This window comes from Brachybacterium sp. B718/18 (genome assembly GCF_055454375.1).
In genome coordinates this window covers 15,365-58,281 of the sequence record NZ_JBVDDO010000011.1, presented here as the reverse complement: position 1 = coordinate 58,281, position 42,917 = coordinate 15,365, and the positions used below count along the sequence as shown (strand labels likewise).

41 protein-coding genes are annotated in these 42,917 nt (G+C 72.2%); 21 read left to right on the top strand and 20 right to left on the bottom strand.

The features are described from left to right. The coding region (locus tag ACZCAH_RS13960; RefSeq protein ID WP_464341658.1) for a class I SAM-dependent methyltransferase at positions 1-460 on the top strand (460 nt) is incomplete at its 5' end. A 21-nt stretch (positions 461-481) separates the two neighbouring features. On the opposite strand, the gene ACZCAH_RS13955 is transcribed toward ACZCAH_RS13960, so the two are convergent. From ACZCAH_RS13955 to ACZCAH_RS13945, 3 genes are all read right to left on the bottom strand, one after another. Continuing rightward, on the bottom strand, positions 482-1,123 hold the full coding sequence (locus tag ACZCAH_RS13955; RefSeq protein ID WP_464341657.1) for a response regulator: 642 nt from the start codon (positions 1,121-1,123) through the stop codon (positions 482-484). Then, positions 1,111-2,448: a sensor histidine kinase gene (locus ACZCAH_RS13950; RefSeq protein ID WP_464341656.1), complete on the bottom strand. Its 1,338-nt coding sequence runs from the start codon at positions 2,446-2,448 to the stop codon at positions 1,111-1,113. The genes ACZCAH_RS13955 and ACZCAH_RS13950 overlap by 13 nt, the downstream gene beginning before the upstream one ends. A gap of 90 nt (positions 2,449-2,538) precedes the next feature. Beyond that, positions 2,539-2,895, bottom strand: a complete 357-nt coding sequence (locus ACZCAH_RS13945) for a hypothetical protein (RefSeq protein ID WP_464341655.1) — start codon at positions 2,893-2,895, stop codon at positions 2,539-2,541. Between the two features lie 165 nt (positions 2,896-3,060). On the opposite strand from ACZCAH_RS13945, the gene ACZCAH_RS13940 reads away from it, so the two are divergent. After that, the gene (locus ACZCAH_RS13940) at positions 3,061-3,480 is read left to right on the top strand and encodes a VOC family protein (protein WP_464341654.1); all 420 of its coding nucleotides are present in this window, start codon (positions 3,061-3,063) and stop codon (positions 3,478-3,480) included. Positions 3,481-3,502: 22 nt separating this feature from the next. Here ACZCAH_RS13940 and ACZCAH_RS13935 read toward each other — a convergent pair whose 3' ends face one another. Together ACZCAH_RS13935 and ACZCAH_RS13930 are read right to left on the bottom strand one after the other, a co-directional pair. Next, positions 3,503-4,297: a phosphotransferase gene (locus ACZCAH_RS13935; protein ID WP_464341653.1), complete on the bottom strand. Its 795-nt coding sequence runs from the start codon at positions 4,295-4,297 to the stop codon at positions 3,503-3,505. 47 nt (positions 4,298-4,344) lie between these two features. Next, positions 4,345-5,184: a spermidine synthase gene (locus ACZCAH_RS13930; RefSeq protein ID WP_464341652.1), complete on the bottom strand. Its 840-nt coding sequence runs from the start codon at positions 5,182-5,184 to the stop codon at positions 4,345-4,347. A gap of 36 nt (positions 5,185-5,220) precedes the next feature. Here ACZCAH_RS13930 and ACZCAH_RS13925 point away from each other — a divergent pair, with 36 nt between their 5' ends. After that, entirely contained in the window at positions 5,221-5,808 is a 588-nt protein-coding gene (locus ACZCAH_RS13925; RefSeq protein ID WP_464341651.1) for a P-loop nucleotide/nucleoside kinase family protein, read from the top strand. Next, entirely contained in the window at positions 5,805-6,527 is a 723-nt protein-coding gene (locus ACZCAH_RS13920; RefSeq protein WP_464341650.1) for a DNA alkylation repair protein, read from the top strand. Before ACZCAH_RS13925 ends, ACZCAH_RS13920 begins: the two co-directional genes overlap by 4 nt. 4 nt (positions 6,528-6,531) lie before the next feature. Here the strand turns inward: ACZCAH_RS13920 and ACZCAH_RS13915 are convergent, their stop codons facing one another. From ACZCAH_RS13915 to ACZCAH_RS13905, 3 genes are read right to left on the bottom strand one after another with little or no spacing between them, the layout of a single operon-like run. Then, positions 6,532-7,548 (bottom strand): endonuclease/exonuclease/phosphatase family protein, encoded by a 1,017-nt coding sequence (locus ACZCAH_RS13915; RefSeq protein WP_464341649.1) that lies wholly within the window; start codon positions 7,546-7,548, stop codon positions 6,532-6,534. Next, entirely contained in the window at positions 7,545-7,982 is a 438-nt protein-coding gene (locus ACZCAH_RS13910; RefSeq protein ID WP_464341648.1) for an MmcQ/YjbR family DNA-binding protein, read from the bottom strand. Before ACZCAH_RS13910 ends, ACZCAH_RS13915 begins: the two co-directional genes overlap by 4 nt. 12 nt (positions 7,983-7,994) lie before the next feature. Next, positions 7,995-8,765 (bottom strand): hypothetical protein, encoded by a 771-nt coding sequence (locus ACZCAH_RS13905; RefSeq protein WP_464341647.1) that lies wholly within the window; start codon positions 8,763-8,765, stop codon positions 7,995-7,997. Between the two features lie 440 nt (positions 8,766-9,205). Here ACZCAH_RS13905 and dnaK point away from each other — a divergent pair, with 440 nt between their 5' ends. The 4 genes from dnaK to ACZCAH_RS13885 all read left to right on the top strand — a co-directional run bounded on the left by dnaK (position 9,206) and on the right by ACZCAH_RS13885 (position 13,373). Beyond that, a complete protein-coding gene (gene dnaK, locus ACZCAH_RS13900; protein ID WP_464341646.1) occupies positions 9,206-11,065 on the top strand; it encodes a molecular chaperone DnaK in 1,860 nt (619 codons plus the stop codon). After that, a complete protein-coding gene (locus tag ACZCAH_RS13895; protein WP_464341645.1) occupies positions 11,065-11,742 on the top strand; it encodes a nucleotide exchange factor GrpE in 678 nt (225 codons plus the stop codon). The genes dnaK and ACZCAH_RS13895 overlap by 1 nt, the downstream gene beginning before the upstream one ends. Positions 11,743-11,839: 97 nt before the next feature. Beyond that, positions 11,840-12,856 carry a DnaJ C-terminal domain-containing protein gene (locus ACZCAH_RS13890; RefSeq protein ID WP_464341644.1) on the top strand — a complete coding sequence of 339 codons (1,017 nt, stop codon included), beginning with the start codon at positions 11,840-11,842 and terminating at the stop codon, positions 12,854-12,856. Between the two features lie 79 nt (positions 12,857-12,935). Continuing rightward, positions 12,936-13,373 (top strand): heat shock protein transcriptional repressor HspR, encoded by a 438-nt coding sequence (locus tag ACZCAH_RS13885; protein WP_464341643.1) that lies wholly within the window; start codon positions 12,936-12,938, stop codon positions 13,371-13,373. On the opposite strand, the gene ACZCAH_RS13880 is transcribed toward ACZCAH_RS13885, so the two are convergent. Genes ACZCAH_RS13880 through ACZCAH_RS13870 form a run of 3 tightly spaced genes read right to left on the bottom strand, consistent with a single transcriptional unit; the run spans position 13,291 to position 16,715 of the window. Continuing rightward, on the bottom strand, positions 13,291-14,550 hold the full coding sequence (locus tag ACZCAH_RS13880; protein WP_464341642.1) for a glycosyltransferase: 1,260 nt from the start codon (positions 14,548-14,550) through the stop codon (positions 13,291-13,293). The two genes, ACZCAH_RS13885 and ACZCAH_RS13880, sit on opposite strands and share 83 nt — an antisense overlap. A 27-nt stretch (positions 14,551-14,577) precedes the next feature. Next, a complete protein-coding gene (locus tag ACZCAH_RS13875) occupies positions 14,578-15,306 on the bottom strand; it encodes a TVP38/TMEM64 family protein (RefSeq protein ID WP_464341641.1) in 729 nt (242 codons plus the stop codon). Continuing rightward, a complete protein-coding gene (locus ACZCAH_RS13870; protein ID WP_464341640.1) occupies positions 15,303-16,715 on the bottom strand; it encodes a glycosyltransferase family 4 protein in 1,413 nt (470 codons plus the stop codon). Before ACZCAH_RS13870 ends, ACZCAH_RS13875 begins: the two co-directional genes overlap by 4 nt. A gap of 264 nt (positions 16,716-16,979) precedes the next feature. On the opposite strand from ACZCAH_RS13870, the gene ACZCAH_RS13865 reads away from it, so the two are divergent. After that, positions 16,980-18,287, top strand: a complete 1,308-nt coding sequence (locus ACZCAH_RS13865; RefSeq protein WP_464341639.1) for a carboxylate--amine ligase — start codon at positions 16,980-16,982, stop codon at positions 18,285-18,287. After that, complete coding sequence (cuyB, locus tag ACZCAH_RS13860) at positions 18,284-19,105, top strand: cysteate racemase (protein WP_464341638.1); 822 nt, start codon at positions 18,284-18,286, stop codon at positions 19,103-19,105. Before ACZCAH_RS13865 ends, cuyB begins: the two co-directional genes overlap by 4 nt. A 7-nt stretch (positions 19,106-19,112) precedes the next feature. On the opposite strand, the gene ACZCAH_RS13855 is transcribed toward cuyB, so the two are convergent. The 5 genes from ACZCAH_RS13855 to ACZCAH_RS13835 all read right to left on the bottom strand — a co-directional run bounded on the left by ACZCAH_RS13855 (position 19,113) and on the right by ACZCAH_RS13835 (position 26,322). Next, the gene (locus ACZCAH_RS13855; protein WP_464341637.1) at positions 19,113-20,381 is read right to left on the bottom strand and encodes a carboxylate--amine ligase; all 1,269 of its coding nucleotides are present in this window, start codon (positions 20,379-20,381) and stop codon (positions 19,113-19,115) included. Positions 20,382-20,595: 214 nt separating this feature from the next. Then, positions 20,596-22,266, bottom strand: coding sequence for a glycoside hydrolase family 13 protein (locus tag ACZCAH_RS13850; protein WP_464341636.1), 1,671 nt, complete (start codon positions 22,264-22,266; stop codon positions 20,596-20,598). A gap of 88 nt (positions 22,267-22,354) precedes the next feature. Further along, a complete protein-coding gene (locus ACZCAH_RS13845; RefSeq protein WP_464341635.1) occupies positions 22,355-23,254 on the bottom strand; it encodes a sugar ABC transporter permease in 900 nt (299 codons plus the stop codon). Positions 23,255-23,274: 20 nt separating this feature from the next. After that, positions 23,275-24,852, bottom strand: coding sequence for an ABC transporter permease subunit (locus tag ACZCAH_RS13840; RefSeq protein ID WP_464341634.1), 1,578 nt, complete (start codon positions 24,850-24,852; stop codon positions 23,275-23,277). Between the two features lie 186 nt (positions 24,853-25,038). Next, the gene (locus ACZCAH_RS13835; RefSeq protein ID WP_464341633.1) at positions 25,039-26,322 is read right to left on the bottom strand and encodes a sugar ABC transporter substrate-binding protein; all 1,284 of its coding nucleotides are present in this window, start codon (positions 26,320-26,322) and stop codon (positions 25,039-25,041) included. A 160-nt stretch (positions 26,323-26,482) separates the two neighbouring features. Between ACZCAH_RS13835 and ACZCAH_RS13830 the strand changes: the two genes are divergently transcribed. Together ACZCAH_RS13830 and trpS are read left to right on the top strand one after the other, a co-directional pair. Next, the gene (locus ACZCAH_RS13830) at positions 26,483-27,502 is read left to right on the top strand and encodes a LacI family DNA-binding transcriptional regulator (protein ID WP_464341632.1); all 1,020 of its coding nucleotides are present in this window, start codon (positions 26,483-26,485) and stop codon (positions 27,500-27,502) included. Then, positions 27,499-28,575, top strand: coding sequence for a tryptophan--tRNA ligase (trpS, locus tag ACZCAH_RS13825; RefSeq protein ID WP_464341631.1), 1,077 nt, complete (start codon positions 27,499-27,501; stop codon positions 28,573-28,575). The genes ACZCAH_RS13830 and trpS overlap by 4 nt, the downstream gene beginning before the upstream one ends. A gap of 36 nt (positions 28,576-28,611) precedes the next feature. On the opposite strand, the gene ACZCAH_RS13820 is transcribed toward trpS, so the two are convergent. Beyond that, positions 28,612-30,225 (bottom strand): DUF5129 domain-containing protein, encoded by a 1,614-nt coding sequence (locus ACZCAH_RS13820; RefSeq protein ID WP_464341630.1) that lies wholly within the window; start codon positions 30,223-30,225, stop codon positions 28,612-28,614. 192 nt (positions 30,226-30,417) lie between these two features. Here ACZCAH_RS13820 and cysK point away from each other — a divergent pair, with 192 nt between their 5' ends. Together cysK and cysE are read left to right on the top strand one after the other, a co-directional pair. Continuing rightward, positions 30,418-31,347 carry a cysteine synthase A gene (gene cysK, locus ACZCAH_RS13815; RefSeq protein ID WP_464341629.1) on the top strand — a complete coding sequence of 310 codons (930 nt, stop codon included), beginning with the start codon at positions 30,418-30,420 and terminating at the stop codon, positions 31,345-31,347. 66 nt (positions 31,348-31,413) lie between these two features. Further along, on the top strand, positions 31,414-31,974 hold the full coding sequence (gene cysE, locus ACZCAH_RS13810; protein WP_464341692.1) for a serine O-acetyltransferase: 561 nt from the start codon (positions 31,414-31,416) through the stop codon (positions 31,972-31,974). A 4-nt stretch (positions 31,975-31,978) separates the two neighbouring features. Here cysE and ACZCAH_RS13805 read toward each other — a convergent pair whose 3' ends face one another. The 3 genes from ACZCAH_RS13805 to ACZCAH_RS13795 are packed head-to-tail and all read right to left on the bottom strand — an operon-like array spanning position 31,979 to position 34,215. After that, on the bottom strand, positions 31,979-32,761 hold the full coding sequence (locus tag ACZCAH_RS13805) for an SIR2 family NAD-dependent protein deacylase (protein WP_464341628.1): 783 nt from the start codon (positions 32,759-32,761) through the stop codon (positions 31,979-31,981). Continuing rightward, on the bottom strand, positions 32,758-33,597 hold the full coding sequence (locus ACZCAH_RS13800; RefSeq protein WP_464341627.1) for an aldo/keto reductase: 840 nt from the start codon (positions 33,595-33,597) through the stop codon (positions 32,758-32,760). The genes ACZCAH_RS13805 and ACZCAH_RS13800 overlap by 4 nt, the downstream gene beginning before the upstream one ends. A 42-nt stretch (positions 33,598-33,639) precedes the next feature. Next, positions 33,640-34,215 (bottom strand): GNAT family N-acetyltransferase, encoded by a 576-nt coding sequence (locus tag ACZCAH_RS13795; protein ID WP_464341626.1) that lies wholly within the window; start codon positions 34,213-34,215, stop codon positions 33,640-33,642. 210 nt (positions 34,216-34,425) lie between these two features. On the opposite strand from ACZCAH_RS13795, the gene gcvT reads away from it, so the two are divergent. The 7 genes from gcvT to ACZCAH_RS13760 all read left to right on the top strand — a co-directional run bounded on the left by gcvT (position 34,426) and on the right by ACZCAH_RS13760 (position 42,869). After that, on the top strand, positions 34,426-35,556 hold the full coding sequence (gene gcvT, locus ACZCAH_RS13790; RefSeq protein ID WP_464341625.1) for a glycine cleavage system aminomethyltransferase GcvT: 1,131 nt from the start codon (positions 34,426-34,428) through the stop codon (positions 35,554-35,556). 67 nt (positions 35,557-35,623) lie between these two features. Continuing rightward, on the top strand, positions 35,624-35,995 hold the full coding sequence (gcvH, locus tag ACZCAH_RS13785; protein ID WP_464341624.1) for a glycine cleavage system protein GcvH: 372 nt from the start codon (positions 35,624-35,626) through the stop codon (positions 35,993-35,995). A gap of 110 nt (positions 35,996-36,105) precedes the next feature. Beyond that, positions 36,106-39,066, top strand: a complete 2,961-nt coding sequence (gene gcvP / locus ACZCAH_RS13780) for an aminomethyl-transferring glycine dehydrogenase (RefSeq protein WP_464341623.1) — start codon at positions 36,106-36,108, stop codon at positions 39,064-39,066. A 96-nt stretch (positions 39,067-39,162) separates the two neighbouring features. After that, positions 39,163-40,374: a cobalamin-independent methionine synthase II family protein gene (locus tag ACZCAH_RS13775; RefSeq protein ID WP_464341622.1), complete on the top strand. Its 1,212-nt coding sequence runs from the start codon at positions 39,163-39,165 to the stop codon at positions 40,372-40,374. A gap of 135 nt (positions 40,375-40,509) precedes the next feature. Continuing rightward, on the top strand, positions 40,510-41,655 hold the full coding sequence (locus ACZCAH_RS13770; protein ID WP_464341621.1) for a glycosyltransferase family 4 protein: 1,146 nt from the start codon (positions 40,510-40,512) through the stop codon (positions 41,653-41,655). Positions 41,656-41,811: 156 nt separating this feature from the next. After that, positions 41,812-42,561, top strand: a complete 750-nt coding sequence (locus tag ACZCAH_RS13765; protein WP_464341620.1) for a gamma-glutamyl-gamma-aminobutyrate hydrolase family protein — start codon at positions 41,812-41,814, stop codon at positions 42,559-42,561. A 65-nt stretch (positions 42,562-42,626) separates the two neighbouring features. Further along, complete coding sequence (locus ACZCAH_RS13760) at positions 42,627-42,869, top strand: hypothetical protein (RefSeq protein ID WP_464341619.1); 243 nt, start codon at positions 42,627-42,629, stop codon at positions 42,867-42,869. Positions 42,870-42,917 lie beyond the last annotated feature (48 nt).

Below are 42,917 nucleotides of genomic sequence, written 5' to 3'. Positions count from 1 at the left end.
CCCCCCCCCCGACTCCCTGCAGTTCGCGCGGCACGGCTGGACCGTGCACGCCTACGACACCGATGACACCCTCGCCGCCCGGCTCGTCGAGAACGAGCGGATGCCCGGATCGGTGCGCTTCCACCACGGGGACATCGCCGAAGTCGAGGAGTTCCCGGCCGCGCAGATCGTCTACTCGACGTACACGCTGTCCCTGCTGGGGCCCGAGGCGCTCGCGGTCACCTGGCAGCGCCTCGTGGACGCCCTGCCCCGCGGCGGGGTGATGGCGGTGGACGTCTTCGGCGTCAATGACACCTGGGCGGACCGCCCGGACATCGCGACCCTCCCGCTCGAGCAGGTCGACGAGATGTTCCGCGACTTCCAGGTGATCGACCGCTCGATCCGCGACGAGGACGGCCGCTTCCTCGAGGACCGCAAACACTGGCACGTCATCACCACGCTGGCGCGCAAGCTGCGCTGAACCCGGCGTCGGGCCCGGTCCTCACCGCCCCAGGAGCGTCAGCACCGCGGTCACGCGGCGGTGCACCCCGGAGTCCTCGCGCAGCCCGAGCTTCGCGAAGAGTCGCTGGGTGTGCTTCTCGACCGCCCCGGTGCTGAGGAACAGCCGCTGCGAGATCCCGGCGTTCGTGAGCCCCTCGCCCATCAGCTCGAGCACCTCCCGCTCGCGCGGGGTGAGATCGTCGAGCGGGGTGCGCCGCCGCGAGGCGAGCACCTGGGCCACCACGTCGGGATCGATCGCGACACCGCCCGCGGCGACCCGCTCGATCGACTCGAGGAAGCCGCGCAGGTCGAACACGCGATCCTTGAGCAGGTAGCCGGTCGCCCGCTCCCCGGACTCGATCAGCTCCGTCGCGTAGCCGACCACGACGTACTGGCTGAGCAGCACGATCGGCGCCTCGGGCCAGCTGGCACGGATCTCCTGCGCGGCCCGCAGCCCCTCGTCGCTGTGCGACGGCGGCATCCGGATGTCGGAGATGACCAGGTCCGGCCGCAGGTCCAGCGCCTTCACGACCAGTTCGGTGCCGGTCGCGGCGGTGCCCACCACCTCGTGGTCGGCCTCCTCGAGCAGGAGGCGCAGCCCCTCGCGCAGCAGCGCGGAGTCGTCGGCGATCAGGACCCGCACGGGATCACCGCCTCGATCCGGGTGCCGTGCCCGGCGGGGGACCGGACGTCGAGGCGCCCTTCGAGCGAGGCGACCCGCCCCGCGAGCCCGGCGAGCCCGCCGCCGGTGCGGGGCTCGGCCCCGCCGCGTCCGTCGTCCTCGATCCTCACGCGCACATCCTCCCCGATCCGCGCCACCTCCACCACGACCTCGGTGGCACCGGAGTGCTTGGCGGCATTGGTCAGAGCCTCGGACACCACGTAGTAGAGGCCGATCTCGACGTGCTCGGGCAGATCGAGCTCGGGCACCTCGACCCGTGTGGGGAGGGGGGAGATCGCGGCGAGCTCCTGCAGCGCGGCGGGCAGCCCCCGGTCCACGAGGATCGGCGGGGCGATGCCGCGGGAGAGCCGACGCAGCTCGTCCAGGGTCGAGCTGAGCTGCTCGCGGGTCTCGCGCAGAACCTGCTGCGCTCGCTCCGGATCCTTGACGGCGAGCGCCTCGACGCGCGCCAGATCCATCGAGGCGCGGACCAGCCGCTGCTGGGGTCCGTCGTGCAGGTCCCGCTCGAGCCGCCGCAGGGCGGTCGACTCGGCGGAGCGGCCCGCCGCCCGCGACTCCTCGGCGCGCACCAGGAGCTGCTGCTCCTCGTAGCGGGAGCTGAGCAGGCCGCGGCCGACGCTGCGGTGCAGAGCGGTCAGGCCCCTCGTCACGGGGCCGACGGTGAGCAGGAAGAGTAGGCCTACGACGACCTGGAGCGTGATGTCGATGGTCAGTGCCAGGGGCCCGGTGACGCCGAGCAGGTCCGCGAAGGCGCTGCGGTCCTCGGCGGGCAGCACGTTCTCGAGGATCAGGGTCGCGAGCGGTCCGCCGACGGTCCCGATCGCGCCGAGGACCCAGGCGAGCGCGAGGGGGAAGGTGATCAGCGAGAGGAGGAAGTTCACCAGCACCCACAGCGAGTCCAGCCAGCGCTGGGGGTCGGTGAGCGGGGTGACCGTCCGCCGCATCCAGCCGGCTCCGGCAGGTGCCCGCTTCGGCAGCGGGGTCGGCAGGTGATGACCGAGGACGACGGACTGCAGTGTCCGTTCGGCGCTCGCGAAGCCGCGGGCCACGAGCACGCCGCCCACCAGGATCGGCAGGCCGATCCACACCACCACGGTGCCGATGCCGGCCGTGAGCAGCGTGATCACGAGGGAGAAGCCCACGGTGCCGAGCACCACGGCGAGGAATGAGTAGGCGAGGAAGCGGCCGATCCGGGAGGCCCAGGCGCCCGGCGTCCACCGCGGGACGGGGCGCGCCGGCTGCGCGGCGGGGTCCGCCGACGGGTGGGGGAGGGTCATCGAGGTCATGGCTCCACTCTGGCGCCGGACGGCTCCGGTCCCCATCCTGCCACCGGGCCGGAGGATGTCGGGCTGGCCCGACATCGTCAGGGCCGGTGGTCAGCGCGGCGCGGGGCGGTCCTGCCGCTCAGCGCGGCCCAGCGCCGCCAGCACGGTCCGCACCACGGCGGGGAGGGTCGCCGGCTCGTGCAGGTGGGCCCCGTCGGCCGTGGGAGCGGCGACCACCCAGCGCGCCACCCCCCGACGCCGCATCCGCCCAATCTCGATGCTGCGTCCCGCGGCGAGGGGGATGAGCAGCGCGCCGCTCGGCGAGACCTGCAGGCGGCGGTGCAGATCCGGGCGGCTCTCGAGCAGCAGCGTGCGGATCCGCTCGCGCTCCGCCTGTGGGGAGGCGGGGCCGGTGGTGGGCCGGTGGGGGAGGACGGGGCGTGCGGGGGAAGGACGCGTGCGCGACATGCTCGCACCCTAGGGAGGGGGTCCGACGCCGGAGGGGGCGGTCGGAGGGGTCGGCCTCCGACGCGCCGCCGGTCTCGCCGGATCCCTTCCGCCGAGGATCCGCCGGGCCTACGGTGATCTCCTCGGACCCTGCACCGTGCACGGTCCGTGCCCCGGGAGGCCGCCATGAAGCTGCGCTGGTACACCGTCGTCCTCGACAGCATCGACCCGACCGCCCAGGCCCGCTGGTGGGCGCAGGCGCTCGAGGGCGAGGTGGTCTTCGAGTCCGCCGAGGAGGCAGTGGTGATCCCCGGCGACCTGCCGCCCGAGATCCGGGAGCGGGAGTCGGTCCCGGCCGCGGAGTGGCATCGGACGCCGCCGGGGCTGTGCTTCGTCGCGGTGCCCGAGCGCAAGGCCGTGAAGAACCGGCTGCACCTCGATCTCGCCCCGCATCTCGAGGACGACCGGGACGCGCAGATCGAGAGGCTGATTGCGCTCGGCGCCCGCCGGGTGGACGTGGGTCAGGACGAGGACGAGGTCACGTGGACCGTCCTCGCCGATCCCGAGGGCAACGAGTTCTGCGTCCTCTCCTCCCGGGGCTCCTGACCAGCTCCGCAGCCGCTCGCGCTCAGCGTCGCAGTGCCCCGGCCCAGAGGTCCCGGTGCCGGGCGACGTGTTCGGCCACGGCGCGCCAGTGCGCGCCGTGCCCGGTGGTGAACATCGTCCCCCACGGCTCGCGACCCTCGGCATGGGACCGGCGCAGGAGCTCGTGCATCGCCGTGGTGCGCTCCGCCATCGCCGACGGGAGCTCGGCGCGCAGCGCCGGGCCTGCGCCGTAGCCGTCGACCAGCGCGGCCAGGCGGGGCGCCGCCGAGTGGGGACTCTCCTCCACGTCGTTGAGGGTGAAGGCCTGGGCGGAATATGCGAGGTCCCACAGGCGCGTGCTCGGCGCCGCACCGTCCCAGTCGATGAACACCCAGCGCTCGCCGATCACCAGGTTCCAGGGGGTGAGATCCCCGTGGCACACCAGATCCGCGTCGGTCCCCGGCTGCGGGATCAGCGGGACCCAGCCCGGCTCCTCCGCGGGGCGGAACCCCTCGCAGGCGTCATGGATGGAGCGGATCATCGCCCCGACCCGCGTGAGCTCGCCCTCCGAAAGCCGCGGCCCTCCCAGGGCGAGGGCGCCGGGGACGTACTCGAGGATCTGTCTGCCCTGCTCGTCCCGTCCGAGCGGTGCGGGGACGTCGATCCCTGCGGCCGCGACCGCGCGCAGGAGCTCGTGGACCGCGGGCGTGGCGCGCTCCCAGGGCTTGCGCACCGTCGTCCCGACGCGGACCACCCCGGCGGTCGCGTTCCCGCCCTCGAGCGGCTCCTCGTGCTCCATGGCGTCACCGTAGCGCGGGCGCTCGTCGAAGCCGGGCATGGCCTCTCCGTCTGCCGCGCAGCCCTGTCTCCTCGTGCCGCGGCGGATCAGGGGCGCGGGCGCCCCGCCCCGACAGCGCGCGCGGTCTCCACCGGGTCCAGCACGGCCGCCGGGTGAGGTCCCGCCGCGAGCCAGGCCGCACGCCACTCCTCCACCTCGGGGGAGGCGAGCGCCCCGCCCGCGAGCAGCACGACGTTGCCGTCGGCCGGGCGGCGCAGCAGCTGCGCGTCGGTGAGGGCCCACACCCCGGGCAGGCCCGCGCCCGCCGCCGCCTCCTCCAGCTCGCGCACCTGCGCCGCGAGGAAGCGCTGGCCGGCGTCGTCCCCGACGTTCACGAGCAGCAGACCGTCCGCCTCCAGGTGCGCGAGCGCCTCGGCGTAGAACGCGGCGGTCGCCAGATGGGCGGGGGACTTCTCCCCGGAGAAGACGTCGAGCACGATCGCGTCGAAGCACCTGTCCGTCAGGGCGGCGAGTTCCTCCCGCGCGTCCCCGATCACGACCTCGAGATCGGTCCCCTCCGGCAGCGGCAGCGCCGCGGTGACGAGGCCGGGCAGCTCCCGCTCGATCTCGACCACCAGCTGCGCCGAGCCGGGCCGGGTCGCCTGCACGTACCGGACCAGGGTCAGCGCCCCGCCGCCGAGGTGCGCGATGCGCAGCGGTTCCCCGGTCGGCCGCACCGCGTCGAGCACGTTCCCCATCCGTCGCAGGTACTCGTGGACCAGCCGCGTCGGGTCCTCGAGATCCACATGGGACTGCTCCACCCCGCCGATCAGCAGGGTCCAGCCGCCCACGACCTCGTCGGCGACGATCCAGGCGGGCTGATCGGAGAAGGACAGCTTCGCCTGGCGCGGCGAGCCGGGGAAGGACGGGGCAGAGGAGGAGCTCATGGGGACATTGTGGTCGCGGTCGCGCAGAATGACGGGATGACAGCACTGGCCGGCGCTGTGAACGCCCCCGTCCTCCTGCTGCTCAACGGTGCCCCCGGCAGCGGCAAGTCCACCCTCGCCGCGCTCCTCGCGGCGCGGCGTCCCCTCGCGCTCGCCCTCGACGTCGACCAGCTGAAGCACTCCCTCGGGGATTGGGAGGAGGACCTCCCGGCCGCGGGCCTCCAGGCACGGCGCCTCGCGCTCGCCCTCGCCGGTCGACACCTCGCCGACGGGCACGACGTGCTGATCGGTCAGTACCTCGCGCGCACCGCGTTCCTCGACCAGCTCGAGGCGCTCGCCGAGGAGCACGGGGCGCGCTTCGTCGAGGCCGCGCTCGTGGCCGATCCGTCGACTCTCGCCGAGCGCCTGGCCGCCCGACGGGCCGCGCCCGACCGGCCCGAGCAGGCCGCCAACGATCGTCACGTCGGACCGGCCGACGCCGCCGTCCACGCCACCGCGCTCGACACGCTGCTCGCGGGCCGTCCCCGGGCGCATCGGCTCGAGGCGGCACGCCCCCGCGAGGAGTTGGTCACGGCGCTCAGCCGTATCCTGCATGCCCCCGAGATCCCGCAGGAGCACCCATGACCGCCGCCCCGCAGCGCACCGAGTCCGAGCTCGCCGCCGAGGTCGCCGCGCTCCACGAGGAGCTCGCCGCGCTCGCCGACGACCGCATGCGCGCGGTCAATGCGAAGCGCGGCGACGACCACGCCGTGAACCTCACGAAGCTCCGCGCGGTCGCGAAGCGGTTGAAGACCCAGCCCGATCTCGCCCGCGCCCTATGGGAGTCGCCTGCCGAGGACTCCACCCCGAAGCTGCTCGCCCTGCTGATCTCCCGGCCCACGCAGTACAGCGAGGCGGAACTCGATGCGATGCTGCGCGAGGCACCCACCCCGAAGGTCCACGAGTGGCTCGTCAGCTACCTGGGGAAGAAGAGTCCGCACCGCGATGCGCTGCGCGAGACCTGGTTCGCCGACGCCGATCCCGTCGTCGCGAGCGCCGGCTGGGCGCTGACCAGCGACCGGGTGGCGAAAGCCCCCGCCGGCGAGGTGCCGGACGGCCTCGATCTCGACGCCCTCCTCGATCAGATCGAGGCGGAGATGAAGGACGCCCCCGAGCGCCTGCAGTGGGCGATGAACCAGTGCCTCGCCGAGATCGGCATCCACGATGCCTCCCGGCGCGGGCGCGCCGTCGCGATCGGCGAGCGGCTCGAGGTGCTGAAGGACTACCCGACCCCGCCGAACTGCACCTCGCCCTTCGCCCCGATCTGGATCGACGAGATGGTGCGCCGCGCCGAGAGCGCCTGACCTGTCAGGAGACCGCGTCGGTCGCGGTGCCTCCGAGCGCCGGGGCGGCGCGCACCAGCAGGGCCCGGTGGTCGGTGCCCGGGACCGTCAGATAGGTCGGCACCGGGCCCGAGACGCCCTCCCCGGCCAGCGCATGGTCGATCCGCGCGAAGGGCGGCGCGGTGCGGCCGACGGGCCACGTCGGCTCCCACAGCCCCTCGCCCCGCCCGCGCCCCGCGACGGCGAGGCTGTGCAGGGACCCGTCGGCCGTCAGCTCCCGCATCGTGTGATGCTGCTCGATCGCGTTGAAGTCCCCGACCAGCAGCAAGTTCTTCTGCGCGAACGGCGCGACCATCTCGCCGACGGCGGCGGCGTCCCGCGTCCAGGCCTCGGGGCCCATCTGCGGCGGCGCGGTGTGGATCACGCCGAGGTGCCAGAGGGCGCCGTCGACGGTGGTGGTGGCGAGGAGGTTGTCGAAGACGGTGTCCTCCGTGCTGTCGACCAGGTCGACCGGGGTGCGGGAGAACAGCATGGTCCCGCCGGCTCCCTCGCGGGCGGTGCCGACGCGGTGCGGGAACGTCTCGAACATCCCGGCCGCCTCGAGACTCGCCTCGAAGTCCGGGGTGATCTCCTGGATCGCGACGGCGTCCACCCCCTGCCGGGAGAGGCTGCGGAGCTCCTGCACGTCCGCGCCGCCGTACTCGACGTTGAGCGAGAGCACGCTCAGCGTCCCCGGCGCCACGATCTCGGGGTAGGGCTCCCGCTCGGGGCAGGGGAGCATCGGCCAGGCGAGGGCGACGGCGAGCGCGAGGGTCAGCGCGGCGCCGAGCAGCCGCCACCACGAGCGGAGCACGAGCACCAGGCCGAGGCACGCGATCACTAGCGGCACCCACAGCAGGGGGATAAAGCTCGACGCGGCGATGAGGTACTCGTGCCAGGTGTGGACCACGGTGACCTGGCGCAGGACGAGCAGGGCCGCGGCGCCGAGCAGGCCCGGGATCAGGAGCACCCAGCCCGCCCCGCGGAGCGCGCGGCCGATCATGCCGCCGGCCGTTCGACCGGTGCGTCGGGCCCGTCGGTCCGGGAGGAACTGGGGTCGCCGGCGAGGAAGGTCGCGGGGTCGACAGGCTGACGGGAGCGCGGCAGCCCCTCCACCACCAGCAGGTACGAGTCGGTCACCAGCTCCCGCACGAACTCCTCGGTGAGCGTGCCGCCCGGGTTCAGCGTGATCCAGTGCCGCTTGTTCATGTGATAGCCGGGGGTGATCTCCGGATGGGTCGCGCGCAGCACCTCCGCATCGCGCGGCTCCGCCTTCAGCACCACGACGGGGATCTCCTGGACCGGGATGAGCAGGAGGAACACCTTCCCCAGCACCTTCGCGACGTCGACCTCGGGGCCGAAGGGCCGCTCGAAGCCAGCGGCGGGCAGCTCCAGCGCCCGGGCCCGGGCGATCTCCTGCAGCTCGACCCCGTCCATCCGCGTCCCCTCTCAGACCTGTTGCTGGATGATCCCGATCTTCTGCCACACCTTACGGGCCATGTCCGAGGTCAGCGCCTCGATCCCCTCCACGGCGTCGAGCACGTCCCCGTCGGTGGTGTGCTCCGCGAAGAGCGCCGCGCTCTTGCCGACGAGCGAGAGCATCTCGGTGCAGAAGTCGAGATAGCGGGTCAGCTCCGTGCGGTCGAGGTCCAGCCCGCCGTCCTCGCGCGAGCCGCGCTCGAGCCGCTCGGGCACCTTGGTGAGCTGGTGCATGTCGATCACGTGGGCCAGGGAGCGCAGACGGTGCAGGATCCGCAGCACGCGCGCCCGCTCCATCCGCTCGGGGATCCGCAGCAGGAAGAACACCGCGATCCCGCCGAACACGAGGTCGTTGATGATCGTTTCGAGCAGCGGGAGCATGTCCAGCGGGCCCAGCACGTCCCGCTCCTCGAACAGATCCCCTGCCGCGAGCGCGACCGCCCCGCCGAGGAAGAGCACGATGGCCACCACCGCGACCCGGGAGAGCATGCGCGCGACCCGGACCCGCCGACGGCTGATCCCGGTGCCCGCGTTGATCTCGTCCACCAGCGCCACGACCTCACGGCACACCTCCCAGAGGGTGCGGTCCGGGAAGCGGGACGAGATCCGGCGCTCGAGCGCTTGGGCGGAGCGGCGCACCGCCCGCCCGTCCAGGCGCTGGAAGCGGCTCGAGGAGGGCGGCTCGTCGGAGTGGTCCTCCGGGCGGGGCGCGGGGGCCGACGGGTCGGTGGTCGAGGACATGCAGCGAGGGTAGGGGATCGGGCGGGCACGGGCGGTGGGGCTCCGCCTCCAAGCTCACCCGGGAGGGTGCGGGAGCGTCTCGAGCCGTGTCGCGAGGTGGGCGCTCTCGGCGTCGTTGCGGCATCGGCGGATCGCGTCCCGGGAGGACTCCCGCGCCTCCGCCGTCCGTCCGGCGCGACGCAGCAACTCGGCGCGCACGGCCGACGGGCGGTGACCGCCGGTACCCGGGACCTCCACCTGTGACCTCCGCCACGAGACCTGCCGCCGGGAATGAACCCGATGACGACGAAGTTGAGTCGGGTGTACTCAAGATCGATGACCCTCGGATTGACAGTGTCGGCCCGGAGTCCTCTACTTGAGTCCGTACAGCTCATGTCTGGCCGTCGATCCCTCGGCGGCGCAGAGACCGTGCGGCCCCCGCCGCAGAAAGGCAGGCACCCATGTCCCGTGTCGTCGGAATCGACCTCGGCACCACCAACTCCGCCGTCGCCGTCCTCGAGGGCGGTCAGCCCACCGTCATCGCCAACGCCGAGGGTTCGCGCACCACGCCCTCCGTGGTCGCCTTCTCCAAGCAGGGCGAGGTCCTCGTCGGCGATGTCGCCAAGCGTCAGGCCGTCACCAACGTCGATCGCACCATCGCCTCCGTCAAGCGTCACATGGGCACCGACTGGAGCACCGAGATCGACGACAAGAAGTACACCGCGCAGGAGATCTCCGCGCGCACCCTCGGCAAGCTCAAGAAGGACGCCGAGTCCTACCTGGGCGAGACCGTGACCGACGCCGTCATCACTGTGCCCGCCTACTTCTCCGACTCGGAGCGCCAGGCCACGAAGGACGCCGGCACCATCGCGGGCCTCAACGTCCTGCGCATCATCAACGAGCCCACCGCCGCGGCCCTCGCCTACGGCCTCGAGAAGGGCAAGGACGACGAGCAGATCCTGGTCTTCGACCTCGGTGGCGGCACCTTCGACGTGTCCCTCCTCGAGGTGAGCAAGGACGAGGACGGCTCGACCATCCAGGTCCAGGCCACCGCGGGCGACAACCGCCTCGGCGGCGACGACTGGGACCAGAAGATCGTCGACTGGCTGATCGCCCAGGTGAAGAACAAGGACGGCGTGGACCTGGGCAAGGACCGCATCGCCCTGCAGCGCCTCAAGGAGGCCGCCGAGCAGGCGAAGAAGGAGCTCTCCTCCTCGACCTCCACCTCGATCTCCCTGCAGTACCTCTCGATGACCGAGAACGGCCCGCTGCACCTCGACGAGAAGCTCACCCGCGCCCAGTTCGAGGACATGACCTCGGACCTCCTCGAGCGCACCAAGGCCCCCTTCCACCAGGTCATCAAGGACGCCGGCATCAAGGTCTCCGACATCGACCACGTGGTCCTCGTCGGCGGCTCCACCCGTATGCCCGCGGTCACCGAGGTCGTCAAGGAGCTCACCGGCGGCAAGGAGCCCAACAAGTCCGTGAACCCGGACGAGGTCGTCGCCGTCGGCGCCGCCCTCCAGGCCGCGGTCATCAAGGGCGAGCGCAAGGACGTCCTGCTCATGGACGTCACCCCGCTCTCCCTCGGCATCGAGACCAAGGGCGGTGTGATGACCAAGCTCATCGAGCGCAACGCCGCCATCCCGACCAAGACCTCCGAGGTGTTCTCGACCGCGGACGACAACCAGCCCTCCGTGGCGATCCAGGTCTTCCAGGGCGAGCGCCAGTTCACCCGTGACAACAAGCTCCTCGGCACCTTCGAGCTGACCGGCATCGCGCCGGCCCCCCGCGGCATCCCGCAGATCGAGGTCACCTTCGACATCGACTCCAACGGCATCGTGCACGTGACCGCGAAGGACCGCGGCACCGGCAATGAGCAGTCCATCCAGATCACCGGCGGCTCCGCCCTGTCCGATGAGGACATCGACCGCATGGTCAAGGACGCCGAGGCCCACGCCGCCGAGGACGAGGAGCGCCGCAAGAACGCCGACGCCCGCAACACCCTCGAGCAGCTCGTCTACCAGGGCGAGAAGCTGCTGAAGGACAACGAGGACAAGATCCAGGACGCCGATCGCACCACCGCCCAGGACGCCATCACGGCGGCCAAGGAGGAGCTGGCCAAGGAGGACGCGGGGACCGCGGACCTCGAGACCAAGCGCGACGCCCTCAACGAGGCGCTGCAGGCCGTGGGCACCGCGATCTACTCGCAGGCCCAGGCCGAAGGTGCTCCGCAGGACGCCGCGGGCGAGGCGCCGTCGTCGGATGACGACGACGTCGTGGACGCCGAGATCGTGGACGAGGACGAGGAGAAGAAGTGATGACCGAGGACCAGAGCACTCCCGACGACGCACAGCGCCCCGAGGGCGAGCCGCGGTTCTCCTTCACCGACAAGCGGAAGGTGAATCCGGAGGACGGCAGCGTCCGTCCCTCCGGGTCCGCCCCCGCCTCCGAGGGTCAGAGTGCCGAGGCGCCCGCCGACCCGATCGACGCCGAGGCGGCCGAGCTCTTCGCGCAGGCCGCCGCCGGTCAGGGCGGGGAGTCCGCTCCGGCCGACGCCGGTCGGGTGGCCGAGCTCGAGGGCCAGGTCACCGAGCTCACCGAGCAGCTGCGCCGCGAGCAGGCCGAGTACGTCAACTCGCGCCGACGCATCGAGGCCTCCGCTGAGGCGGGCAAGGAGGCGGCCGCCGGTCGCGTCCTCAGCTCGCTGATCGGGGTCCTCGACGACATCGAGCTGGGCCGTCAGCACGGCGACATCACGGAGGGCACGCCCTTCCACTCGATCGCGCAGAAGCTCCAGGAGGTCCTCGCCTCCCACGGACTGACCCGCTTCGGCGAGGTGGGGGAGGAGTTCGACCCCACCCGCCACGAGGCATTGATGCACGAGGACTCCGAAGACGCGGAGACCACGACGATCACCCTGGTCATGCAGCCGGGCTACGCGCTGAAGGAGCGGATCCTCCGCCCCGCCCGCGTGGGCACCCGCGGCCCCGCCTGACCACCCCGGCGAGGCGGGCCCGTCGTCACCGACGGTCCCGCCTCGTCCCTCGACATCACCGACGAAGCCCCTGATCCCTCCCCGGAAGGAGATGCCCATGTCCCAGCAGGACTGGCTCGAGAAGGACTTCTACGCGGTCCTCGGCGTCTCCAAGGACGCCACCGCGCAGGAGATCAAGAAGGCCTACCGCAACCAGGCCAAGAAGCACCACCCCGACCGTCACCCCGATGATCCCCGCGCCGAGGATCGCTTCAAGGAGATCGGCGAGGCGTACTCCGTCCTCGCCGACGCCGAGCAGCGCCAGCAGTACGACGCGATCCGCGCCATGGGTGCGGGCGGCGCCCGCTTCTCGGCGGGCGCGGGCGGTCCCGGGGGTGCCGGCTTCGAGGACATCTTCTCCTCGATGTTCGGCGGCCAGGGCGGCTACTCCACGGCGGGCCCCGGCGGGCCCGCGCCCGACATCGACGACCTGCTGCGCATGTTCGGCGGCGGCGGCGCGAGCGGCTTCAGCGGCGCCGGCGGGGGCTCCGGCTTCCCGACCGGCTTCACCCCGAACGCCGCCCCGGCCAAGGGCCAGGACATCTCCGCCCGCACGCGCATCTCCTTCCGGGATGCCGCGCTCGGGGCCGAGGTGCGCCTGACCGTCGACGGCAAGCCCCTCACCGTCCGCATCCCCGCGGGCGTCCACGACGGGCAGAAGATCCGCCTGCGCGGCAAGGGACGCCCCGGCCCCGGCGGCGCCCCCGCCGGCGACCTGCTGCTCACCCTCGACGTCGAGCCGCATCCGCTGTGGTCGATGGACGGCGCGAACCTCCGCCTCACCGTGCCGCTCCGCTTCGACGAGGCGGTGCTCGGCACCACTCTCACCGTGCCTCTGCTCGAGGGCGGCACCGTGAACCTCAAGGTCGCCCCCGGCACCCCGAGCGGCCGCACCCTGCGCGCCCGCGGCAAGGGCGTGCGCACCGCGACGACGACCGGCGATCTGCTGGTCACCCTCGAGGTCGCCGTGCCCAGCCATGTCGAGGGGAAGGCCCGCCAGGCCGTCGAGGACTTACGCGACGCCCTCGGCGAGCAGGACCCTCGCGCCGACCTGCTGGAAGCCGCCGCCCGCTGAGGCGCGTCGGCACCCGTCGGCCGTGGCCCGGAGAACCGCATCGACCCGCAGACCCGCACCGCACGGAAGGAGACGTCCCATGGTCACCCCGCACCGCCTCGACGAGCGGGCGCCGGTCTTCGTCATCTCCGTCGCCGCGGAGCTCTCCGGCATGCACCCGCAGACCCTCCGCCAGTACGACCGGCTGGGGCTGGTCTCCCCGCAGCGGACCCGCGGGCGCGGCCGGCGCTACAGCGCCCGCGACGTCGCGACCCTCCGGGAGGTGCAGCGCCTCTCGCAGGAGGAGGGCATCAACCTCGCCGGCATCAAGCGGATCCTCGAGCTGCAGGACGAGGTGACCGCACTCGCCGAGCAGCTCGACGCGGTGCGCGAGGCCCTCGAGTCCCTCACCCCGGCGCAGCGACGGGTCTTCACCGCCGGCCGCGACGGGGAGATCAGCGCCCTGCGGCGAGGGGAGCGCCCGCGGCGTCCGGCCGGCGGAGCGCTGGTGCTGTGGCGGCCGAACCGCCGCCCCTGAGCCCGCCGGGCGGCCGACGATGCGGCTGCACCCCGGTCAGCAGGTAGATGTACCGCAGTCGCTGTGCGACCTGGCGCAGGTCGACCTCCTCGGCCGCGCGACGACCGGCTTCGGTGAGATCGGTGAGCCGCCCCGCGAGCAGGTCCTCGAGACGGGACGCGACGCGGGCCGCGAAGCCCGCGTCGTCGCCGTCGACCTGATGGGTCAGCACCCCGTCGGGCATCCGGTCGCGGTACAGCTCGATGCCGCGCACCAAGGCAGGCACGCCGCAGGCGAGCGCCTCCCAGAGCACGATGCCCTCCGTCTCCTCCTTGGTCAGGAAGCAGAAGGCGTCCGCGCCGCAGTACGCCTCGCGGAGCTGGTCCGCCCGGAGGTAGCCGGGGAAGATCGCGTTCGACGGGGCGGTCGCGAGGGCCCGCTCGACCTCCGCCGTGAGCAGCCGCTCATCCGTCCGGCCGTACCAGACGAAGGTCACCTCGGGCAGGCGCCTGGCCACCTCGACCCAGTCGAGGATCCCCTTGCGCACCAGCTGCATACCGACACTGATCACGACCTGCGCGTCGGGGCCGAGTCCGAGGCTCTCCCGCAGTCGGCCACGCGCCGAGGGATCGGGGCGGAAGAAGGTCGTGTCCACGCCGTTGGAGAGCACGTGGATGGGGCGGGTGATCCCGTACTTCGGGGCGGACACGAGCGCCTTGGAGTAGTCGCTGGGCGTGATCACCGCGTCGCCCTGGCGGTACAGGTGGGCGATCCAGCGGCGGAAGGTGGGGGCCAGCGCGTTCGAGCCGGGGAAGGAGTCGCGGAAGTCGTCCTCCGTGGAGTGCGCCCACACGAGCACCGGCCGACGCCACAGCCGCGCCCAGCGGGCCAGCAGCGGCGTGTCCGGGAACGGGGTGTTCAGGTGCACCACGTCGAAGGGGCGCAGCGGATTGGTGACCACCACATGGCCCAGGGAGCGCACCACCGTCTCCTGATGGCGCATGGCGGCGCCGATCCCGGACTGGTGGGCGGCGCGGGCGAGGCCGCGGGGCATCAGCACACGCAGCGGCTCGTCTCCGCGCACGTCGCGACGGGGATGGCGGCCGGGCAGCACGGTGTGCACCAGGCGGTCGGCCCAGCGCCGCAGCGGGTCGCGCGCAGGACGGGGGCGCCTCACGGCGCGGGATCTCATCAGCATCTCGGTCCTCCTCTCACCGGGGCGGTCTCACCAGGGCAGGAAGCGCAGCAGCAGTGCGCTGACGCCCAGTCCGTACGCGAGCAGGGCCCACGGCTTGCACAGCAGGATGATCGCCACGTAGGTCCGCCAGCGCATCCGGGTGGTCCCGGCGATGTAGCAGAGCAGATCGTCGGGGGCGACGGGCAGCACGATGGCGGTCGCGAAAGCGCGGGTGAAGTGGCGGCTGCGGGTCCAGCCGAGGAACTTCTCGACCGTGCGGGCCGGGAAGATCCGCTCGATGAGGGCGAGGCCCACGTGCCGGCCGACCGCGAAGTTCAGCATCGAGCCCGCGCTCACCGCGACGTAGTTGTAGAGCGTCCCCTCGATCGGCCCGAAGAGCACCGGCCCCGCGATCACCAACAGGCCGCCGGGCACGATCGGGAAGACCACCGAGGCCGCGGAGACGAGCAGGAAGGCGGCAGGTCCCCAGGCTCCGAGCGAGTCGATGAAGGCCTGCAGGTTCTCGAGGGACTGCAGCACCCCGGCCTCGAGGCCCCACCAGACCAGCCCGATGCTGAGGGCGAGGCCGAGCAGCGGGGAGAGCCGGGCGGCGGTGCGCAGGGGATCGCGTCGCGGTCGATCCTGCATCGAGGCGGTCGCGGCCGGGGAAGCGACGGACGTCGGATCCGGCCCGGCGGATGCGGGGCGCTGGGGGCGGCGGGGCCGGGACAGCGGGACCGCCCTCCCGGGGGCGACGGGACGCTCGACGATGCTCATGCGACGGCCCTCGCCGGCAGGGCGAGCACGCGCGGGGAGCGGCGGGCGCGGGCCTGCTGGTAGACGTCCAGCACGGACCGGCCGAACTCGCGGGCACCGCAGGTGGCCCCCGCGTGCGCGACGGACTGCGCGGCCATCGCCGCGCGGGCGGGGCGATCGCTCACCAGGGCATCGAGGTGGCGCATGAACTCCGCGGCGGTCTCGTACTGCCAGCCGGTGCGGCCCTCGAGCACGACGCTCGCGATCGACGGGTCCCGACGGCACAGCAGCGGCAGGCCGCAGGCGAGCGCCTCGATGAAGGTCAGGCCCTGGGTCTCGCTGAGAGAGGCGGAGACGAAGACGTCGCCGATCCGGTACCAGCGCTGCACCTCGCCCGGATCGACCACGCCCGTGAAGCGGACCCGGTCGGTGATGCCCAGCTGTTCCGCGCGCTCCTCGAGCTCTGCCCGGTACGGGCCGTCGCCGACGATCACCAGGACGGTGTCCGCGCGATCGGCCTCGGCGACCATGTCCAGCACCTCGTCGAGGTTCTTCTCCTTCGCCAGCCGGCACACGGAGACCAGCACCGTCGTGTCCGGGGCGATGCCGAGGTCGGCGCGGAGCCGGGCGGCGTCGGCTCGCTCGGCGGCGTCCTGTGCGGGGCGGAAGCGGTCCAGGTCCAGGCCTGTGGGGATCACGTGCACCGGTCGGCGCACCCCATAGCCGGAGAGCAGCCGGGCGACCTTCGCGGTGGGCACCACCACGGCATCGGTCCCCGCGAGCACCCGCCGCGAGAAGGAAGCGACGACCGCGCGTCCCATCGTGCGGCTCGGCGAGTAGTAGTGGGTGTAGTCCTCGTAGATGGTGTGGTAGGTGTGCACCAGGGGGACGCCCAGGGTGCGGGCGATGCGCCGCGCCCAGACGTAGGTGGAGAACTCGCACTGGGAGTGGATCACGTCGGGCCGCCAGCGCAGGATGTCCCGCAGCACGCGGCGGCTCGCGGGCATGCCGATCCGGGCGCGGTCGTAGACCATCGCCGCGGAGACGGACCCGACGCGGTAGACGCCGGGCTCGCGCCGCGTGCGCAGGCCCTGGGAGAGGGTCAGCACGCGCACGTCGCAGCCGAGTGCGATGAGCTCGCGGCGCAGGGTCGCGACGGAGGCGACGACGCCGTTGACGACCGGCTCCCACCAGTCGGTGGTCAGCAGCACCCGCAGCGGGCGGTGCTCGCCGCCGGGACGCTCGCCGGGGAGCCCCGGGCGGCCGACGAGGCGGTCGGCGGACGGGGCGACGGGGCGCAGCGGGATCGCGGTCACGTCCCGAGCCTCGCACGGGCGGGATCCGGTGGCGTCCTCCGAGCGGATGACCGCGATCAGACCCTGGTCTGATCTGTGGTCCTGTCCCGCGCCGGCGGCGTTCGTCGTGGTCATGCCTCGAGACTACGGTCGGCCCCGCGGGGCCTCGACGGGGCACGCCCGAGCCGTCGCGGAGATTTCCCCCCTTGTGCGCCCCCTGGACACCTGTTAGGAGACCGGGAACCGACTGTGACCCCGCGACACGGCGGTCGCGCGCTCGCCGGGGCATCCACCGGAGCACGTGCCGGAGCGCTCGTCGGAGCGTTCGACGGAGCACACTTGGCCCGTCCACGCCCCGCCTCCCCGGTGCCCCCGGGGCGCCGTCGATACACTGCCGCCATGCCTGACCAGAGCCCCAGCCCGCGCCGCGAGGCGTCCGCCGCCCGGCCCTTCGTCCCGGTGATCGTGGGGGGCGACATCGGCGCATACTCCCTCGCCCGCGCCTTCCACGAGGCTTACGGCCGGCGCAGCGTCATCGTCTCCCGCGCGGCCGGCTGGCACGTCGCGGACTCGGCGTTCATCACCAACGTCTCCTGTGCGGACCCCTTCGACCCCGCGGCGCTGGCGCCCGTGCTCGCCGAGGTCGCGAGGTCGCACCCGGAGGGGGCGCTGCTCCTGCTCGGCTCGGCCGATGCGACGGTCAAGGCCATCATCCGCGTGCGGGACGAGTTCGCCGCCCTCGGGGACCGCTGGATCGCTCCCTACGTGGACATGGACACCTTCCGGGCCGGCACGGAGAAGCAGAACTTCAGCGCCCTCTGCGAGGAGCTCGGCGTCGACCACCCCCTGACCAGGGTTGTCGACCTCGCCGAGGAGGTCGATCCCACCCTCGAGGTGCCCTTCACCTATCCGGTGATCGCCAAGCCGGCGGAGGTCTCCGAGTGGAAAGACGTCGACTTCCCCGGGAAGCAGAAGGTGCACACGGTCGAGAGCCCGCAGGAGCTCGTCGCCCTGCTGCAGCGGATCCGCGCGGCGGGGTACCGCTCGAGCATCATCGTCCAGGACCGCATCCCGGGCGACGACCAGGAGATGCGCATCCTGACCTGCTACTGCGACGAGAACTCGGTGGTGCGCTTCGCGTCCTTCGGCCGCACCCTGCTCGAGGAGCACACGCCCGGTGCGATCGGGAACCCTGCCGCGATCCTCACCGACCACGACCCGCGCGCCGTCGAGCAGGCGCAGCGTCTGATCACCGCCCTGGGGTGGACCGGCTATGCGAACTTCGACCTCAAGCACGACCGCCGGGACGGCGCGACCAAGTTCTTCGAGCTGAACCCGCGCCTGGGCCGTTCCAACTACTACGTCACCGCGGGCGGAAACAACCCTGTCGAGTGGTACGTCCGTGACCTGCTCGAGCACTCGCTGCCCACCGAGGGCCCGGGCTCCGGCGTGGGGGAGGACGGCATCCTGCAGCAGCAGCAGGAGGCGCTCTACACCGTCGTGCCCGTCGCCCTGGTGAAGAAGTACACCACTCAGCCGGACGCGAAGGAGCAGCTGCGCCGCGCCCTGCGCGCGGGCGGCGCCCGCAACCCGCTGATCTACCCCGCGGTCGAGAGGCACCCCAAGCGCCTCGCCTACACCGCCGCCGCGCTGCTCAACTACGTGCGCAAGTTCCGACGGTACTACCGGCCGGAGCGGGTCTCGTGACCGCGTCGGTCCCCGAACCCGCGGAGAGTCCGACGTCGGAGCGGCTCGGCGGCCGACTGGATCCCGCTTCCTGGGGCGGGCCGACCGTCGGCGTGCTCGGCGGACTGGGGCCCGCTGCGACCGCGGTCTTCCTCGACGTGCTCGTGCGGGCGACCGCCGCGGACACCGATCAGGACCACCTGGACCTGCTGGTCTCGCAGCATTCCTCGACCCCGGATCGCACGGCCTCGATCCTCGACCCCGCCGCCCCGGACCCCGGACCGGTGCTCGCCCGTGATGCGGCGATGCTCGCGCGCACCGGGGTGGAGATCCTGGTGCTGCCGTGCAACACGGCCCACCACTTCGTGAGCGAGGTCGAGCAGGCCGCGGCACTGGCCGGCATCACCTTCGTGAACATCGTCGAGCGCACCGTGGCAGCGGTCATCGCCAGCCTTTCGGACCGCTCCCGGCCGGTGGCCGTCCTCGCGACCGCCGGGACGGTTCACGCGCGGGTCTATCAGGACGCGCTCGAGCGTGCCGGGCTCGAGGCCCTGATCCCCGGGCCCGTGCTGCAGGCGGATCTCAACACCCTCATCTACGAGCAGGTCAAGGCCAATCGCCCGGTGGACCGGGTCCTGTACGCCTCGTGCCTCGAGCGGGTCGCACAGCTCGGGGCGGGGGCCGCGGTGCTCGGCTGCACCGAGCTGTCCGTCATCCACGACCGCTTCCGGCAGGACCCGGTCGAGGTCGAGGGCCTCACGGTCCTCGACTCCCTCACCGAGCTCGCGACGGCCACCATCCGCGCCGCCGGCAAGCAGGTCGCCGCCGACTTCCGCTGAACGCCGCTCAGAACCCGTCGGCCGAGGGCTCCGGGTAGTGGCGGCGGAACTTCCGGATGTGGTTCAGCGGCACCGCGTACGAGTAGCCGCGCAGCCACAGCCCCTCCGCCCGGTACCGCCACGGGTTCACCGTGCGGGCGCGGGCGATGCGCTTGACCTGGGCGGCGAGCTGCGGATCGGTGATGTAGCGCAGCAGCAGACGGAAGGGCACGATCGAGTACAGCACCTCGTCCAGGCCCACGCGCGGTTCGGGGTCGCGACCCTCGATCGCATCGGCCACCATCACCTCGGCGACGTTCGCACCGCCGCCGGTGACGTAGTAGCTGTTGCGGCCGATCCGCGGATTGATCTCGAGGAAGCGGGCGACCCCGTCGCGCGGGTCGACCTTGATGTCCGCATTGGCGAAGCCGACGTAGCCGACCTCGTCGAGGATCCGCCGCATCTGCGCGAACTGCTCCGGGAGGTCCTGCGTGATCATCGCCGCGGGACGGCCGAGCGCCTCCGGCGTGTGCTCCTCGAGCAGCACGCGGGCGCCGCCCATCAGGGTGATCGTGCCGGAGGCGGAGCGGTAGGCGGTCAGCGACAGCATCGAGGTGTCGTCGCCCGGGATCATCTCCTGCACCACGAAACGGTTGCGGAAGCCCGCGCCGTGCAGACGGGAGATCAGGTCGCGCAGCTCCTCGGCGCTGTGCAGCGGATAGATCTTCTTCTTGCCGGGCATCCTCACGTGCACGTGGGGCTCGGCCTGGGCGGGCTTGGCCACCACCGGGTAGTCGAACGGCAGCGCGGGCAGCTCGGGGAGGGTGCCGTCGCGGAAGTCGATCACCTCGGTCGCGGGGATGTCGATGCCCAGCTCGGTGCACACCTCGGCGAAGGAGGCCTTGTCCGCGAGGCGCTCGACCGCCTCGAGGGAGGGGTAGCGCAGCGCATAGTGCTGCGAGAGCACCTCGGCGTTGCGGGCCACGAACTCGACGTTCCCGTCGCTGTTGCACAGCAGCACGGCGGGCCGGCCGGCCGGGCGCGCCTGCGCGAGCTCCACGAGGCGGGCGACGCGCGCGGCGTCGTCGGCCCCTGCGGGCAGGTCCACCACGCGCGAGGTCACCGAGCGCCGCAGCGGCTCGGGCGCGTTCGCCGCGAGCACCGTGGCGACCGTGCCGTACGCCTCGTGGTACGCCCGGGTGAGGGCGTAGATGCCGAGCCCGGCGCCGATCGCGACGACGTCGAAGCCGGGATCGGAGGTGGCGCGGGCGGACGCTGGTGCGGACGTGCCGGACATGCAGGGTCTCCTTCACGGGACGGGCGGTGGAGCGGGAGGCCGACCTCCTGGGACTGCTCGGGCGGGACGCGCCGACAGGCAGGTCGGCGCGGGCGCGGGCGGGGCCTCACCGCAGCGGGCTCACGCTACCAGCCGCGCCGTGACGCTCCCGCTCGCCACGCGAGGGCCCGCCCGGGCTCGCTCCCCGGACGGGCCCTCCCGTCCGTTCCGTCCCTCAGGCGGTGCGGAGCCACACGGCGGTGTCCGCCGGCAGAGCGCCCTCGGTGGCCCCGGGGCCGGAGGCGACCAGCAGCGTCGCCGCGGCGAGCGGAGCCGGCAGCTCGACCGGCTCCTCGCCGGTGTTCACGAGCACCCACACGTTCCCGCGGCGCACCGCGAGGACTGCGTCGGGGAGGCCGTCCGGGAATTCGACGCCTTCCTCGTGGCGCCCCAGGCCCAGCTCGGCGCGCAGGCGCAGGGCCAGGCGGTACATCTCCAGCGTGGAGGTGGGGTCGCCGGTCTGCGCGTCCACCGCGAGCTCGGCGAAGACGGCGGGCTGCGGCAGCCAGGAGGCGCCGGTGGGGGAGAAGCCGTAGGCCGGGGCGTCCTTCTCCCACGGCAGCGGCACCCGGCACCCGTCGCGGCCCGGGACCCCGGCGCGATGGTGCGCGGGATCCTCGCGGAGCTCGTCGGGGAGGTCGGCGACCTCGGGCAGGCCCAGCTCTTCGCCCTGGTACAGGTAGGCGGAGCCGGGCAGGGAGAGCATCAGCAGGGTCGCCGCGCGGGCACGGGCGAGACCCAGCTCGGCATCGGGGACCTCCTCGCGGGAGAGGCCCTCGCCGAAGCGGTGCTCGGGCGGGAAGCCGTAGCGGCTCGCGTGGCGGATGACGTCGTGATTGGAGAGCACCCAGGTGGTGGGGGCGCCGACGGCGTCGGCGAGGGCCAGCGGCTTCTCGATCGCGGCGCGCATCGGCGGAACGCCCCAGCGGGCCTGCAGGAATCCGAAGTTGAAGGACTGGTGCGCCTCCTCGCGGCCGATGTACAGCGGCAGGCGATGCTCGGGGATCCACGCCTCGAGCACCATCATCCGGTCGCCCTCGTAGGAGTCGACGATCGGCCGCCACTCGCGGTAGATGTCCAGCACCCCGTCGTTGTCGAAATAGACCGGCACCTCGCCCTCGGGGATGTCGATGAGCCCCTCGGCGTTCACGGTCGCATCCGGCAGCCCGTCGGGCTTGACCATGCCGTGGGCCACGTCGACCCGGAAGCCGTCGGCCCCCCGGTCGAGCCAGAAACGCAGCACCCCGCGGAACATCTCGTGCACGGCGGGGTTGTCCCAGTTCCAGTCGGGCTGGGAGGTGTCGAAGATGTGCAGGTACCACTGGCCGGGCGTGCCGTCGGCCTCGGTGACGCGGGTCCAGGCCGGGCCGTGGAAGATCGAGGTCCAGTTGTTCGGCGGCAGCTCGCCGTGCTCGCCCGTCCCGTCGCGGAAGACGTACAGGTCCCGTTCGGGGGAGCCGGGTGCCGCGGCGAGAGCCTGCTGGAAGAGCACGTGGTCGCTCGAGGAGTGATTCGGGACCAGGTCGACGACCACGCGCAGCCCCAGCTCGTGGGCCCGGGCGATGAGCACGTCGGCATCGGCGAGCGTGCCGAAACGGGGGTCCACATCCGTGTAGTCGGCGACGTCGTAGCCGCCGTCGTGCTGCGGGGAGGTGTAGAAGGGCGAGAGCCAGATCGCGTCCACCCCGAGGTCGCGCAGGTACGGCAGGCGCGCCGTGATCCCGGGGAGGTCGCCCATGCCGTCGCCGTCCGAGTCGGCGAAGGACCGCGGGTAGACCTGGTAGACCACGGCATCGCGCCACCACTGGTCGTGCTCGGTCGGGGTGGTCGTGCTCTGCGTGGTCATGCTGGGTCGGGATCCTTCCGGAGGGTGGGACAGAGGGGAGGACGGGCGGTCGACGGCGAGGCCGGCCGCCCGTCCTCGGGAGGCGGGGTCAGCCCTTGACGGCGCCGGCGGTCGAGCCGCCGACGATGTACCGCTGCAGGAACTGGTAGAGGATGATCACGGGCAGCATGACCATCACCGAGCCCGCGGCGAAGACGCCGAGGTTCGCCGAGCGGTCCGAGGCGAACATGCCGTACATGCCCACCGCGAGGGTCTTCTTCGAGTCGTCCGTGAGGAAGATCGAGCCGATGAGGAACTCGCTCATCGAGCCGACCAGGGCCAGCAGCAGGGTGGTGGCCAGGATCGGGGTCATCGAGGGGACGAGGATCCGGGAGAAGGTCTGCCAGTGCGTCGCGCCGTCGATGATGGCCGCCTCGTCGAGCTCCTTGGGGATGGTGTCGAAGAAGCCCTTGATGAGCCAGACCTGACCGAGGGAGCCGCCGAGCAGCACGGCGATGTAGCCGGCGAGGGTGTTCAGCCCCAGCATCGGCACCGCCTCGCCGAGCTGCGCGATCATCGTGTAGATCGCGATCATCGACAGGATCGACGGGAACATCATGATCAGCAGCACGGCGAGCATCCCGCCGCGGCGGCCGCGGAAGCGGAAGCGGCTGAAGGCGTAGGCGGCGAGCAGGGAGAGGAAGACCTGCACGACGGCGACCACGCCGCAGACGATGATCGTGTTCAGGTACCAGCGCAGGAAGTTGGCGCGCTCGCCGCTGATCATGGTCCAGTAGTGCTCGAAGGTCACGCCCTGGGTGGGCAGCAGCGAGGTCGAGGACAGCGAGCCGCTGGGGTTCACCGAGGCGGACAGCACGAACAGGATCGGGAAGACCGCGAAGGCGATCGCGAGCAGGCCGACGACGTGCCGCCAGCCGATCTCGGCGAGCCAGCGCCGCGGGGGCATGCGGCGCTGCGCGGTGACGTGAGGAGCGGTGGTGGTGCTCATGGGTGGGTCCTTCCGCGGGCTCAGTTGACGTCCTCGAGGACGTTCGTGAATCGGAACTGGATGGTGGCCAGCACGCCGGTCAGGATGAACAGGCACACGGACACCGCGGAGGCGAAGCCGAAGTCGGCCCCCGAGCCGCCGAAGGCGATGCGATAGATCATCGAGATGAGGATGTCGGTCGCGCCGCGGGTGGAGCCGTCGGGGAACGGTCCGCCCTCGGTGAGCAGCTGGATGGCGTTGAAGTTGTTGAAGTTGAAGGCGAAGGACGAGACCAGCAGCGGGGCGACGGCTACCAGCAGCAGCGGCAGCACGATCTTCGAGGTGGTCTGGAAGCGGCTCGCGCCATCCATCCGGGAGGCCTCCATGAGCTCGTTCGGGATCGCCTGGAGCGCCCCGGTGGAGACGATGAACATGTAGGGGAAGCCCATCCACAGGTTCGTCAGCAGCACGGCGACCTTCGCGAGACTCGGATCGCCGAACCAGTTCAGGTCCAGTCCCAGCATCTCGTTGATCAGGCCGAAGTCGCGGTTGTAGAAGTTCGACCACACCAGCAGCGAGATGAATCCGGGGATGGCGTACGGCATGATCAGGATCGACCGGTAGATCCGGCGCCCCGCCAGGCGCTCGTCGTTCAGCACGAGCGCGAGCGCGAAGCCCACCACGAAGGTCAGTGCGACCGATCCCGCCGCGAAGACGAGGGTCCACACGAAGGCGGCGCCGAACTGCCCGGCGATCTTCCCGTTGGAGAACAGTCGCTCGTAGTTCGACATCCCCACGCCCTGCAGCCAGCCCTGCGAGAAGGCCTGCTTCCCGTCGGCGTCGACGAAGGCCTGCTCGGTGCCGACGGTGCCGACGGTGTAGACCTCGCCGCTGGCGGTGTCGGTGATGGTGTCGCTCGCCTCGTCGTACTGCAGCACCGTGGTGCCCACGAAGGCCTGGTTGACGCCGAGCGGCTGCACGGCGCTGGACTCGTCCACGGGGACGGCGAGCTCCATCAGCTCGTTGTAGACGGCGTTGACCTGGTTGGCGTCGAGGACGGTGAGTCCTGCGACCTCGGTGACGCGACCGTCCACCACGGTAACGTCCCCGGCGGGGACCTCCTCGAGCGGGGTCTCGGCGTCGCCGCTGAGCACGGCGCCGTCGGTCGGATCGACCAGGTAGAGGACGAACGGCCCCTCGGTCGGTGAACCGGCCGTCGCGACCGTCATCGCGTAGCGCGGGGCGTCGGGCGACTGCTGCACCGAGTTCGCGACGATCGAGGCGATCGCCTGCTCCTTCGAGCCGCGGGTGCCGTCCCCGTAGTTGGTGAAGGAGTACCCGACCGTCAGCGCGATCGGGATGATCAGGAAGACGGCGAGGAAGAAGGTGCCCGGGAAGAGGTACTTGCCGGGGATGAAGCGCTTGGTCGAGTAGAGGACGAAGATCGCGGTCGCGGCGAGCAGCAGCACGACCAGCCACATCCAGGACTGCTGGCCGATCAGGACCGGGGCGATGAAGACCGTCACCGCGAGGGTGACGCCGAGGACCAGGATGCGGGCGATCACGGCCGGGACCGACGTGGACCGCGGGCGGTGCGCGGGGGCGTGCGTCGAGGTCATGAGGCGACTGTGCCTTTCGGATCAGGAAGGGGAGGCGGGGCGTGCGGCGCTGCACGGCGCGGGCCGGGTCGAGCGGGCAGGAGCGGTGCAGGGGGACCCCGGATCGAGGACCCCCGAGGTGTCGGGGAGGCGGGTGGCCCGCCGCCGAGCGCGGGGAGCGCCGGGCGACGGGCCACCGCCGGGGGATCAGCCGATCGCGGTGGCGATCTCCTCGCCCGCGGCCTCCATGGTCGGGTGCGGGTCCGCTCCGCCGACGATGTTGGCCTGGGCGATGCCGAGCGGGCCCCAGATGGCGGCCATCGCGGGGATGGCGGGCATCGGGTCGGCGGCCTCGGCCGCCTCGGCGAAGATCATCACGTACTCGTCGCTCGCGGCGATCTCCTCGCGCAGCTGGAGGTTCACCGGGGGCAGCGGGTTAGCCTCGTACATCGCCTTGGCGACGTCGGGGTTGCTCGCCACGTCGGTCATGAACTGCTGGGCGAAGCCCGCGTTCTTGGCCTGCGAGGCGACGTAGAAGGAGTTCACGCCGGCGAAGGGCGCGGCCGGCTGGCCGCCCTCGAAGCCGGGGATCGGGGAGACGGTGAACTCCACACCGGAGTCGCGGACGGTCGCGAGCGCCCACGGGCCCGAGATCAAGTAGGCGGACTTTCCCTCGGCGAAGAGGGTGATCGAGTTGTCGCCGGTGATCGAGTTCTTCAGCACGCCCTGCTGGCCGAGCTCGGCGATCTTGTCGGCCGCCGCGAGGGAGCCCTCCTTGCCGACGCCCAGGTCGGAGGGGTCGAGGTTGCCCTCGGCGTCCTTGCCGAACAGGTAGCCGCCCGCGGAGGTGTAGATCGGCTGCATGTGGTACGGATCGCCGGACTCGCCGACCGGGAGGGACAGGATGTTCTCGGCCCCGCCCGCCTCGGCGGCGGCGATGAGCTCCTCGAAGGTGCCGGGGGTGGGGGCGTCGGTCAGAGCGTTGTTGGCGTACAGCGCGAGGGTCTCCACGGCGTAGGGGACGCCGTAGGTCTGGCCGTCGTAGGTGACCGCCTCGAGGCCGACCGCCGCGATGGTGTCGGAGATGTCCGCGGGCAGCTGCACCGGGGAGATGGCGCTGTTCTGGACCAGGTTCCCGATCCAGTCGTGGGCGCCCATGGTGATGTCCGGGCCGTTGCCGGCCTGGTTGGCGGTGATGAAGCTGGCCTGCAGCTCGTCGCCGGGGACGACCTGCACGGAGACCTTGAGGTTGTTCTGCTCGCCCCAGGCGAGGGCGGAGGGCTCGAGGGCGGGGGCCTTCTCCTCGTCGGCCCAGATCACCAGGTCGGCGTCGGCCGGCGCGGCCGGGGCGCCACCGGCGTCCGAGGCGCCGCCGGCATCCGAGGACCGGGTGCCGGTGCTGTTCTCGTCCCCGCCGCCGCAGGCGGCGAGCAGGGCGGTGGCGGTGACGGCGCCGCTGAGGGCGAGGAAGTTCTTGCGACGGATCTGCACGTCTTCTCCTTCGAATCGTGTCGCAGCCGCCCGTCGGTGGACAGCTGCTCGATGCGCTCACTGTAGACCGGAACGACAGGAGCGTGCAAGAATGTGCAAGTTCTTGCGAATGACGATCCGGTCACGGCGACGACGCCGACCGGGAGAGGGGTGAGGTGTGATGGCGCGACTCATCGACATCGCCCAGCAGGCCGGGGTGAGCGAGGCGACCGTCTCGCGCGTGCTCAACGGCCGCGCCGGGGTCCACGAGGCGACACGGCAGAACGTGCTGGACGTCGCCCGTCGGCTGGGGCGCGGGGCACTCCCGGGGGACCGCTCGGCCGAGCCCCTCGTCGGTGTGCTCGTCCCCGACCTCGACAACCAGGTCTTCACAGCCTGGGCCGAGCGCATTGAGGCCGAGCTCTTCGAGCGCGGGGCCTCCGCCCTCGTCGCCCTGCGGGCCCGGACCGCGGAGCGCGAGCGAGAGATCTTGCAGAGGTTCTTGCAGTGCGGGGCGGAGGCGATCATAGTCATCTCCGGCCACCACGCCCAGCAACAGGGGCCCGTGGACCACTACCGCGAGGTGACCGCCGCCGGGGTGCCGCTCGTGCTCGTCAACGGCGTCCGCGATGATCTCGAGGCCGCCTTCCTCTCCACCGACGACGAGCACGCCGTGCGCGCAGTCCTGGTGCACCTCCAGGACCTCGGCCACCGCCGGGTCGGCCTCGCGGTGGGCGATGAGCACACCTGGCCCGTGCGCGAGAAGCTCCGCGCCTTCGAGGACGTCACGGCCTCCTGGGACGAGGAGCCGCAGCCCGTGGCCTTCACCGACTTCTCCTACGCTGGCGGCTACGAGGCGGCCCGCGACCTCGTCGAGCGCGGTGTCACGGCGATCGTCTGCGGCTCCGACGTGATGGCGGCCGGCGCCCTCGAGGGCATCCGCTCCCTCGGGCGCGAGGTCCCCGGGGACGTCTCCGTGGTCGGCTACGACGACGTCTTCTGGGCCTCGCTGACCAATCCGCCGCTGACGACCGTGCGGCAGGCCGTCGGGTCGATCGCCCGGGCCGCCGTGCGCACGGCCCTGGGCGGCGGGGAGGAGAGCCGTCGGCCCGCGCGCACCGAGGTGGTCGTGCGCCCGCAGCTCGTCGTGCGCGGCTCGACCGCGGCCGCCCCCGGCGCGGCCGCTAGCATGGACCGGTGACCGCTTCGAACACCCCCCGCACCAGCTACGACACCGCCCAGGAGCGCAGTGACGCGATCTGGGAGCAGATCCGCACCGACCCCTCCGGCCTGCGCATGCTCACCGGTGACCGCCCCACGGGTGCCCTGCACATCGGGCACTACTTCGGCTCGCTGCGCAATCGCGTCCGCCTGCAGGAGGCCGGGGTCGAGACGTGGCTGATCGTCGCGGACTACCAGGTCATCACCGACCGCGAGGTGCTCGGCGACATCCGCGGCTCCGTGCGCGAGCTGCTCACCGACTACCTCGCCGCGGGCATCGACCCCGAGCGCGCCACGATCTTCACCCACTCCGCGGTCCCGGCCCTCAACCAGCTGATGCTGCCCTTCCTCTCGCTCGTCACCCAGCCCGAGCTCGAGCGGAACCCCACCGTGAAGGCCGAGCTGCAGGCGGCGGGCAAGACCGCGATGGGTGGGCTCATGCTCACCTACCCCGTGCACCAGGCCGCGGACATCCTCTTCTGCCACGGCAACCTCGTCCCGGTCGGCAAGGACCAGCTGCCCCACATCGAGCAGACCCGCGTCATCGCACGGCGCTTCAACGAGCGCTACGCCGGCGGGGAGGAGTTCTTCCCGCTGCCCGACGCCCTGCTCTCCGAGGCGCCGACGATCCTCGGCCTCGACGGCGCGGCGAAGATGAGCAAGTCCCTCGGCAACACCGTCATGCTGCGGATGACCCCCGACGAGACGCTCACGAAGATCAAGAAGGCCAAGACGGACTCCGAGCGGCGGATCACCTTCGACCCCGAGAGTCGCCCCGAGGTCGCGAACCTGCTGACCATCGCCGGGCTGTGCACCGACCGCGACCCCGCCCAGATCGCCGAGGAGATCGGCGATGCCGGCTCCGGCGCGCTCAAGATGCTCACCGCCGAGGCCCTCAACGAGCACCTCGCGCCGCTGCGCGCCCGTCGCGCGGTGATCGAGCAGAGCCCCGATCATCTGTTCGCGGTCCTGCGCGCCGGCAACGAGCGGGCGAACGAGGCCGCCGAGGCGACCCTCGCGCGGGTCCGCGAGACCATGGGGATGGTCTACTGACCGCCGCCCGAGCCACCGCCCCCTGAGGCTGCCCGTTCAGAAGCGGCTCGAGCTGCCCGCCCCGGAGAAGCCGCCGGAGGATCCCGAGGAGAAGCCCGAGGAGCTGCCCCCGCTCGAGCTCGACGGCGGGTTGCGATGCTGGTCGAGGTTGGTGTCGGCCGTGTGTTGCCAGCCGGAGTACCAGGACACGGGGTTGAGGTGCCAGGGCTGTCCCGCATCCGAGGAGGACGAGCCCTCGAGCGCGTGCCTCCTCGCCCGCAGCGAACGGTAGCGGCGGGGATCTCTCGGCGACTCCTCGGCGCGGCGGAGGACTTCCTGCTCGGCATCGTCCTCCGCGAGACGGGAGATGCGGCTGCTCTGGAGCATCGCCGCCGCCGCGGACAGCTCCCGGGTGAGGGTGTCGAGGCGCTCGAGCGCCTCGTCGGGCGAGGTGCGCCGCTGCTCGAGGGCTTCGGTCAGCTCGTCGATCTCGGTGCCCGCCTGCACGCCGAGAGCGCGGAGCGAGTCGGCGGCCTCCCGCTCCTCCGTCGAGGCCTCCCCGTCCGCGAGCGGAGTGTCGTCCAGGCCGGCGATCGCTTCGCGCAGCGGGGCGATCTCCCGCTCCCAGACCGTCCGCCACTCCCCGGTGCGGGTGAGCAGGTCGCGGGCCTCGACCACCAGATCGTCCACGTGGTCCGCCTCGTCCACGACGGCCTCCAGCTCGCGGGCCCGCCGACGGTCGGCGCCGCGCAGACCCCAGGACCAGTGCCGGGTGGTGGAGTTCGGGAGCTGCCCGCGCAGCGCGATGGCGCGCTCGACGTTGTCCACGAAGGTCTCGTGATCGGCCTTCGCGGCGCGCGCGTAGTCCGAGGCGGTCGGCAGGGTGCGTGCCGCCTCCTCGGTGCGCCGACGCGCCCCCTCGATCCCGGCGAGGCGGGAGAGGGACTCATCGGCCTGTCGCCGTGCCCCGCCGCGCGCCCCTAGCAGGCCGAACCCGCCGCCGAGGGCCGCGGCGCCGGAGACCGTCAGGGCGACCACGCCCCCCGGGCTCTGCCACCACGGGCGCAGCAGGAGCTGGGCGTACTTCGCGGCGCCGTCCTCGATCGTGTCGTCCCAGAAGGAGTTGCGGGCCGGACCCCGCATGGCGTCCTGCACCGCCTCGAACCCACGATCGCTGAGCTTCACGTCCTCCCCGGCGTAGGTGCCCAGGAAGCGGTTCTCGGGATCGAGCGCCAGGATCACGGTCCCGTCGGCCCAGACCTCGCCGCCCGAGGCGATCAGGGAGGGTTCCCGCTCCCGTGCGACGTCGAGCACCGCGTCGTTCAGGGCGAGGTCGTCCGCCGGATCGAAACCGGCCTCGCTCACGTCCATCACGAGCACCACGAGCCGCACCTCGGTGCGGAAGTCCGTGCTCTCGAGGGTCTCGGTGACCTCCTCCCGGTCGAGCACGCCGACGGTGTCGTGGATGAACACCTCCCGCGGGGCCTCGGCCCGGGCCGAAGAGAGCGGGACCAGCAGCATGCCGAGCGATACGGCGAGGAACGCCGTGAGCACCAGCAGTCCGCGCGCAGCGGACGCAGAAGACAGAGCGGTGGGCGACGTCACGGCGACGGCGGTGCGGCCTCCGGGCTCCGACGGGGCGGCGGGACGGACGTCCGGGTGGCGTGACATGCCGTCGAGGGTAGGTCGCGGGACGAAGGCACGCCTCCGACCTCCGTCGGTACCGGGCGTGTCGATCGGGGGCGGGGGATGATGGCGGTGGACGGTCCCCAGTCTCACCCCAGGGGGCGGGTTATGATCGCGCCAAGCAGTGCTTTGCAGCGGCCGTGTCCCCGCGGTCCTGCCGGAATCGAGGAGGAACTCATGCCCGTGTACGAGAACGTCTCCGAGCTCGTCGGTCGCACCCCGCTGGTCAAGCTCAACCGGCTCGGCGACGACGTGAAGGCGACCGTGCTCGCCAAGCTCGAGTTCTACAACCCCGCCAACTCCGTCAAGGACCGCATCGGCGTGGCCATGATCGACGCCGCGGAGAAATCCGGCGAGCTGCAGCCCGGCGGCACCATCGTCGAGGCCACCTCGGGCAACACCGGCATCGCGCTCGCCATGATCGGCAGCTCCCGCGGGTACAACGTGGTCCTGACCATGCCCGAGTCGATGTCCAAGGAGCGGCGCATGCTGCTGCGCGCCTACGGCGCCGAGCTCGTGCTCACCGAGGCCGCCAAGGGCATGAAGGGCGCGGTCGAGAAGGCCCAGGAGATCGCCGCCGAGCGCGGCGCCGTCCAGGTCCGCCAGTTCGACAACCCCGCCAACCTCGAGATCCACCGCGCCACCACCGCCGAGGAGATCTGGGCCGACACCGAAGGTGCGGTCGACGCGCTCGTCGCGGGCATCGGCACCGGCGGCACCATCTCCGGCGTGGGTCAGGTGCTCAAGGAGCGCAAGGGCGAGGTGAAGGTCTTCGCGGTCGAGCCCGAGGAGTCCGCGATCCTCAACGGCGGCGCCCCCGGCCCGCACAAGATCCAGGGCATCGGCGCGAACTTCGTGCCCTCGATCCTGGACCGCGAGGTCTACGACGAGGTGCTCGACATCGATGCCGAGACCGCGATGGAGCGCGCGCGCTCCGTCGCGCGCACCGAGGGCCTCCTGGTGGGCATCTCCTCCGGTGCCGCGATCGAGGCCGCCGCCCGCATCGGTTCCCGCGAGGAGTTCGCCGGGAAGACCATCGTGGTGATCGTCCCCTCCTTCGGTGAGCGCTACCTCTCCACCCCGCTGTTCGCGCAGTACGCGGACTGAGCCGGGGACGCCATGGCCCGCACGCATGGGGCGAGCACCCTGCCGGGCCGGCTGACGGACCGGGTGATGGGTGTCGTCGCGACGGTCCGCGAGGACCTCGCGGCGGCGCACCGCCGGGATCCGGCGGCGACCGATGACCTGTCGATCCTGCTGACCTCTCCCGGGCTGCACGCCATCTGGACCCATCGCCTCGCCCATCGGCTCTGGGAGCACGGGGCGAAGCGCACCGCGCTCGTGATGGCCCAGGGCGCCCGCTCCATCACCGGCGTGGAGATCCATCCCGGTGCGAGCATCGGCCGCCGCTTCTTCATCGACCACGGCATGGGCGTGGTCGTCGGGGAGACCGCCGAGGTCGGGGACGACGTCATGCTCTACCACGGCGTGACCCTCGGCGGCCGGTCGATGGAGCGGGTCAAGCGCCATCCCACCATCGGCGACGGCGTGACCATCGGCGCGGGCGCGCGCGTGCTCGGACCGATCCTCATCGGCAGCGGCGCCCAGATCGGTGCGAACGCCGTGGTCGTCAAGGACGTGCCCGCCGGCGCGACCGCCGTGGGCATCCCCGCGACGGTGCGCAGCGGCGCCGCGCATCCCGAGGAGAACGTCGACCCGGCGATCTGGATCTGACGGGTCAGAAGGGGTCGAGGAACGAGGCGGTCGAGCGCCCGTTCATCGCACGCTCCCAGGCCGGCAGCACCTCGTGGGCGTCCTCCGCGAGGACGTGGTCGAAGGCCGCGCGGAGCGCGCCGCCTGCGGGCGGGTCGATGTCGATCAGCACCGTGGTCGCCCCGTGCGCCCGGGCGAGCGGGGCGAGCTGCGCGGCCGGGAAGACCACCCCGCTGGTCCCCACGGCGACCAGCAGGTCCGCACGCTGGGCGAGCCGCATCGCCAGGTCGAGGGCCGACGGCGGGAGCATCTCGTCGAAGAGGACCACATCGGGCCGGGTTCGTTCCCCGCAGCGCGGGCAGCTCCCGGGCGCCCCGTGGTCCTCGGCGCGCGGGCCGTCCCCGGGGGTGATCGACTCCCGCCAGGCGCAGTCCGCCCCGAGGCACACCGCATGCAGCGCGCTGCCGTGCAGCTCGGCGACCACCTCGCTGCCCGCGGCCTGGTGGAGCCCGTCGATGTTCTGCGTGATCACGGGAGCGCCCATCCGTGCGATCGCCCGATGGCCGGGCGTCGGCCCGTGAGCGGTGGCGATGCGAGCCATCCGCCCCCAGACGCTCCACAGCTGCGGCAGCGAGTCCGGCAGGTGCTCGGCATGCATCGCCCGCTCGGTCTCGGGCTCGAGGGCCCACAGACCCTGCGGGCCGCGGAAGGTCCCCAGGCCCGTGCGGGCGCTGAGCCCCGAGCCGGTGAGGAAGACGATCTCGCGATGCTCCGGACCGGGGGAGAAGCGACCTCCCGGTCCGGTCACCACTCCTCGTGCTCCCGGGAATCCCAGGCGGCGTCCTCCCCGAGGTCCAGGCTCGCCAGCAGCGCGCGGTCCTCGTCGTCCAGGCGCACGTGATCCAGCGAGGCGTTCTCGAGCTGTCGCTGGGCATCGCCTGACTTGGGGATCACGACGATGCCGCGGTCGATGGTCCAGCGCAGCGTGACCTGCGTGAGGGTCGCATCGTGCTTCTGGGCGACCTTGCGCAAGGCGAACTGGGTGCCGAGCCCGTCGCGGCCGCCGAGCGGGCCCCAGGCCTCGGTGACGATGCCGTGCTCGTCGTGGAAGGCGACCGTGTCGTGGCGCGCGAGGGCGGGGGAGAGCTGGATCTGGTTCACCTCGGGCCAGACCCCGGTCGCGTCGACGAGCTCCTGAATCTGCTCGGGCCGGAAGTTCGAGACCCCGATGTGCAGCGCCCGCCCCTCCTCCTTGAGGTCCACGAGGGTGCGCCACGTGTCGAGGGCGAGGCCGCGCGAGGGGTTGGGCCAGTGGATCAGCACGAGGGCGGCGCGGTCCAGGCCGAGCCGGCGCAGCGACTCGAGGTACCCCGAGCGCGCGGCCTCGCGGCCCTGGTCGCCCCCGGCGATCTTCGTCGTCACGAGCACCTCGTCGACGTCCAGACCCGAGAGGCGGACGGCTTCGCCGACCGCCGCCTCGTTGCCGTACTGGGCGGCGGTGTCGAGCAGGCGGTAGCCCGCGCCCAGGGCGGTCGCGATCCGCTGCGCCCCATCGGGCCCCTTGAGGCCGCCGGTACCGAAGCCGATCAGCGGGAAGGTCGTGCCGTCGGCGAGCGTGGTGGTGGGGATGGTCAGCGCGGTCATGGGGTCCTCCAACGACGGGGAGAGCGGACCCGGCCAGCCTACCTAGTGGGCGCGCGCGGGCGGCGGCGGGTCCTGCTCGGTCTGCAGGGAGTCGACGCGCTCGGGGAGCGGCTCCGCGAGGCTCCGCTCGAGCAGCAGCTGCTGCGTCCCGAACTCCTCGAGGCCCTTGCGGACCGAGAAGCCGAGCTTGCGCAGCAGGGCGACGCTGCGCTTGTTGCGGGTCTGGCTGACGGCGATGACGTGGTCGTCCTCGAGCGCCTCCCGCGCCCAGGCGAGCAGCGCGGCGCAGGCCTCCGCGGCATAGCCGCGGCCCGTCCACTCCGGCAGGAGGGCGTAGGAGAGCTCGAGCTCTCCGCGGTCGTAGTCCAGGGTGATGGATCCGATCATCCGGTCGTCCTCGAGGGTCGCCAGCACCCAGCGGCCCCAGGTGAGTCCGAGGGGCGAGAGCTCAAGGGCCTGGCGCGACGCGTAGTCGACTGTGCCGCCGAGATACTCGCGGGTGACCGGATCGGTCATCAGGCGGATCATGGCCGTGCGGTCCGCTTCGCCCGGCGCGCGGATCGCCAGCCTCTCGCTGCGGATCTCGACCGGCCATTCGGTCGTGCCTTCACGTGTCACGGGAACCACCGTACCCGTCCCTCGGCACCCGACCCGGGCCGTTCGGGCCGGTTGCCGGGTGTTCCGCGGGGAACTCGCGAGAGTGCCGCCCGGCCTCTGGACGGGCGATAGGGTGACCCTGCGGCACGAGGGCGTGCCGCAGCACCCGAGGAGTCGGGAGGCGCACGGTGCGGGGCGGGAGTCCGTCCCCGGTGAGGATGAAGGAGCACCATGGTCGAGGAGTCGCTGCGCAGCACGGCGCTGGAGTCGGTCCACGAGGCGTCGGCGGCGACCTTCACGGACTTCGCGGGATGGCGGATGCCCGTCCGCTACGACTCGGATCTGCGCGAGCACGCCGCGGTCCGCGAGCGGGCCGGGATCTTCGACCTCAGCCACATGGGCGAGATCCACCTGCGCGGTCCGCAGGCCGGGCAGGCGCTCGATCACGCGCTCGCCGGGAAGATGTCCACCATGGCCGTCGGCCGCGCGAAGTACTCGCTGATCCTCGCGGAGGACGGCGGTGTGATCGACGACGTCATCGCCTACCGCCTCGCCGAGGACCACTTCCTGGTGGTCGCCAACGCCTCCAACGCCGAGGTCGACGCCGGCGAGCTGATCGCCCGCGCCCACGGCTTCGACGTCGAGGTCGACGACGCCTCCGCGGCGACCGCGCTGATCGCCGTGCAGGGGCCGCTCAGCGAGGAGATCCTGCTCGAGGCGCTCTTCGGTGACGAGGACGTCGCGGGTCTGACCGCCGAGGACCTCACCGCGCTGCGCTACTACCGCGTCCTCGCGGGCAGCTACCGGGGCGAGCAGATGCTCGTCGCCCGCACCGGCTACACCGGGGAGGACGGCTTCGAGCTGTACGTGCCCGTCGAGCTCGCCGTCCCGCTCTGGGAGCGCCTCGTCGCCGTCGGCGGCGAGCGTCTAACCCCCTGCGGCCTCGCCTGCCGCGACACCCTCCGCCTCGAGGCCGGCATGCCGCTGTACGGGCACGAGCTGGGCCGCGCGCTGAAGCCGGTCCAGGCCGGTCTCGGCAAGGTCGTCGCCCTGGCCTCGAAGGGCGATTTCGTCGGCCGCGCCGCCCTCGAGGGTGCGGACCACGGGGACCTGCCCGTGCTCGTGGGTCTCTCCGCGGAAGGCCGGCGCGCCGCCCGCGCCGACGCGGTGGTCCGCGACGCCGACGGCGCCGAGGTCGGGGTGATCACCTCGGGGGCGCTCTCGCCGACCCTCGGGCACCCGATCGCGATGGCGCTCGTCCGCCCCGACCTGACCGGGATCGGCACCGAGCTGATCGCCGACGTCCGCGGCAAGGACCTGCCGGTCCGCGTCGTCGCCCTGCCCTTCTACTCCCGCGCCTGACGCTCCGCGCCGGACGCACGCTCCCCGACCCTCCCCGAATCCCGATCCCCTGACGGAAGGACACCCCATGACCGCAGAGCTCCTGTACAGCAAGGACCACGAGTGGGTACGCGTCGAGTCCGAGGGCGTGGCCCTCGTCGGCGTGACCGACTACGCCGCCGAGCAGCTCGGCGACGTCGTCTACGTCGACCTGCCCGAGGAGGGCGCCGAGGTCACCGCCGGCACCGAGATGGGCGAGATCGAGTCGACCAAGTCGGTCTCGGACCTCTTCTCCCCGCTCACCGGCTCGGTCACCGAGGTGAACCAGGCCGTGGTGGACACCCCCGAGCTGGTGAACTCCTCGCCGTTCGAGGACGGCTGGCTGATCCGCGTGCGCTTCGCGGAGCTGCCCGAGGATCTGCTGTCCGCCGAGGACTACCAGGCCTTCACCGCCTCCTGAGCCGGCCGGCGGCGGCCGCCCCGCGCGGCCGCCGCCGAGCGCGCTCGCCGCGGCGGCCCTCGGCCCCGTCGCCACCCATCCGCTCTCGCACCACCCAGGGAAGCCCGTTCATGACCTCCTCGTCCGTGTCGTCGCCCGCGTTCGGCCACGACTCCTTCGTCACTCGCCACGTCGGCACCGATCCCGAGGCGCAGCGCCGCATGCTCGAGGTGCTCGGCTACGAGAGCCTCGACGAGATGCTGCGGGCCGCCGTGCCCTCCACGATCCTGCTCGAGGAGGACGTCGACACCGACGTCCCCGCGGCCGTGACCGAGCCCGCCGCGCTCGCCGAGCTGCGCGCCCTCGCCGATCGCAACACGGTGCGCCGCTCGCTCATCGGGCTCGGCTACCACGGTACCCATACCCCGGCGGTGATCCAGCGCAACGTGCTCGAGAACCCCGCCTGGTACACGGCCTACACCCCGTACCAGCCGGAGATCTCGCAGGGCCGGCTCGAGGCGCTCCTGACCTTCCAGACGATGATCTGCGATCTCACCGGCATGGACGTCTCCAATGCGTCCACCCTCGACGAGGCGACCTCCGCGGCCGAGGCGCTGATGCTCGCCCGCCGCACCGCGAAGCGCAACGGCGACGTCTTCCTCGTCGACACCGACGCCCTGCCCGCCACCAAGGCGGTGCTCCAGGGCCGGGCCGACGGGCTCGGCATCACGCTGCGCGAGGTCGACTTCGCTCGCGACGGCGCTCCCGAGGGCGAGTACTTCGGGGCCCTGATCCAGTACCCCGGCGCCTCGGGCCGCGTGTGGGATCCGAGCGAAGTCATCGCTGCGGTGAAGTCCACCCGGGCCGTGGCGATCGTCGCCGCGGACCTCCTTGCCCTGACGCTGCTCGCCTCGCCGGGCTCCCTCGGCGCCGACGTGACGGTCGGGACCTCCCAGCGCTTCGGCGTGCCGCTCGGCTTCGGCGGCCCCCACGCCGGCTTCGTCGCCGTCCGCAAGGGCCTCGAGCGACAGCTCCCGGGCCGTCTCGTCGGCGTCTCCCAGGACGCCGACGGCAATCCCGCCTTCCGCCTCTCGCTGCAGACCCGCGAGCAGCACATCCGCCGCGAGAAGGCCACCAGTTCGATCACCACCGCGCAGGTGCTGCTCGCCGTGATGGCCGCGATGTACGCCGTCTACCACGGTCCCGAGGGCCTCACCCGGATCGGCCGACGGGTCGCGGATCGCACCGCCGCCCTCGCCGACGTGCTGCGCCGCAGCGGCTACGAGCTGGTCTCGGACTCCTTCTTCGACGCCCTCGAGCTGCGCGTGACCGGGCGCGCCCGGGAGATCGCCGCCGGCGTCGCGGAGGCCGGCTATCTCGTGCACGCCGTCGACGACGACCTGGTCCATCTCGCCCTGGACGAGACGATCACCCGCTCCGACCTCGAGGCCATCGCCGCCGCCTTCGCGCCCTACGCCCCGCAGCCCGGGGCCGAGCCCGCGGAAGGGGCCGACGGGGACGCCGGCGTCACCTCGGGTGCGGGCTGGGCGCGGCTGGTGCGCCAGGACGCGATCCTCCGCCACCCGGTGTTCTCCTCCTTCCGCTCGGAGACCGCGATGATGCGCTACCTGCGCCGCCTCTCGGACCGCGACTTCGCGCTCGACCGCGGCATGATCCCGCTGGGCTCCTGCACGATGAAGCTCAACGCCGCGACGGAGATGGCGGGCATCACCTGGGAGGCGTTCAACGGCGTCCATCCCTTCGCCCCGCGCGAGGACGTCGAGGGCTATCTCGAGCTGATCGGTCAGCTCGAGACCTGGCTGACCTCGCTCACCGGCTACGACACCGTCTCCCTCCAGCCCAACGCCGGCTCGCAGGGCGAGTACGCCGGCCTGCTCGCGATCCGCGCCTATCACGCCTCCCGCGGAGAGTCCGCCCGCGAGGTGTGCCTCGTGCCCTCCTCGGCGCACGGCACCAATGCCGCGAGCGCCGTCAACGCTGGTCTGCGCGTCGTGGTCGTCGACTCCGACGACCGCGGCAACATCGACCTCGACGACCTGAAGCAGAAGATCAAGGATCACGGCGACGAGCTCGCGGCGATCATGATCACCTACCCCTCGACGCACGGCGTGTACGAGGAGGAGGTGCGCACCGTGTGCCAGCTGGTGCACGACGCGGGCGGCCAGGTGTACGTCGACGGCGCGAACCTCAACGCCCTGCTGCAGGTGGCGCGCCCCGGCGAGTTCGGCGGCGACGTCTCCCACCTGAACCTCCACAAGACCTTCTGCATCCCCCACGGCGGCGGCGGCCCGGGCGTCGGCCCGGTCGCGGCCAAGGCGCACCTCGCCCCCTTCCTGCCGGGGCACGCGGCGATGCAGGTCCCGGAGCATCAGGTCGTGGGCCGGGGCGAGCTCGTCCACGGTGGCGCCCCGGTCTCGCAGGCGCCCTACGGCTCGCCGTCGATCCTGCCGATCACCTGGACCTACATCCGGCTGATGGGGCCCGACGGGCTGCGCCATGCAACGGCCTCCGCGGTGCTCGCCGCGAACTACATGGCCCGCCGCCTCTCGGAGTCCTACGAGATCCTCTACACGGGGGACAACGGTCTGGTCGCCCACGAGTGCATCGTGGACCTGCGGCCCTTCACCGCCCGCACCGGCATCTCGGTGGACGACGTCGCCAAGCGGCTCATCGACTACGGGTTCCACGCCCCGACCATGTCCTTCCCGGTCGCCGGGACGCTCATGATCGAGCCGACGGAGTCCGAGGACCTCGCGGAGATCGACCGCTTCGTCGAGGCGATGCTGATGATCGCCAAGGAGGCCGAGGAGGTGCTGGACGGCACCTGGCCCGCCGACGACAACCCGCTCGTCAATGCCCCGCACACGGCCGCGTCGATCGCGACGGGGGAGTGGACCCACCCCTACTCCCGCGAGATCGCCGTCTACCCCGGCTCGTGGACCGCTCCCGAGGACGACTCCGTCCACGACAGCGCGCAGATGCGCATCCAGTCGAAGTACTGGCCGCCGGTGCGCCGCATCGACCAGGCCTACGGCGATCGCAACCTGGTGCCCACCTGGCCGCTGGACTGAGCCCGCGCGGTGCCTCCTCGGCCCGGGGAGGCGCCGTGTGAACGGCTGTGGCGCCGCGATTCCCGCTCGCGAGGAACGGGCTCCTACTCTCGGGGCATGACCGAGATCCTCACCACCCACGCCGGCTCTCTGCCCCGCAGCCCGGAACTGATCGCCGCCAACGCCGCCCGACCCGTCGGCGAGGACGGCCTGACCCCGCAGCCCAGCGACGAGTTCCGCGAAGTGCTGCGCCAGGCCGTCGTCGACGTCGTCGCGAAGCAGCGCGAGATCGGCATCTCGATCCCCAACGACGGCGAGTACGGGCACCTCATGGGCTCCGCCGTGAACTACGGCTCCTGGTGGTCGTACATCTTCGACCGCGTCAGCGGCCTCGAGATCACGGGCAGCGACATCTTCTCCTCCGAGCCGGTCCGCTCGAGCCCCGGGAACGTGCGCCTGACCACCTTCCCCGACCGCCGCGACTGGACGATCTTCGCCGACGCGTACCAGGACCCGACCTCCGGCATCACCGTCGGCTCCCAGCCGACCTTCCCGGCCGCGACCTCCCAGATCGCCTACTCGGAGACGGGCCGCGAGCTCGTCGCCCAGGACGTGGCGAACTTCCGCGCCGCGCTCGAGGCGGCCGGCTACCAGGGCGGCTACCTCGCCGCGCTCTCCCCGGGCTCCGGCTCCCGCATCACCGACGACCACTACGGCGACGAGGACGCCTTCCTCGACGCGTGGGTCGAGGTGATGCGCCCCGAGTACGAGGCGATCGCCGCCGCGGGCCTCACCGTCCAGATCGACGACCCCTCGATCGCCGAGAACTGGGACCAGATCAACCCCGAGCCCTCCGTCGCTGACTACGTCGAGTTCACCCGCAAGCGAGTCGACGCCGTCAACCGCGCGCTCGTCAACGTCCCCACCGAGCAGACCCGCTTCCACCTGTGCTGGGGCTCCTGGCACGGACCCCACACGACCGACATCGAGTTCCGCCACATCGCGCCGCTGCTGCTCGAGATCGACGCGACGTACTACTCCTTCGAGGCCGCGAACGTGCGCCACGAGCACGAATGGACCGTGTGGCAGGACCTCGAGCTGCCCGACGACAAGGTGATCGTCCCCGGCATCGTCTCCCACGCCACCAACGTCGTCGAGCACCCCGAGCTGGTCGCGCAGCGCCTCGAGCGCTTCGCCCGGATCGTCGGTCCGGAGCGCGTGATCGGCTCGACCGACTGCGGCCTCGGCGGGCGCATCCACCCGCAGATCGCCTGGGCGAAGCTCGCCTCTCTCGTCGAGGGAGCGGCGATCGCCTCGGCCCGCCTCTGAGCGGTCCCAGAACCCGTCGCGGAAGGGCTCGCCGAGCGCGGCACGACGGCCCGGTGGGCGAGAGTTCACCGGGCCGTCGACGACTCGTCACGGGGACGTGGTCCGCGGGCGCGGCCGACGGCGCATGATCGAGGCGTGAGGATCCTTGTCGTCGCCGAGTCCTTCCTGCCGCATATGAACGGGGTCACGAACTCCGTGCTCCGCATCGTCGACCACTTCGCCGCCGCCGGTGACGATCTGTCGATCATCGCCCCTCAGTGGCCCCGTGCGGACAAGTTGCTGCGCACCGCCTGCGGGCGCAAGATCCGGGTGCGCCGCATCGCCTCCGCCCCGCTGCCCGGCTACGCCGAGGTGCGCATCGCGACGACGAGCGCCGGGACCCTGCGCCGTCGCATCGAGGACTTCCAGCCGGATGTCGTCCACCTCGCCTCGCCCACCATCCTCGGCGGGCGCGCCGTGGTCGCGGCGCAGAAGCTCGGGGTGCCGACGGTCGCCGTCTACCAGACCGACATCCCCGGCTACACCGCCCGCTACGGCATGCCCTTCCTCGAGGCCGCCTCCTGGCAGCTGCTCAAGGACGTCCACAACCGGGCGACCCTCAACCTCGCCCCGTCCACCGCCACCCACGACCAGCTCGTGGCCCACGGCATCGAACGCGTCTCGCTGTGGCGCCGCGGCGTCGACACGTCGCTGTTCTCTCCCTCGCTGCGCAGCGAGAAGCTGCGGGCGAAGTACGCCGATGCCGACGAGAAGCTCGTCGTGTACGTCGGCCGCCTCGCCCCCGAGAAGCAGGTCGAGGACCTGCGGGTCATCCACGACGTGCCCGGGGTGCGGCTGCTGATCGTCGGCGACGGCCCGGAGAAGGATGCCCTGCGCCGGGCCATGCCCCGGGCCCGCTTCGCCGGGTTCCGCTCCGGCACCGACCTCGCGACCCACCTCGCGAGCGCCGATCTGTTCATCCATCCGGGTGAGCTGGAGACCTTCGGGCAGACGATCCAGGAGGCCATGGCCTCGGGCCTGCCCGTCATCGCCCCGCGCCGCGGTGGCCCCGTCGACCTGGTCACCCCCAGCCGCACCGGCTGGCTCTACACCCCGGGCATGCTCGACGAGATGCGCGAGCATGCCGGGGACCTGCTCTTCGACGACGCCAAGCGCCGTGCCTTCGGGGAGGCCGCACTGGACTCCGTGCGCAAGCGCACCTGGCCGGTCCTCGCCGAGCAGCTGCGCGGCTACTACGGCGAGGCGATCGCGCAGCACGCCGCCGTGACCGCGCCGAGCTGACCGCACCGAACTGACCGCACAGGGCTGACCGCTCAGAACTGACTGCGTCCCGTCGTCACATTCCGCCACAGAGTTCGCCCGGATCGGTCCCGCCGGGGTGGACTGGGTCCCGTCGCCGTCACCGGGCGGCAGGGATCTCCGCGGAAAGGACCACTCATGGCGCAGCGCACCACCACCCGTCGCCCGCTCATCGGCGTGACCGCAGGGACCCGCACCATGATGTCCGGCGCCTGGGCGGGCCACGACGCCGTGGTGGTCACCGAGCACTACGTCCGCGCGCTGCGCGAGGCCGGGGCCCGCCCCGTGATCATCGCGCCGCAGGACGACTGGACCACCGAGGAGATCGCCGAGCTCGACGGCCTCGTGCTCACCGGCGGCACCGACCTGGATCCCGGGACCTGGGGCGAGAACGCCCTGGAGACCGACATGACCCCGGATCCCGCGCGGGACGCCTTCGAGACCGCCCTGTACTGCACCGCCCGTGCGGCGGGCGTGCCGGTGCTCGGCATCTGCCGCGGACTGCAGATCATCGTCGTCGCCGAGGGCGGCTCGCTGCACCGCCACCTCCCGACGGACCTGCCGGCCCATCCCGTGACGGGGGAGCGGCCCACGGCCGTGACCACCGCCATCGAGGCCGCGAGCGATCTCGCGCTCGCCCTCGGTACGAGCGCGGAGGTCACCGCCTTCCACCACCAGGGGGTGCGCGAGGTCGCGGGGGACCTGCGCATCGTCGCGCGGCACGAGAGCGGCCTCCCGCTCGCCGTCGAGTCGGGGTCCGGCTCGAGCGTGCTGGGCGTCCAGTGGCATCCGGAGATCGACGGTTCCGACGGGCTCGCCGTGTTCGGCACCCTGCTCGCCGCGGTCCGCCATCGCGCGGCGTCGGCCGAGGCGCCCGCCCTGGTCTAGAATGGTGCCCGTCGCCCGCGTCCCCGACCGGACGCGATCGAGAGCCGAAGCGGAGGACACAGCAGATGAGCAACGAGCAGGTCGACGGCACGAGCGAGGCCGCCGCGCCGCGTGCGCGCAACCAGACCTCCGCGGGCAACAGCCTGCCCCTGTCGGTGGTGCTGTTCGTGCTGCTCTTCGGGCTGTTCGTCGGCGGTCTCTACGTGATGGCCATGTTCACCCCGGTGACCTTCATCGCGGGGCTCGGCATGTGCCTCGTCGCCCTCTTCATCACCTTCGACCTGGTGCCGCGCTTCCTCACGAAGTGAGCCCCGCCCGCAGTGCGCGGGCCATCCAGGACAGCACAGTGCCCGACA

Coding starts and splice junctions, on each gene's coding strand:
- ACZCAH_RS13950 (WP_464341656.1), bottom strand. CDS start 2,448: ATGACCTCGATGACCCTCCCCCACCCGTCGGCGGACCCCGCCGCGCAG.
- ACZCAH_RS13945 (WP_464341655.1), bottom strand. CDS start 2,895: ATGTCGCGCACGCGTCCTTCCCCCGCACGCCCCGTCCTCCCCCACCGG.
- ACZCAH_RS13940 (WP_464341654.1), top strand. CDS start 3,061: ATGAAGCTGCGCTGGTACACCGTCGTCCTCGACAGCATCGACCCGACC.
- ACZCAH_RS13935 (WP_464341653.1), bottom strand. CDS start 4,297: ATGCCCGGCTTCGACGAGCGCCCGCGCTACGGTGACGCCATGGAGCAC.
- ACZCAH_RS13930 (WP_464341652.1), bottom strand. CDS start 5,184: ATGAGCTCCTCCTCTGCCCCGTCCTTCCCCGGCTCGCCGCGCCAGGCG.
- ACZCAH_RS13925 (WP_464341651.1), top strand. CDS start 5,221: ATGACAGCACTGGCCGGCGCTGTGAACGCCCCCGTCCTCCTGCTGCTC.
- ACZCAH_RS13920 (WP_464341650.1), top strand. CDS start 5,805: ATGACCGCCGCCCCGCAGCGCACCGAGTCCGAGCTCGCCGCCGAGGTC.
- ACZCAH_RS13915 (WP_464341649.1), bottom strand. CDS start 7,548: ATGATCGGCCGCGCGCTCCGCGGGGCGGGCTGGGTGCTCCTGATCCCG.
- ACZCAH_RS13910 (WP_464341648.1), bottom strand. CDS start 7,982: ATGGACGGGGTCGAGCTGCAGGAGATCGCCCGGGCCCGGGCGCTGGAG.
- ACZCAH_RS13905 (WP_464341647.1), bottom strand. CDS start 8,765: ATGTCCTCGACCACCGACCCGTCGGCCCCCGCGCCCCGCCCGGAGGAC.
- dnaK (WP_464341646.1), top strand. CDS start 9,206: ATGTCCCGTGTCGTCGGAATCGACCTCGGCACCACCAACTCCGCCGTC.
- ACZCAH_RS13895 (WP_464341645.1), top strand. CDS start 11,065: ATGACCGAGGACCAGAGCACTCCCGACGACGCACAGCGCCCCGAGGGC.
- ACZCAH_RS13890 (WP_464341644.1), top strand. CDS start 11,840: ATGTCCCAGCAGGACTGGCTCGAGAAGGACTTCTACGCGGTCCTCGGC.
- ACZCAH_RS13885 (WP_464341643.1), top strand. CDS start 12,936: ATGGTCACCCCGCACCGCCTCGACGAGCGGGCGCCGGTCTTCGTCATC.
- ACZCAH_RS13880 (WP_464341642.1), bottom strand. CDS start 14,550: ATGCTGATGAGATCCCGCGCCGTGAGGCGCCCCCGTCCTGCGCGCGAC.
- ACZCAH_RS13875 (WP_464341641.1), bottom strand. CDS start 15,306: ATGAGCATCGTCGAGCGTCCCGTCGCCCCCGGGAGGGCGGTCCCGCTG.
- ACZCAH_RS13870 (WP_464341640.1), bottom strand. CDS start 16,715: ATGACCACGACGAACGCCGCCGGCGCGGGACAGGACCACAGATCAGAC.
- ACZCAH_RS13865 (WP_464341639.1), top strand. CDS start 16,980: ATGCCTGACCAGAGCCCCAGCCCGCGCCGCGAGGCGTCCGCCGCCCGG.
- ACZCAH_RS13855 (WP_464341637.1), bottom strand. CDS start 20,381: ATGTCCGGCACGTCCGCACCAGCGTCCGCCCGCGCCACCTCCGATCCC.
- ACZCAH_RS13850 (WP_464341636.1), bottom strand. CDS start 22,266: ATGACCACGCAGAGCACGACCACCCCGACCGAGCACGACCAGTGGTGG.
- ACZCAH_RS13845 (WP_464341635.1), bottom strand. CDS start 23,254: ATGAGCACCACCACCGCTCCTCACGTCACCGCGCAGCGCCGCATGCCC.
- ACZCAH_RS13840 (WP_464341634.1), bottom strand. CDS start 24,852: ATGACCTCGACGCACGCCCCCGCGCACCGCCCGCGGTCCACGTCGGTC.
- ACZCAH_RS13830 (WP_464341632.1), top strand. CDS start 26,483: ATGGCGCGACTCATCGACATCGCCCAGCAGGCCGGGGTGAGCGAGGCG.
- ACZCAH_RS13820 (WP_464341630.1), bottom strand. CDS start 30,225: ATGTCACGCCACCCGGACGTCCGTCCCGCCGCCCCGTCGGAGCCCGGA.
- cysK (WP_464341629.1), top strand. CDS start 30,418: ATGCCCGTGTACGAGAACGTCTCCGAGCTCGTCGGTCGCACCCCGCTG.
- cysE (WP_464341692.1), top strand. CDS start 31,414: ATGGGTGTCGTCGCGACGGTCCGCGAGGACCTCGCGGCGGCGCACCGC.
- ACZCAH_RS13800 (WP_464341627.1), bottom strand. CDS start 33,597: ATGACCGCGCTGACCATCCCCACCACCACGCTCGCCGACGGCACGACC.
- gcvT (WP_464341625.1), top strand. CDS start 34,426: ATGGTCGAGGAGTCGCTGCGCAGCACGGCGCTGGAGTCGGTCCACGAG.
- gcvH (WP_464341624.1), top strand. CDS start 35,624: ATGACCGCAGAGCTCCTGTACAGCAAGGACCACGAGTGGGTACGCGTC.
- gcvP (WP_464341623.1), top strand. CDS start 36,106: ATGACCTCCTCGTCCGTGTCGTCGCCCGCGTTCGGCCACGACTCCTTC.
- ACZCAH_RS13775 (WP_464341622.1), top strand. CDS start 39,163: ATGACCGAGATCCTCACCACCCACGCCGGCTCTCTGCCCCGCAGCCCG.
- ACZCAH_RS13765 (WP_464341620.1), top strand. CDS start 41,812: ATGGCGCAGCGCACCACCACCCGTCGCCCGCTCATCGGCGTGACCGCA.
- ACZCAH_RS13760 (WP_464341619.1), top strand. CDS start 42,627: ATGAGCAACGAGCAGGTCGACGGCACGAGCGAGGCCGCCGCGCCGCGT.